At 70.5% G+C, this 50891-nt stretch carries 43 protein-coding genes and 1 other RNA gene (1 of these 44 cut by a window edge); 22 read left to right on the top strand and 22 right to left on the bottom strand.

All coding sequences use genetic code 11. The annotated features are described in order from the left end of the window. The 7 genes from QTI51_RS29245 to QTI51_RS29275 form a co-directional block, all read right to left on the bottom strand. Window positions 1–651 carry the 5' portion of a Bug family tripartite tricarboxylate transporter substrate binding protein gene (locus QTI51_RS29245; protein ID WP_116910812.1) on the bottom strand. It extends 363 nt beyond the left edge of the window, so 651 of the gene's 1014 nt are visible here — the first part of the coding sequence; it begins with the start codon at window positions 649–651; its stop codon lies beyond the left edge, outside the window. A gap of 115 nt (window positions 652–766) precedes the next feature. Further along, window positions 767–1975 carry a CaiB/BaiF CoA transferase family protein gene (locus tag QTI51_RS29250; protein WP_286516914.1) on the bottom strand — a complete coding sequence of 403 codons (1209 nt, stop codon included), beginning with the start codon at window positions 1973–1975 and terminating at the stop codon, window positions 767–769. Window positions 1976–2048: 73 nt separating this feature from the next. Then, window positions 2049–2876: an oxepin-CoA hydrolase, alternative type gene (locus tag QTI51_RS29255; protein ID WP_286516913.1), complete on the bottom strand. Its 828-nt coding sequence runs from the start codon at window positions 2874–2876 to the stop codon at window positions 2049–2051. Then, entirely contained in the window at window positions 2873–4024 is a 1152-nt protein-coding gene (locus tag QTI51_RS29260; RefSeq protein WP_286516912.1) for an acyl-CoA dehydrogenase family protein, read from the bottom strand. The genes QTI51_RS29255 and QTI51_RS29260 overlap by 4 nt, the downstream gene beginning before the upstream one ends. An 11-nt stretch (window positions 4025–4035) precedes the next feature. Continuing rightward, the gene (locus QTI51_RS29265) at window positions 4036–5244 is read right to left on the bottom strand and encodes an acyl-CoA dehydrogenase family protein (RefSeq protein ID WP_116910639.1); all 1209 of its coding nucleotides are present in this window, start codon (window positions 5242–5244) and stop codon (window positions 4036–4038) included. Window positions 5245–5254: 10 nt separating this feature from the next. Beyond that, window positions 5255–6445, bottom strand: coding sequence for an acetyl-CoA C-acyltransferase (locus QTI51_RS29270; RefSeq protein ID WP_116910638.1), 1191 nt, complete (start codon window positions 6443–6445; stop codon window positions 5255–5257). Window positions 6446–6459: 14 nt separating this feature from the next. After that, window positions 6460–8595, bottom strand: coding sequence for a 3-hydroxyacyl-CoA dehydrogenase NAD-binding domain-containing protein (locus QTI51_RS29275; protein ID WP_286516911.1), 2136 nt, complete (start codon window positions 8593–8595; stop codon window positions 6460–6462). Between the two features lie 149 nt (window positions 8596–8744). On the opposite strand from QTI51_RS29275, the gene QTI51_RS29280 reads away from it, so the two are divergent. After that, the gene (locus QTI51_RS29280) at window positions 8745–9665 is read left to right on the top strand and encodes a LysR family transcriptional regulator (RefSeq protein WP_286516910.1); all 921 of its coding nucleotides are present in this window, start codon (window positions 8745–8747) and stop codon (window positions 9663–9665) included. Window positions 9666–9675: 10 nt separating this feature from the next. On the opposite strand, the gene QTI51_RS29285 is transcribed toward QTI51_RS29280, so the two are convergent. The 3 genes from QTI51_RS29285 to QTI51_RS29295 all read right to left on the bottom strand — a co-directional run bounded on the left by QTI51_RS29285 (window position 9676) and on the right by QTI51_RS29295 (window position 12335). Then, a complete protein-coding gene (locus tag QTI51_RS29285; protein ID WP_286516909.1) occupies window positions 9676–11172 on the bottom strand; it encodes a sensor domain-containing diguanylate cyclase in 1497 nt (498 codons plus the stop codon). Window positions 11173–11317: 145 nt separating this feature from the next. Beyond that, entirely contained in the window at window positions 11318–11926 is a 609-nt protein-coding gene (locus QTI51_RS29290) for a YbhB/YbcL family Raf kinase inhibitor-like protein (protein WP_286516908.1), read from the bottom strand. Window positions 11927–11951: 25 nt separating this feature from the next. Next, window positions 11952–12335, bottom strand: coding sequence for a Rieske (2Fe-2S) protein (locus QTI51_RS29295; RefSeq protein WP_286516907.1), 384 nt, complete (start codon window positions 12333–12335; stop codon window positions 11952–11954). A gap of 155 nt (window positions 12336–12490) precedes the next feature. Here QTI51_RS29295 and QTI51_RS29300 point away from each other — a divergent pair, with 155 nt between their 5' ends. From QTI51_RS29300 to htpX, 9 genes are all read left to right on the top strand, one after another. Then, entirely contained in the window at window positions 12491–13753 is a 1263-nt protein-coding gene (locus QTI51_RS29300) for a putative DNA modification/repair radical SAM protein (protein ID WP_286516906.1), read from the top strand. Window positions 13754–13775: 22 nt separating this feature from the next. After that, window positions 13776–15269 (top strand): UdgX family uracil-DNA binding protein, encoded by a 1494-nt coding sequence (locus QTI51_RS29305; protein WP_286516905.1) that lies wholly within the window; start codon window positions 13776–13778, stop codon window positions 15267–15269. Between the two features lie 20 nt (window positions 15270–15289). Beyond that, window positions 15290–15850 (top strand): hypothetical protein, encoded by a 561-nt coding sequence (locus tag QTI51_RS29310; protein ID WP_286516904.1) that lies wholly within the window; start codon window positions 15290–15292, stop codon window positions 15848–15850. 177 nt (window positions 15851–16027) lie between these two features. After that, a complete protein-coding gene (locus QTI51_RS29315) occupies window positions 16028–16774 on the top strand; it encodes a peptidoglycan-binding protein (RefSeq protein ID WP_286516903.1) in 747 nt (248 codons plus the stop codon). A 79-nt stretch (window positions 16775–16853) separates the two neighbouring features. Further along, window positions 16854–17885: a dihydroorotase gene (gene pyrC, locus QTI51_RS29320; RefSeq protein WP_286516902.1), complete on the top strand. Its 1032-nt coding sequence runs from the start codon at window positions 16854–16856 to the stop codon at window positions 17883–17885. Continuing rightward, on the top strand, window positions 17882–18775 hold the full coding sequence (locus tag QTI51_RS29325; protein ID WP_286516901.1) for an NYN domain-containing protein: 894 nt from the start codon (window positions 17882–17884) through the stop codon (window positions 18773–18775). The genes pyrC and QTI51_RS29325 overlap by 4 nt, the downstream gene beginning before the upstream one ends. Then, a complete protein-coding gene (locus QTI51_RS29330) occupies window positions 18772–19539 on the top strand; it encodes a DUF3025 domain-containing protein (protein WP_286516900.1) in 768 nt (255 codons plus the stop codon). The genes QTI51_RS29325 and QTI51_RS29330 overlap by 4 nt, the downstream gene beginning before the upstream one ends. A gap of 179 nt (window positions 19540–19718) precedes the next feature. Beyond that, the gene (locus QTI51_RS29335) at window positions 19719–22094 is read left to right on the top strand and encodes an IgaA/UmoB family intracellular growth attenuator (RefSeq protein WP_286516899.1); all 2376 of its coding nucleotides are present in this window, start codon (window positions 19719–19721) and stop codon (window positions 22092–22094) included. Between the two features lie 206 nt (window positions 22095–22300). Continuing rightward, the gene (gene htpX, locus QTI51_RS29340) at window positions 22301–23176 is read left to right on the top strand and encodes a protease HtpX (protein WP_116910623.1); all 876 of its coding nucleotides are present in this window, start codon (window positions 22301–22303) and stop codon (window positions 23174–23176) included. A gap of 81 nt (window positions 23177–23257) precedes the next feature. Here the strand turns inward: htpX and QTI51_RS29345 are convergent, their stop codons facing one another. The 6 genes from QTI51_RS29345 to tehA all read right to left on the bottom strand — a co-directional run bounded on the left by QTI51_RS29345 (window position 23258) and on the right by tehA (window position 29435). Next, window positions 23258–24406, bottom strand: a complete 1149-nt coding sequence (locus QTI51_RS29345) for a ProQ/FinO family protein (RefSeq protein WP_286516898.1) — start codon at window positions 24404–24406, stop codon at window positions 23258–23260. A gap of 65 nt (window positions 24407–24471) precedes the next feature. Then, window positions 24472–25095, bottom strand: a complete 624-nt coding sequence (locus QTI51_RS29350; RefSeq protein ID WP_286516896.1) for a flavin reductase family protein — start codon at window positions 25093–25095, stop codon at window positions 24472–24474. Between the two features lie 24 nt (window positions 25096–25119). Then, the gene (locus QTI51_RS29355; protein WP_503011553.1) at window positions 25120–25686 is read right to left on the bottom strand and encodes a VUT family protein; all 567 of its coding nucleotides are present in this window, start codon (window positions 25684–25686) and stop codon (window positions 25120–25122) included. 8 nt (window positions 25687–25694) lie between these two features. After that, complete coding sequence (locus QTI51_RS29360) at window positions 25695–27374, bottom strand: NAD(P)/FAD-dependent oxidoreductase (protein ID WP_286516895.1); 1680 nt, start codon at window positions 27372–27374, stop codon at window positions 25695–25697. A 101-nt stretch (window positions 27375–27475) separates the two neighbouring features. Beyond that, window positions 27476–28396, bottom strand: coding sequence for a cysteine synthase A (gene cysK, locus QTI51_RS29365; protein ID WP_286516894.1), 921 nt, complete (start codon window positions 28394–28396; stop codon window positions 27476–27478). Window positions 28397–28469: 73 nt separating this feature from the next. Further along, window positions 28470–29435: a dicarboxylate transporter/tellurite-resistance protein TehA gene (tehA, locus tag QTI51_RS29370; protein WP_286516893.1), complete on the bottom strand. Its 966-nt coding sequence runs from the start codon at window positions 29433–29435 to the stop codon at window positions 28470–28472. A gap of 112 nt (window positions 29436–29547) precedes the next feature. Between tehA and QTI51_RS29375 the strand changes: the two genes are divergently transcribed. Further along, window positions 29548–30543 carry an AraC family transcriptional regulator gene (locus tag QTI51_RS29375; RefSeq protein WP_286516892.1) on the top strand — a complete coding sequence of 332 codons (996 nt, stop codon included), beginning with the start codon at window positions 29548–29550 and terminating at the stop codon, window positions 30541–30543. Here the strand turns inward: QTI51_RS29375 and msrB are convergent. Next, window positions 30540–31061: a peptide-methionine (R)-S-oxide reductase MsrB gene (gene msrB, locus QTI51_RS29380; RefSeq protein WP_286516891.1), complete on the bottom strand. Its 522-nt coding sequence runs from the start codon at window positions 31059–31061 to the stop codon at window positions 30540–30542. The two genes, QTI51_RS29375 and msrB, sit on opposite strands and share 4 nt — an antisense overlap. A gap of 245 nt (window positions 31062–31306) precedes the next feature. Here msrB and QTI51_RS29385 point away from each other — a divergent pair, with 245 nt between their 5' ends. Continuing rightward, on the top strand, window positions 31307–32374 hold the full coding sequence (locus tag QTI51_RS29385) for a molybdopterin-binding protein (protein WP_286516890.1): 1068 nt from the start codon (window positions 31307–31309) through the stop codon (window positions 32372–32374). A 38-nt stretch (window positions 32375–32412) separates the two neighbouring features. On the opposite strand, the gene QTI51_RS29390 is transcribed toward QTI51_RS29385, so the two are convergent. Then, window positions 32413–33309, bottom strand: coding sequence for a DMT family transporter (locus QTI51_RS29390; RefSeq protein ID WP_116910811.1), 897 nt, complete (start codon window positions 33307–33309; stop codon window positions 32413–32415). A 117-nt stretch (window positions 33310–33426) separates the two neighbouring features. Between QTI51_RS29390 and QTI51_RS29395 the strand changes: the two genes are divergently transcribed. From QTI51_RS29395 to QTI51_RS29430, 8 genes are all read left to right on the top strand, one after another. Continuing rightward, on the top strand, window positions 33427–34245 hold the full coding sequence (locus tag QTI51_RS29395; protein ID WP_286516889.1) for an AraC family transcriptional regulator: 819 nt from the start codon (window positions 33427–33429) through the stop codon (window positions 34243–34245). Between the two features lie 79 nt (window positions 34246–34324). Then, window positions 34325–34682: RNase P RNA component class A (gene rnpB, locus QTI51_RS29400), an RNA gene on the top strand. A 214-nt stretch (window positions 34683–34896) separates the two neighbouring features. Then, window positions 34897–35400, top strand: a complete 504-nt coding sequence (locus QTI51_RS29405; RefSeq protein WP_286517084.1) for a MarR family winged helix-turn-helix transcriptional regulator — start codon at window positions 34897–34899, stop codon at window positions 35398–35400. Further along, window positions 35401–37605: an FUSC family protein gene (locus tag QTI51_RS29410; RefSeq protein WP_286516888.1), complete on the top strand. Its 2205-nt coding sequence runs from the start codon at window positions 35401–35403 to the stop codon at window positions 37603–37605. Continuing rightward, window positions 37602–37808 carry a DUF1656 domain-containing protein gene (locus QTI51_RS29415; protein WP_286516887.1) on the top strand — a complete coding sequence of 69 codons (207 nt, stop codon included), beginning with the start codon at window positions 37602–37604 and terminating at the stop codon, window positions 37806–37808. The genes QTI51_RS29410 and QTI51_RS29415 overlap by 4 nt, the downstream gene beginning before the upstream one ends. Before the next feature lie 14 nt (window positions 37809–37822). After that, on the top strand, window positions 37823–38767 hold the full coding sequence (locus tag QTI51_RS29420; RefSeq protein WP_116910610.1) for an efflux RND transporter periplasmic adaptor subunit: 945 nt from the start codon (window positions 37823–37825) through the stop codon (window positions 38765–38767). Window positions 38768–38772: 5 nt separating this feature from the next. Next, a complete protein-coding gene (locus QTI51_RS29425) occupies window positions 38773–40317 on the top strand; it encodes an efflux transporter outer membrane subunit (RefSeq protein WP_286516886.1) in 1545 nt (514 codons plus the stop codon). Between the two features lie 7 nt (window positions 40318–40324). Next, the gene (locus QTI51_RS29430; RefSeq protein WP_286516885.1) at window positions 40325–41563 is read left to right on the top strand and encodes a multidrug effflux MFS transporter; all 1239 of its coding nucleotides are present in this window, start codon (window positions 40325–40327) and stop codon (window positions 41561–41563) included. Between the two features lie 23 nt (window positions 41564–41586). On the opposite strand, the gene QTI51_RS29435 is transcribed toward QTI51_RS29430, so the two are convergent. Further along, complete coding sequence (locus QTI51_RS29435; RefSeq protein ID WP_286516884.1) at window positions 41587–42516, bottom strand: LysR substrate-binding domain-containing protein; 930 nt, start codon at window positions 42514–42516, stop codon at window positions 41587–41589. A gap of 127 nt (window positions 42517–42643) precedes the next feature. Here QTI51_RS29435 and QTI51_RS29440 point away from each other — a divergent pair, with 127 nt between their 5' ends. Next, window positions 42644–46312, top strand: coding sequence for an ABC transporter ATP-binding protein/permease (locus QTI51_RS29440; RefSeq protein WP_286516883.1), 3669 nt, complete (start codon window positions 42644–42646; stop codon window positions 46310–46312). Window positions 46313–46345: 33 nt separating this feature from the next. On the opposite strand, the gene QTI51_RS29445 is transcribed toward QTI51_RS29440, so the two are convergent. The 3 genes from QTI51_RS29445 to QTI51_RS29455 all read right to left on the bottom strand — a co-directional run bounded on the left by QTI51_RS29445 (window position 46346) and on the right by QTI51_RS29455 (window position 49499). Further along, a complete protein-coding gene (locus QTI51_RS29445; protein ID WP_286516882.1) occupies window positions 46346–46894 on the bottom strand; it encodes a hypothetical protein in 549 nt (182 codons plus the stop codon). 134 nt (window positions 46895–47028) lie between these two features. Further along, window positions 47029–47826 (bottom strand): RNA pseudouridine synthase, encoded by a 798-nt coding sequence (locus QTI51_RS29450; RefSeq protein WP_286516881.1) that lies wholly within the window; start codon window positions 47824–47826, stop codon window positions 47029–47031. Then, the gene (locus QTI51_RS29455) at window positions 47826–49499 is read right to left on the bottom strand and encodes an MBL fold metallo-hydrolase (protein WP_286516880.1); all 1674 of its coding nucleotides are present in this window, start codon (window positions 49497–49499) and stop codon (window positions 47826–47828) included. The genes QTI51_RS29450 and QTI51_RS29455 overlap by 1 nt, the downstream gene beginning before the upstream one ends. Before the next feature lie 193 nt (window positions 49500–49692). On the opposite strand from QTI51_RS29455, the gene QTI51_RS29460 reads away from it, so the two are divergent. Further along, complete coding sequence (locus QTI51_RS29460; protein ID WP_503011551.1) at window positions 49693–50697, top strand: Bug family tripartite tricarboxylate transporter substrate binding protein; 1005 nt, start codon at window positions 49693–49695, stop codon at window positions 50695–50697. Window positions 50698–50891 lie beyond the last annotated feature (194 nt).

Below are 50891 nucleotides of genomic sequence, written 5' to 3' on the forward strand. Positions count from 1 at the left end.
GAACATCGCCGGCACCTGGCCGCCGATGAGGTCGGTCACGGCCGGCGCGCTGCCGCGGTAGGGCACGTGCTGCATGTCGAACTTGCCGATGGTCTTCAGCTGCTCGGTGGTCAGGTGGCCGAAGCTGCCGGCGCCTGCGGTGGTGTAGTTGAGCTTGCCGCCCTCGGCCTTGGCCTTGGCGATCAGGCCCTGCAGGTTGGTCACTTCGGGCAGCGACTTGGGGTTGACCACCAGCACGATGGGCAGGTCGTACACCGAGCCCACGGGCGTGAAGTTCTTGAAGATGTCGTAGCCGCCGGTGGGGCCGTACAGGTGCGAGGCCAGCAGCGTGGGCGTGGCCAGCATCACGAAGGTGTAGCCGTCGGCCGGCGCGCGCGCAGCGGCCGCCGCGCCCACGGTGCCCGAGGCGCCGCTGCGGTTGTCGATGACGATGTTCTGCTTGAGCGCGAGCGACATCTTCTGCGCCACGATGCGCGAGGCCACGTCGGTCGGGCCGCCGGGCGGGAAGGGCACGATCAGCGTGATCGGCTTGCTGGGCCAGGCTTGCGCGAAGGCGCTGCCGGCTGCGAGCGACAGGGCGGCGGGAAGGGCCAGGGCGACGAGTGCACGGCGAACGGGGCTGCGGAGGGAACGGAAAGCGAGGGAGGCCATGGACTTCTTCAACAGGGAAAACGGTAGACGGGAAACGGGAACGGGAACAGGAACGGAAAACAGGAAAACGACGAGAGGGCGAGAAGGCGATGCGAAGGCTGCAGGCGCGTGTTCGTCAGACCACGCCGCCGGCCTTCAGCGCCGCCAGCTTTTCGTCCGACAGCCCGAGCAGCGACTGCAGCACGTCGTGCGTGCCTTCGCCCAGCGTGGGCGGCGCGCTGCGCACCGGCAGGCGCTCGCCGTCGAAACGGTAGGGCGGCGCCAGCACGTCGACCGTGCCGGCCACCGGGTGCGATTGTTTCGTGACCAGGCCGGCGTCGGTGGCGCGCTTCGATTGCAGCGCCTCCAGCAGGCCCAGCACCTCGCCGCACGGAATGCCCGACGCGGTGAGCTTTTCGAGCAGCTCGGCGCGCGGGCGCTTCGCCAGCTCGGCGTGCAACGCGGGCAGCAGCACGGCGCGGTTGGCCGAGCGCAGGATGTTGGTCTTGAAGCGCTCGTCGGCCGCCAGGTCGGGCCGCCCGATGACCTCGGTGCAGAAGCGTGCGAACTGCGCGTTGTTGCCCACGGTGATCACCAGCGGGCCGTCGGCCGCGTCGAACACGCCGTAGGGCACGATCGACGGGTGCGAGTTGCCGTAGCGTGGCGGGTCTTCGCCCATCAACAGCGCTTCCAGGCCGTAGTAGGCGGTGATCATCAGGCCGCAGTCGAACAGCGCCATCTCCACGTGGCGGCCCTTGCCGGTCTTCTCGCGCTGGTACAGCGCGGCCAGCACGGCCTGCGCGGAGTACATGCCGGTGAACAAATCGACCGCGGCCACGCCGAACTTCAGCGGCGGCTGGTTGGCTTCGCCGTTCAGCGCCATCAGGCCGGCCTCGCCCTGCACCACCAGGTCGTAGCCGGGGCGCGCGGCCTCGGGGCCGGTGCGGTCGTAGCCCGAGATCGAGCAATACACCAGGCGCGGGTTTTCCTTGCTGAGCTGCTCGTAGCCCAGGCCCAGCTTGTCGATGCCGCCGAACTTGAAGTTCTGGATCACCACGTCGCACTGCCTGGCCAGGTCGCGCGCGAGCTGCTGGCCCTCGGGCGTCTGCAGGTCGAGCGTGACCGAGCGCTTGTTGCGGTTCACGCTGTTGAAGTAGGCGGTTTCGGTCTTGCCCACGCGCAGGCCCCAGTCGCGCGTGTCGTCGCCGCGGCCCGGGTGCTCGACCTTGATCACCTCGGCGCCCATGTCGGCGAGCACCATGCCGCACCAGGGGCCCGCCAGGATGCGGGACAGGTCGAGGACGCGCACGCCGGCGAGCGGCAGCGATGAATTCAATAGAGGCATGACGGGGACTTCGGAGAAACGAAAAAGCCCCGCACGGCGTGCGAGGCGGAATGCAGGGGCGGCAGGCTCGGCGTCAGGACGCGTCCTTTGCCTTGTCGTCGTGGCGCAGCGCGACGAAGTCGGCCTTGCGCTTGCCCAGGAACGCGCCGATGCCTTCGGCCGCTTCGGCGTCGCCCTGCGACTCGACCATGAACACGGCCTCGGCCGCCAGCTGCTCTTCGAGCGTGGCGTGGTGCGCCTGGCGGCACAGCGTCTTGATGCGCGTGGTGGCGCGCTGCGGGCCGGTCGCCACCTTGGCGGCCAGCGCAACGGCTTCCGCCAGCGCCGCGCCCTTGTCGGTCAGGCGGTTGACCGCGCCCAGCTGGTTCAGCCGCTCGGCGGTCATGCGGTCGCCGGTGAGGCACAGCTCGGTCAGCACCTGGCGCGAGACGAACTCGGCCAGGAAGGCGGTGGCGCCGCCGTCGGGCGTGAGGCCGACCTTGATGTACGCCACCGTGTAGAACGCGTCGCGCGCCGACACCAGCATGTCGCAGGCCAGCGCCATCGACAGGCCCGCGCCGGCCGCGCCGCCCTCGACCGCCGCGATCACGGGCTTGGCGCAATCGCGCAGCGCGCGAATCAGGTTGTTCAGGCCTTCGAGAATCTGGCGGCGTTCCGCCATCGGCAGCTCGCGGCGCTTGGCCAGCAGGTTCAGGTCGCCGCCGGAGCAGAAGAAGTCGCCCGCGCCGGTGAACACGATGGCGCCGACCTCGGGGTCTTGCTCGGCGTCGGCCAGCGCGGCCGAGAGTTCGGCGTACAGCGTCGGCGTGATCGCGTTGCGCGCGCCGGGGTTGCTGTTGGTCAGGATGCGCACGGCGCCCTGCTGCGAGACGAGCACGGTCTTGTTCGTCGTGTCCGTCATGCCGCGAGCTCCTTGCCGAGCTGGACGTAGCGCTGCAGGTGGTGGTCTTCGTCGCCCAGTTGGTGGTCGATCATGACCAGGCGCTTGGCGTAGTGGGGCAGGGGCAGCTCCCACGTCATGCCGATGCCGCCGTGCATCTGGATGCTTTCTTCCGCCACCAGCGCGCCGATGCGCCCGATGCTGAACTTGGCCGCCGACAGCGCGCGCTCGCGCGTCACGCGGTCGCCGGTGTCGATGGCCGCCGCGGCGTTGATGACGGCGGAGCGCGCCTGTTCGATCTCGAGCAGCAGGTCGGCCATGCGGTGCTGCAGGGCCTGGAAGCTGCCGATCAGAATGCCGAACTGCTTGCGCGTGCGCAGGTACTCCAGCGTGGCCGTCTTGGCGGCTTCCATGGCGCCCAGCGCTTCGGCGCACAGCGCGAGCACGCCGCGGCCGATGGCGCGCTCCAGCGTGGCGTGGCCCTGGCCTTCGGCGCCCAGCAGCGCGTCGGCGCCCAGCGTCACGCCGTCGAACGACAGCTCGGCCACGCGGCCGCCGTCGATCGACGGGCAGCCGCGCACCGTGAGGCCCGCGGTCTTCGCGGGCACCAGGAACAGCGAGATGCCGGCTTCGTCGTTCACGTTGCTCACGTTGCCCGCCGTGCGTGCGGACACCAGGAACAGGTCGGCCTGCTCGCCCTGCGGCACCACCGCCTTGGCGCCGTGCAGCACCCACGCGTCGCCGCTGCGCTCGGCCTTCGTCTGCACGCGCGTGCGCTCGTAGTGCGTGTCGGCTTCGTCGTGCGCGAAGGCCACGACGGCCACGCCGTTGATGATGTCGCCGAGCTTTTCCTTCTGTGCCTCGGTGCCGGCCACGCTGAGCGCCTCGCCGACCATCACCGCGCCCAGCAGCGGCTCGATGACCAGGCCGCGGCCCAGTGCCTCGAAGACCACGGCAATGTCGAAGCCGCCGCCGCCGAAGCCGCCGTCGGCCTCGCTGAACAGCGCGCCGATCACGCCCAGTTCGGCGAACTGCCGGAAGATGTCCTTGCTGAACCCGTGCGCCGACTTCGCGATGCGGTCGCGCGCGTCGAAGGCGTACTGCTCCGAGATGAAGCGGTTCAGGCTGTCGGCGAGCATGCGCCGGTCTTCGGTGTGTTCGAAGTTCACTGCGTGTCTCCTTACAGGCCCAGGATCATCTTGGAGATGATGTTCTTCTGGATTTCATTGGAGCCGCCGAAGATCGACAGCTTGCGGTTGTTGAAGTAGCGCGAGGCGGCGGCCGATGCGTAGTCGGGGCCGAAGGTCTCGCCGGTGTAGCCGTCCTTCAGCGCCTCGGCCACGAACGGGCGGCCGTACACGCCCATGGCGCGGCGCGCGAGCGACGAGATTTCCTGGCGGATTTCGGTGCCGCGAATCTTCAGCATCGAGCTCTCCGCGCCCGGCACGCCGCCGCCGGCCACCGCCGCGATCACGCGCAGGTTGGTGGTCTTCATGTTCTCCAGGTCGATCTCCACGCGCGCCAGGCGCGCCGCGAAGGCCGGGTCTTCGGCCAGCGGCTTGCCGTTCTTGGTCTGCGAGGCGGCAATGCCCTTGAGCTGCTCGAGCGCGGCCACCGAGAAGCCCACGCCCGCGATGTTGGTGCGCTCGTAGGTCAGCAGGTACTTGGCGCAGGTCCAGCCCTTGTTCTCTTCGCCCACCAGGTTCTCGGCGGGCACACGCACGTCGGAGAAGAACACCTCGTTCACTTCATGCTCGCCGTCGAGCGTGATGATCGGGCGCACTTCCACGCCGGGCGAGGTCATGTCGATCAGCAGGAAGCTGATGCCTTCCTGCTTCTTCGCCTCGCGGTTGGTGCGCACCAGGCAGAAGATCATGTTGGCGTGCTGGCCCAGCGTGGTCCAGGTCTTCTGGCCGTTCACGATGTAGTGGTCGCCCTGCGCGTCGATGCCGCGCACGGCCGACGTCTTCACCGCCGCCAGGTCGGAGCCCGCGCCGGGTTCGGAGTAGCCCTGGCACCACCAGTCGGCGCCGTTCAGGATGCGCGGCAGCCAGTGCTGCTTCTGCGCCTCGTTGCCGTACTTGATGAGCACCGGGCCGAGCATGTTCACGCCGAAGGGAACGATGCGCGGCGCGAAGGCCAGCGCGCACTCGTGTTCGAAGATGAACTTCTCCACCGCCGTCCAGCCCGGCCCGCCGTACTGCTCGGGCCAGTGGTTGGCCAGCCAGCCGCGCTCGTTCAGCGTGGCGTGCCACGCCTGCATGTCGGCCTTTTCCAGGATCTTGCCGCCGCGCACTTTCTCGGAAAGGCGCACCGGCAGCTTCGCCGCCAGGAAGGCGCGCACTTCGCCGCGGAAGGCTTCTTCTTCGGGTGTGAAGTTCAGGTCCATCGCGAACTCCTCAATAGATTTCGAACAGGCCCGCGGCACCCATGCCGCCGGCGATGCACATGGTGACCACGGCGTACTTGGCGCCGCGGCGCTTGCCTTCGATGAGCACGTGGCCCGTGAGGCGCGCGCCGGTCATGCCGAAGGGGTGGCCGATGGAGATCGCGCCGCCGTTCACGTTCAGGCGCTCCGACGGAATGCCCAGCTTGTCCTGGCAGTAGATCGACTGCGAGGCGAAGGCCTCGTTCAGCTCCCACAGGTCGATGTCGTCGACCGTGAGGCCGTGGCGCGCCAGCAGCTTGGGCACCGCGAACACCGGGCCGATGCCCATCTCGTCGGGCTCGCAGCCGGCCACGGCCAGGCCGCGGAACACGCCCAGCGGTTGCAGGTTGGCGCGCTCGGCGTCCTTGGCTTCCATCAGCACGCAGGCCGAGGCGCCATCGGACAGCTGCGAGGCGTTGCCGGCGGTGACGAACTTGTCTTCGCCCATCACCGGCTTGAGCTTGGCGAGCGCCTCGTAGGTGGTGCCGCGGCGGTTGCAGTTGTCTTCGGTGGCGGTGACTTCGCGGTGGGTGACTTCCTTCGTCTCCTTGTCGGTCACGGCCATGGTGGTGGTGCAGGCGACGATCTCGTCCTTGTAGCGCCCGGCGAGCTGGGCCTCTTCGGTCTTGCGCTGGCTCTCGGCCGAGAAGCGGTCCTGCGCCTCGCGGCTGATGTTGTAGCGCTTGGCGACGATGTCGGCCGTCTCGATCATGGCCATGTACAGCGCGGGCTTGTGCTCGACGATCCACGGGTCCATGCCGTTGTCGCCGGCGTCCGTCGCGCTGCGGCTGCGGATCTGCGAGATGCTTTCCACGCCGCCCGCGATCATGGCCGGGGCGCCCTCGGCCACGATGCGGCCCGCCGCCATGGCGATGGCCTGCAGGCCCGAGGCGCAGAAGCGGTTCACCGTGGTGCCGGCGATGCTGATCGGCAGGCCCGCGCGGATGATGCTCTGGCGCGCGATGTTGCGCCCCGTGGTGCCCTCGGGGTAGCCGCAGCCGAGGATGGCGTCCTCGATGAGCGCGGGGTCCAGGCCCGAGCGCTCGACCGCCGCCTTCACGGCGAAGGCCGCCAGCGTGGCGCCGGAGGTGATGTTGAATTCGCCGCGGTGCGCCTTGGTCAGCGGGGTGCGGGCGGTGGAAACGATGACGGCTTCACGCATGGGAGTGCTCCTGTTTATTCGGATTGGTTCAAGCTCGAGAAATCGGCGCCGCGTTCGACCAGCTGCACCAGCAGCGGCGACGGCTTCCAGAAGACCGGGTCTTCCTTCGCGAACTCGCGGATGTCGGCCAGCACCTTCGGCAGGCCCACGGTGTCGGCGTACTTCATCGGGCCGCCGCGGTGGCGCGGGAAGCCGTAGCCGTACAGGAAGGTCACGTCCACGTCGAGCGGGCGCAATGCAATGCGCTGCAGCACCACGTTGGCGCCCTCGTTGACCATGGCGGCCATGTAGCGGCGCATGATTTCTTCTTCGGTGAACTGGCGCGGCACGATGCCCGCGCGTGCGCGCTCGGCGTCGATGATGGCCAGCACCTCGGGGTCGGGCTGGCCTGCGCGGGCGCCTTCGGGGTACAGGTAGTAGCCGCGCTGGGTCTTCTGGCCGAACCAGCCGCGCTCGCAGATGCGGTCGGCAATCTGCACGTAGCGCGCCTGCGGGTCGCGCGTGGCGGCCTTGCGCTTGCGCGTGGCCCAGCCGATGTCGCCGCCGGCCAGGTCCGACACCTGGAACGGGCCCATGGGGTAGCCGAAGTTGCGCACCGCCGCGTCGATGTCGTAGGGCGAGGCGCCGTCTTCCATCATGTGGTCGGCCGCCTGGCGGTACACGGCCAGGATGCGGTTGCCGATGAAGCCGTCGCACACGCCGGCGCGCACCGGCACCTTCCTGAGCTTCTTCGCGAGGTCGAAGCCGGTGGCCACCACGTCGGCGCTCACCTTGGCGGGCACCACGATCTCGAGCAGCTTCATGATGTTGGCCGGCGAGAAGAAGTGCAGGCCCACCACGTCCTGCGGGCGCGAGATGCTGGCCGCGATCTCGTCGATGTCCAGGTACGAGGTGTTGGTGGCCAGCACGGCGCCCTGCTTGCACACGCGGTCGAGCTCGGCGAACACGGCCTTCTTCACGGCCATGTCCTCGAACACCGCTTCCACCACGATGTCGGCGTTGGCCAGGGCGTCGTAGTGCGTGGAGCCGTTGAAGCGCGCCATCACCGCGGCCTTGGCCTCTTCGGTGAGGCGGCCCTTCTTGATGAGGCCGTCGTACACCTTCTCGACGTTGGCGCGGCCGCGCGCGAGCTGGGTGTCGTCGCGCTCGATCATGGTCACGGGCATGCCCGCGTCCAGCATGGCCACGGCAATGCCGGCGCCCATGGTGCCGCCGCCGACGATGCCGGCCGACGCGAGCGGGCGCGGGCTGGCCGACCTGGTCTCGGGCGCCTTCAGCACCTCGCGCTCGGCGAAGAAGGCGTGGATCAGGCCGGCGCGCTGCGGGCTGTCGATGCACTGCAGGAACAGCTTGCGCTCCAGCACCATGCCTTCGTCGAAGGGCAGCGAGAGCGCGCCTTCGACCGCTTCGATGATCTTCATCGGCGAGAACAGGCCGCGGCTCCTCCTGGCGGTGTCGGCGCGCGCGGCCTCCAGGGCGGCGCGGCTGGCTTCGGTGTCGGCCAGGCCGGCGGCTTCGCGCGTGCGGCGCACCGGGGCGTTGGCGCCCACCAGCTCCTGCGCGTAGGCGAGGCCTTCGGCGCGCGCGTCGGCGTCGGTGGCCAGGCGGTCGACGAGGCCGAGCGACAGCGCTTCCTTCGCGCCCGCGTGGCGGCCGCTCAGCATCAGTTCCAGCGCGGGCTTCACGCCGATCAGGCGCGGTGCGCGCTGCGTACCGCCCGAGCCGGGCAGCAGGCCCAGCGCCACTTCGGGCAGGCCCAGCTTGGCGGTGGGCGAGGCCAGGCGGTAGTGGGCCGACAGCGCCACTTCGAGCCCGCCGCCGAGCGCGGCGCCGTGGATGGCGGCGACCACCGGCTTGGTGCAGTTCTCGATCTTCAGGCAGGCCTCGGGCAGCGAGGGCGCCTGCGGCGGCTTGCCGAACTCGCGGATGTCCGCGCCGGCGATGAAGTTGCGGCCCGCGCCGACGATCAGCACCGCCTTGGCGGCGCTGTCGGCTTCGGCCGCGTCGATGGCGGCCACCAGGCCGCGGCGCACGTCCACGCCCAGGGCGTTGACGGGCGGGTTGTCGATGGTCACCACGAACACGTCGCCATGACGCTCGAAGGTGACGGGACCGGAAGACGTGGAAGGGCTTGGGTTTGGTGTGGCCATGTGCTTGTCTCTTGCGTGGCGGGTACCGGCGAACGCGCGGACCCGGAGGCTCTGGGGGGTGAACCCCGCATTCTTTGCCCGCAGCGCCGCTTTGACAATTGCATAGCCGGTTGACAGACTGTCAAAGAATTTTTGACACAATCGCCCGCATGGACCTGCAATCGCTCACCCTGCTGGTGGAAATACTCGATGCGGGCAACCTGAGCGCGGCGGCCCGCCGGCTCAAGATGACCCGCGCCAACCTCAGCTACCACCTGAACCAGCTGGAGCGCTCGGTGGGCGCGCAGCTGGTGCGCCGCACCACCCGGCGCGCCGAGCCCACCGAGATCGGCCTGCGGCTGTACCAGCACGGCGTGGCCATCCAGGGCGAACTGCTGGCCGCGCGCGAGTCGGTCACCGAGCTGGGCCAGGGCCTGCACGGCCGCGTGCGACTGAGCGTGCCCAGCGGCTACGGCCAGCTGGTGATGGCCGACTGGCTCATCGACTTCAAGCGGCAATACCCCGGCATCGTGCTCGACGTGGTGTTCGAGAACCGCATCGAAGACCTGCTGCGCGACGAGGTCGACATCGCCATCCGCGTGATTCCCGAGCCGCCGCAGAACCTGGTGGCGCGCGAGATGGGCCCGGTGCGCTACGTGGCCTGCGCATCGACCGACTACGCGGCGAGGAACCCGCTGCCGGTGCAGCTCGACGCGCTGCAGGGCGCGCCGGTGGTCACGGCGGCCGTCATCGGGCGGCAGCTGCGCGTGTCGGCGTACCAGGGTGAAACCCGGCGCGAGGTGATCCTGGAGCCGACGCTCATTTCAGAAAACTTCCTGTTCCTGCGCCAGGCCATCCTGGCGGGCCTGGGCATCGGGCTGGTGCCCGACTACGTGGTGCAGGAAGACGTGCGCAAGGGCGACGTGGTGACCACGCTGGACGACTGGCGCCTGAGCATCTTCGGCACGCAGATGTTCATGCTGTACATGCCCAACCGCCAGCACACGCGGGCGATCAGGACGTTCATCGATTTCGTGCTGGAGCGGGTGAGGGTGCCCGCGCCCGAAGCCGCCCCGGTCCAGGCGGCCTGACTTTCCTTGCCTACGCGCGCCGGTCGAGGCCGCTCGTCTCGTAGTACCGCGCCTTGTCGTCGTACATCGCCCGGTCCGCGCGCTGCAGCGCCGACTCCAGCGACTCCCCCGCGTTGCACGTCGCCAGCCCGATCGCCAGGCTCAGCGCGTGGCCGCTCTGGCCTGCGTGGAACTGGTTGTTCATTTCCAGCAGCGTGAGGATGCGCTCGCGCATCGCCTCGGCGCCGCGCTCGTCCGTGAGCGGCAGCAGCACGGCGAACTCGTCGCCGCCGATGCGCGCGGGCCAGGCCGGCGGGTCGACGGCCTTGTCGAGCACCTCGCCCATGCGGCGCAGCAACGAGTCGCCGGCGGCGTGGCCTTCGTGGTCGTTCAGCTGCTTCAGGCCGTTCAGGTCGATGGCCACGATCGACACCGGCCACGGGCCCTTGCGCGACAGGCGGTTGAGCTCCTCGCTGTAGTAGGTGCGGTTGCACAGCTGGGTGAGCACGTCGTGCTTGCCCAGGTACTCGAGGTAGGCCTCGGCCTTCTTGCGCGCGGTGATGTCCACCAGCGACACCAGCACCAGGTCCCAGGTGTCGAGCCGGTCGTCCTGCACCGCGAACTGCATGTGGATGTTCAGCACCTCGCCCGACAGCGAATAGTTGAGCACTTCGCGGTGCTGCACGGTCTTGCCGTTCCACAGGTCCTGCAGCTGCTCGGCGAACGACTCGCGCATCTCGTCGCGGAAGATGCGCGACAGGTTGCCCAGCAGCGTGCCGAGGTCGGGCGCGCCGAACATGCGCAGGGTCTCGTGGTTCACGTCGACCACGCGAATTTCCTGCATGCAGCGCGTGACGAACTCGGGGTGCACCTTGATGAAGGTGGCGAAGTCGGTGATGCCGCGCGCGCGAATGCTCTGCATCAGCGTGCGCACGGCGCTGAAGTCTTCCACCCATAGCGAGACCGGCGAGCGGTCGAACAGGCTGCGCGCGTAGGTGGCGCTTTCGTCGCGCAGGCGCTGCGCGGCCACGCGCTCGGTGATGTCGTCGAGCGACACCAGCACGCGGTCCCAGCTGTGTTCGTGGCCGGGCAGCACGCGGGCGCGCACGCGCACGTCGAGCCGGCGGCCGTCGAGCGCGTAGTTGACGGTTTCGCTCTCGAAGGTGAGCTCACCGCGCCACAGGCGGTCGAGCTCGTGCACCACGGTGGCCGACATGTCGCCGCGGAACACGCGGTCGAGCGCGCCGAGCAAGATCTCCTGGCTGTCGGCGGCGAAGAGCTTCAGCGTGTGCTGGTTGACGCGCAGCACCTTCAGCAGCGCCATGCAGCCGCTGACGCGGGCCGGGTCTTCGGCCAGGTAGGCGACCAGGTCGGTCACGCCTTCGGCGCGCCAGCCGTCGAGCTTGCGCTTGAGCTCGCTGTAGTCCTCGAGCCAGAGGGAGACGGGCGCCAGGTCGAACATGGCGTCGAGGTCGCCGCTGTGAGGGGAAGCAAGAGAGACGCCGGGCGCGGCTGCGGGCTGGACCATCGATGAGCTTTCAGAAAAGCGGCTGCAGCCATGGCTGCCGAGTGCCGGCGAACTGGAGCCTTAATTATTACCCGCGTGCTTACATCTTGTGATGCGCGAGCACCACGCGGCGCGCCCTGGGCAGCACGGATTCATCACCGGTGCCTCAGCGGCTGTACAGGCCCACCACGCTCTGCCCACCCAGCGCACGGCCCTTGAGCGCGGCCACCAGCGCGTCGCGACCCAGGCCGGCCGGCAGCGCGCCGGGGGCCAGGTCGGTGGCGACCACCGTCATCACGTAGTGGTGCGGCCGGTCGCCCACCGGCGGGCACATGCCGCGGTAGGCGGGCGCGCCGGCCACGTTCGGGCCCATGGTGAAGTTGAAGTTGGAGCCCGCCTGGCCCTCGCCCGCCTTCAACTCGCCGCGGTCGGCCGCGATGTTGTAGGCCACCCAGTGCGACACGCCCAGGCCGGCCGCGCCGTCCGGGTCGAAGATCAACACGGCAACCGACCTGGTCTTGGCCGGCAGGTTGCTCCAGGCCACGGGCGGCGACACGTTCTTGCCGCCGCATTCGCCGGCACCGGCGTGCTCGGCCGGGATCACGCCGTTGTCGGCGAAGGCGCTGGAGCTGACCCGCATGCCGGTGTAGGCCTTGCCGCCGGGGCCGCTGTTGGCTGCGCCGGACATGCCGGTGCAGCCCGCCACGAGGCCCATGACGCCCGCGAAGGCGAGCGCCGCTGCCGGCAGGGCGAATGAGTGAAGCTTGTTGCGCATGGAATCTCCTGGAAAGGTTGTCTCTCTATCCGGCGTGGCCGAGCCACACGCTGCCGTCGGTCTTTTCGTGCACCGCCAGCGGCGTGAGCCGCGCGCCGCGGCAGGGGCCGCCCACACACTTGCCCGTGTCGGGCTCGAAGATGGCGCCGTGCCGCGCGCACATCAGGAAGCGCCCCGAGCTTTCGAGCACCTGGCCCTCGAAGTCGAGCGGGCCGCCGGCATGGGGGCACTGGTTGAGGTACGCGTACACGCCGCCCTGCCAGCGCACCGCGAAGGCGGGCACGCCGTCGGGCGCGGTGAACTTGCTTGCGAGGCCATCGCTGGAGAGCGTGGTGGCAATCTGCTGGCGGGCGGGGTCGGAGGCGCCGTGATCGGGCGTAGGGGCGGGCGCTGTGAAGTCGTCGGTCATCTGCCAGCGAGGGTAGCCAAGGTTGCCAGGGGGCGCAACGCGCGGTGGCGCGCTTACAAATCGCTGCCAGATAGCGCTTGCCTGAAGCCGTTTTCGCGAGACGGTGGCAGTTTAAAGCTGTATATTCATACAGTATTTTCTCTTCCAAGGCTCCCGTGGACCTCCAGCGCAAACTCGCCATCCTGGCCGACGCCGCCAAGTACGACGCCTCCTGCGCGTCGAGCGGCTCGCAGCCGCGCGACTCGGTGGGCGGGCGCGGCATCGGTTCCACCGAGGGCGCGGGCATCTGCCACAGCTACGCGCCCGACGGCCGCTGCATCTCGCTGCTGAAGGTGCTGCTGACCAACCACTGCCAGTACGACTGCCTGTACTGCGTGAACCGCGCATCGAGCAACGTGCCGCGCGCGCGCTTCCGGGTGGAAGAGGTGGTGCAGCTCACGCTCGACTTCTACCGGCGCAACTGCATCGAGGGGCTGTTCCTGTCCAGCGGCATCATCAAGTCGCCCGACCACACCATGGAACAGGTGGTGGAGGTGGCCCGCCAGTTGCGCGAGGAGCACGACTTTCGCGGCTACATCCACCTGAAGACCATTCCCGACGCCAGCGACGAGCTGCTGGCGCGCGCCGGGCGCTATGCCGACCGGCTCAGCATCAACGTCGAGATGCCCACCACCGAAGGCCTGCAGGCCCTGGCGCCCGAGAAGAACGAAAGCGCCATCCGCCGCTCCATGGCGCGGCTGCGCCTGCGCATCGACGACACGCGCGAAGAGGCGCGCCGCGTGGTGCCCATTCGCGCGCTGCCGGGCGCCGCGCCCACCGCCGCCAAGCCGCCGCCCTTCGCGCCGGCGGGGCAGAGCACGCAGATGATCGTGGGCGCCGACGCCACCGACGACCGGCACATCCTCGCGTCCAGCGCCACGCTGTACGGCGCCTACAAGTTGAAGCGCGTGTACTACTCGGCCTTCAGCCCCATTCCCGACGCGGCGCGCGCGCTGCCGCTGGTGGCGCCGCCGCTGATGCGCGAGCACCGGCTGTACCAGGCCGACTGGCTGATGCGTTTCTACGGCTTCGAGCACCAGGAGATCGTGGCCGCGCCCGACGGCCTGCTGCGGCTCGACGTCGACCCCAAGCTGGCCTGGGCGCTCGCGCACGCCGAGCGCTTTCCGGTCGACCTGAACCATGCGCCGCGCGAGATGCTGCTGCGCGTGCCGGGGCTGGGCGTGAAGGCGGTCGAGCGGCTGCTGCAGGCGCGGCGCGTGCGACGCGTGCGCGCCGACGACCTGCGCCGCCTGCACGTGCCCTCGCGCAAGGTGCTGCCCTTCGTGGTGGCCGACGGGCACCGGCCGGCGGCGGGGGCGATGGCGTTGTCCGCGCCCACGGCACAACCGGCCCAGCCGGCGCAAGCGGCGCTGTTCTGACGAAGCGCGCGAAGGAACGGCCATGCATGTGCGGCTCGACAACCCGGTCGATCTCGATGCCTTCCGCCGCCATGCGCGCCAGCTGCTGGCGAGCGGCGTGCCGCCGGACCATGTCGAGTGGAGCGAGGGGCCTGCGTGCGAGGCGTCGGGCGACCTGTTCGGCGGTGCACCGGGCGAGGCCGATGCGTTCGAGCTGGCGCCCCCGCCTTCCATGCCGAGCGCCGCGCGGCATCCGGTGCCCGCGTCTTTCGTCGCGCTGTGCGCCGACGTGATACTGTACCGCGCCCCGCAACGCCTCGCGCTGTTGTACCGGCTGCTCTGGCGCCTGGCGCACGAGCCGGCGCTGCGGCACGACCCGCTGGACGCCGACATGATGCAGGCGCAGCTGATGGCCAAGGCCGTGCACCGCGACATCCACAAGATGCGCGCCTTCGTGCGCTTCACCCGCGTGGCCGACGCCGAGGTGGGCGAGCGCCACGTGGCCTGGTTCGAGCCCGACCACCGCATCGTCGAGGCCAACGCCCCCTTCTTCGCACGCCGCTTCGCGCAGATGCGCTGGGCCATCCTCACGCCCGAGCGCTGCGTGGAATGGGACGGCCAGGCGCTGTCGTTCCGCGAGGGCGCGAACCGCCGCGAGAAGCCGCCGCCGGACGCGGGCGAGCAGCTGTGGCTCACGTACTACGAGCACATCTTCAACCCCGCGCGCCTGAAGCTCGCGATGATGCGGCGCGAGATGCCGCAGCGCTACTGGCACAACCTGCCCGAGGCCGCGCTGATCCAGCCGCTGGCCGAGGCGGCCGGGGCGCGCAGCCAGTCGATGATCGACGCGCCGGCCACGCCCACGCGGCGCATCCGCGCGCCCATGCCGCTGCACCTGCTGCCGGCAAGCGGCGCGGCGCCGGCCACCCTCGACGAACTGCGCATGGCCGCGCATGCCTGCCGCGGCTGCCCCATTGGCGCGCTGGCCACGCAGGCCGTGTGCGGCGAAGGCCCGGTGGGCGCACGGCACATGCTCGTGGGCGAGCAGCCCGGCGACCAGGAAGACCTGGCCGGCCGCCCCTTCGTCGGCCCGGCGGGCCAGCTGCTCGACCGCGCCATGGCGCAGCTGGGCTGGGCGCGCGACAGCGTGTACCTGGCCAACGCGGTGAAGCATTTCAAGTACGAGCTGCGCGGCAAGCGGCGCATCCACAAGACCGCGGCGCAGCGCGAAGCCGAGGCCTGCGCGCACTGGCTCGACAGCGAGATCTCGCTGGTGCGGCCGCAGGCGCTGGTGGCGCTGGGCGCGACCGCCGCGCGCGCCTTGCTGGGCCGGCCGGTGGCGGTGCAGGCCGAGCGCGGCGCGTGGGTGCACGAGCGCGCGGACGGCCTGCCCGTGTTCGTCACCTTGCATCCGTCGGCGTTGCTGCGGCTGCCCGACGGCGAGCGCGCCGAGGCCTACGAGCGCTGGCGCGCCGACCTGGCCCGCGCGCGCGAAGCGCCCGGCTCGCCGTCGGCTTCTGTTGCAATGGCGGCATGAGCGATGGGTTCCACAAGCCGATGAGCACCGAACACGCCCGCTGGGAGGCGTACCTGTACGAGCGGCATTCCCGCGAAGAACTGAGGCACTGGGCGCGCAGCCTGGCGTTCTTCCGCTTTTGCCGTGCCTTCGGTGGCCATGCCAACGACGGCGACTGCCTGCGCGTGGCCCTCGCCGTGGCGTCGGAGCAGCACCTGTGCGACCTGTTCGCCCAGCTCGGAATTCCGCTGGAACGCTTGCCTGCCGACAACCCCGTGCCGCAAGTCGGCGTGCGCTACTCGGGCACGGAGTTCGCGCGCTTCATTCCCGCGATCGCGGGCTTTCATCCACCGATCACGCAGCCGCGACAGGTGCGCATCGCCGGGGCATCGGTTTTCGTGTGGGGGCTCGCCGGCCGGCTCGAGCTGTCGATGTCCGACGACGACGCGCCCTACGAAGTGACGGCTCGCACCGTCGAGCAGGCCCGTGCCGTCGAGGAACTGCTGCGGCCGCTGGCGGACGCCTGCATCGATCCGCCGCAGGAAGGGCGCAACTGCCTGAGCCCGAAGGCGCACCCGGAGTTGTGGTCGAGCGCTGGCTGAGCGGCGGCGCGAAACCGTTTGCGCCGCGCGTGCGTACCTGCATGCAGACCGGTCCCATTGGCTACGCCATCCGGCGAATAGACGCGCCTGGGGCCATTTTTGACAATGCAGACGCTCGCATTCCAGAGTCCGCGATTCCAGGGTTCGTGATTTCGAGCGCCAGGAGAACCCACGCCGATGAACACGCTGAAACAGGGTTGGCGAGGAGCCGACGTCCGCCGCTTGCAGGAGGCGCTGAACCGCAAGCTGTCGCCCGGCCCCGCGCTGGTCACCGACGGCGACTACGGCCCGCGCACCCGCGCCGCCGTGCTGCGGCTGCAGGCCCAGCACTGGCTGGTGGAAGACGGCGAGGCCGGCCCCTGCACGCAGAACGTGGCCTTCGACGGCGAGCGCGAGGCGCCGGTGCTGCACCCCGTGGCGCTGATTCCGTCGCCCGAACCCGCGCTGTGCTGGGCCGCCGGCGTCGCGATGATGACCCGCTCGACCGTGCCGGCGGTGCTGGCGCGCACGCCGGGCGAGGTGCTGGCCACCGACGGCGCGCTGCAGCCTTTTGTCGACAGCCATGTGGAAGGCGCCGACGGTGGGGATGGCGGCCGCCAAGGTCGCCACTTCGCGCAGGCCCACGGCCTGACGGTGCGCGCGCCGTCGCCCTGGTCGCTCAAGTCGCTGCGCGCCGCGCTGCAGGACGGCCCGGTCATGCTCGAGATGCTGTGGAACCCCAAGGCCTACGCGCAGGGCGCCGGCCGGCCGGGCCACACGGTGGTGCTCGCGGGCATTCGCGGCGACGCCGACCCGAGCGGGCGCGGCACCACGCTGCGCGTCTTCGATCCGTGGCCGCCGAACAAGGGCGCGCGCAGCTCGGTCAACTTCTACAAGTGGGTGCAGGCCGCGGGCGCGCGCACCTGCCGGGTGTTCCTGCGGTAGCGTTCGCGTGCTCGTGAGCTCGTGAGCTCGTGAGGATGCCGAGCCTGGCGAAAAGGCCGATGCGACAATCGCCCCCGCCATGACAGACACCCTCACGATCACCCGCCCCGACGACTGGCACCTGCACGTGCGCGATGGCGCCGCCCTCGAAGCCGTCGTTCCCCACAGCGCCCGCCAGTTCGGCCGCGCGCTGATCATGCCCAACCTGCGTCCCCCCGTGACCACCGCCGCGCAGGCGCTGGCCTACCGCGAGCGCATCCTTGCCGCCGTGCCCGAAGGCGTGGCCTTCGAGCCGGTGATGTCGCTGTACCTCACCGACAAGTTGCCGCCCGAGGAAATAGCGCTGGCGGCCGAGGCCGGCGTGCGCGCGCTCAAGCTCTACCCGGCCGGCGCCACCACCAACAGCGATGCCGGCGTGACCGACATCCGCAAGACCTACAAGACGCTGGAGGCCATGCAGAAGCACGGCCTGCTGCTGCTGGTGCACGGCGAGGTGACCGACCCCGCCATCGACCTGTTCGACCGCGAGGCCGTGTTCGTCGACCGCGTGATGATTCCGCTGCGCCGCGACTTCCCCGAGCTGAAGGTGGTGTTCGAGCACCTGACCACCAAGGAAGGCGCCCACTACGTGCGCGACGCCGACCGCTTCACGGCCGCCACCATCACCGCGCACCACCTGCTGTACAACCGCAACGCGATCTTCACCGGCGGCATTCGCCCGCACTACTACTGCCTGCCCGTGCTCAAGCGCGAGACGCACCGCGTGGCGCTGGTGGAGGCCGCCACCAGCGGCAGCGACCGGTTCTTCCTGGGCACCGACAGCGCGCCGCACCCGGCGCACCTGAAGGAACACGCGCTGGGCTGCGCCGGCTGCTACACCGCGCTCACCGCCATCGAGCTGTACGCCGAGGCCTTCGACAGCGTCAACGCGCTCGACAAGCTCCAAGGCTTCGCCAGCTTCCACGGCCCCGACTTCTACCAGCTGCCGCGCCACACGGACACCGTGACGCTGAAGCGCGAAAGCTGGACCGTGCCAGAGACCGTGCCTTACGGCGATGCCACGCTCAAGCCTTTGCGCGGCGGCGAAACCCTGAACTGGAAACTCGCATGACCCCCACGCCGCGCGTGATGCTGCTGATCGACGCCGACAACGTCTCGGCCGATGTGATCGAGCAGGCCGTGCAGCGCACGATGGACGAGTACGGCGCCATCCACGTGCGCCGCGCCTACTGCAACGCCGAGATGGCGGTGAACCGGCAGGCGATGTTCAAGCGCCTGTCGGTGCGCCCGATGGTGAACCTGTCGACCGGCAAGAACAGCACCGACATCGCGCTGGCCGTGGATGCCATCGACCTCGTGATCGACGAGCGGCCCGACGTGGTGGTGCTGGTGTCTTCCGACTCCGACTTCGCGCCGCTGGTGATCCGGCTGCGCGAGAAGGGCTGCCGCGTGTGCGGCATCGGCCAGCAAGGCAAGACGGGCGAGGAAACGGTCGGCATCTACGACGCGTTCATCGACCTGGAGCACCACGGCGTGAAGCCGGCGGCGCGCACCGCGACGGCGAAGAAGGCCGCGGCCAAGACGGCACCCGCGAAGAAGGCACGGGCCACGCGTGCGACGAGCGCGACGAGCGCAAGCAGGGCAGCCGCCGAGTCGTCGTCGGCGGACGTTGCACCCGCCCCCGCACCGGCCGCGCGCAAGGCAGCGACCAAGACGGCGGCGCGCAAGACGACGAAGGCCGCCAAATCTTCCCAGCCGGCACAGCCGCAGGCACCCAAGACGCCCCCCACCTCCGAGGCGGCCGAGTTCATCCTCGCAGCCGTGCCCGCCCTGCGCAGCGGCAAGGACGTGCAGCTCAACGACGTGGCCCAGGCGCTGCGCGCCGCCGGCCTGCTCGGCAAGCACGGCAGTTCGCTCAAGCTGTTCGACAAGCTCACGGCGGAGTTCGTGGTCATGCAGCATCCCGACCGCATCCGCTGGACGGGCGCCTCCGCGTCTTGACCCTGCCGGCGGTCGACTGGGCGCAGCCCTGGCTCGCGCCTTATCGCACCCCCGGCGAAGCGGTGGCGCAGGCAGCGCTGCATGGCTCGGTGGCCCCGGCGCTGCAACGCGCCCGGCTTTCTTCAGGCATGCCGGGCATGCCCGACTTCGTCGCGCAGCACGCGCTGCCCGCGGGCCGGGCCTACGAGGCGCACATCTTCCAGACCCGCAGCGTTCCCACGCGCGACAACCTGCACGACCTGTTCAACGGCCTCGTGTGGCTCGCGTTTCCACAGGCCAAGCGTCGGCTCAATGAGCTGCAGGCGGGCGAGATCGCGCGCGCGGGCGTCAGCACGGTGCGCGGCCCGCTGCGCGATGCGCTCACGCTGTTCGACGAGAACGGCGCGCTGCTCCACGCACCGCCCGCGCTCTGGCAAGCCCTGGTCGCGCGCGACTGGCACACGCTGTTCGTTACGCGGCGCGGCCTGTGGAACGAAGCGCGCCTGCTGCTCTTCGGCCATGCGCTGCTCGAGAAACTCGTGACGCCGCGCAAGCCCATCACCGCGCATGTGCTGTGCGTGCCAGGTCGACAAGGCCTGCACGGACCGACCGGCTTCGACGACGCGGCAATCGCCGCAAGTTTCGATGCGAAAAGCCTTGAAACGAAGCCTTTCGTACCGCTTCCGGTGCTCGGCGTGCCCGGCTGGTGCGCCGAGAATGAAGCCGCATCTTTCTACGCCGACACGCAGGTCTTCCGGCCCCTGGCCGGAGCGTCGGCGCGCTAGCTGCACACCAGCGACACGCTGGCAACGCGTTGGAGGCGCGTTGAAAGCGCGTTGGAAAAAAAGGGGGCTCGGGAGGGCCCGGCGCACCGTCCGCACCACAAGCAAATCGCGCAGCGCATGTAAGGCGCGCGACAAGTGCGGTGCGGGCATTTCATTTTCAGAGGGGAACACACAACAACATGGACACCGTCATCATCCTGCTCAAGGTCGGGCTCATCCTGTATGCGATCTACAGCTTCATCGTCTACGCCACGCGCCGCTCCGGCAACAAGAGCGCGCTGAAGGACTTTCGCGCGCGGCCCGTGCTGCGGCGCATCACCGACGAGGAGAAGTCCGCGCTGCAACCCTTCCTGATGGGGCAGGGCATCACCATCGAGGACGAGGTGCGCGAACTCGGCGGCGCCTTCCTGCGCCACGGCCTGCAGACGCAGGGCTCGTCCACCGAGCACGACACCATCGGCGAGGTCGACGTGCTGCTGCCGTACGACGCCCTGTCTTACGTCGAGGCGCACAACGAAGCGCTGGTGGTGCTGAGCAAGAAGTGCGCGGTGGTGATTCGCGTGAACGGCTTCGACCTGCTCGAAGGCCGCCTGCGCGCGCAGCGCCAGCAGGCACAGGACGCGCAATGGAAGCGCGGCGAGGTCGGCGCGCTGCCCGGGCTGGACGATGTCGCGCCGCAGGCTGCATCGCTCAGCGCGTCGCATGCCGCAACGCTCGCACCGGACGCCGCCGCGCCGGTGCCGGCCGACCCCGAAGCGCGCTACCGCGGCGGCGAGGTCTACATCCTGAACCAGCGCGCGGAAACGCCCGAGGAAGTCGCGAGCCGCGTGGGGCGCGGCAGCGGCTGGGTGTCGGCGCTGCTGTGGCTGCTGGCGTTCGCGCTGCTCTGGCTCGCGACCTGGAGCGCGACGCGCGGTGCGCAGCCGTACCTGCTGGGCGCCGGTCTGCTCGCGGGCTTGTGGGCCGCATGGCTCTTCGTGCGCAGGCCTTCGATGTCGGCGGCGGAGCGCCATCCGCAACAGGTCAACCGCGTGCGCGGCATGCTCAACGAGATCGCGGCGGTCAACGTCGACAACGTGTCGATCAAGCGCGTGGGCCTGTTCATCGGCGACAAGCTCAGCCTGCAGCTGCCGCCGCATTGGGCACATGCGCGCTCGACGCCGTATGGCGTGGTGATCGAGGCCGAGCTGCGCGCCGACGACTGCAGCGCGGTGAGCTTCGGCGACAAGTGGTCGGTGGCCGACGAATGGCGGCGCTTCAGGCCGGTGTACTGGGGGCGGCACCTGCTGCATCTGCTCGTCGGGCTGCTCGCGCTGGCCGCGTTGGCGCTGTCGCTGCTCGACGGGCGCAACGACCCCGTGGGCGACCTGCGCGCCGACCTGGCGCTGGTCGCGCAAACGGTCTTCCACGACGAGGGCCCGGCCTACACCAGCGCCGAACAACTGGCCGGCCAGCCGCCGAAGTGGGGCAGCCTGGTGAGCGTGAAGGGCGAAGGCCGCTGCGAAATCGACATGAACGGCCACAGCGATGACAACCACACGGTGCCCGTGGTCGACTGCACCCGGATGCGCTGGAACGGCCAGGCGCCCGTGGTGCCCGAGCTGAAGGTGCCGCAGAGCATCGTGGCGCTCGGGGACCCCGACCTGGTTCGCGCGTCGGAAAACGGCATTGCCGCCAGCCTGATCGCGATGCTGCGCATGCAGATGGGCCAGGCGGCCGACCCGCTGGCCGCCTACCGCGCGCGCGAGAGCGTGCCGATGGTCGTGCGCGGCTTCGACCGCACCGTGGCCCTGGTGGACGCGGCCTGCAAGGACAGCGAAGGGCTGCCGCCGGCCGCCTGCCGCCACCTGCAGCAGGCCATCGTGGACGCGGTGGAGGCGACCGTGGCCAAGGACGGCGCCGACACCCCGGTGCGCACCTGGCCGGTGCTGGCCGCGAGCGCGGCGCCCGACAAGGAAAACGCCGACCTGGTGCTCACGCGCAGCCAGCTCGCCAGGCTGCGGGACGCGGTGCGGCAGGCGGTCGACGCGCGGATCGCCGCGAAGGTCGAGGCGACGCGCCCGGCCATCGTGGCGGCAACGGGCGGCGTGGTGCTGGTGTCCACTTCGGCGATCGGCGTGGCGCCGCGCCGGGCTGGCGATGAAGACACCGCGGTGGCCACCGACGTTGATGCCGCATCGGCCGAAGCCGACGCGGCGGCAGAGGCCGACAGCAACGACGAAGGCGCAGGCGACAGGTCGTTGCCGGGCCGCTGGGCCCGCCTGCAGCGCAACGCCGCGCCCGAAGGTGTGAAGCCCTTCGCGCTGGCGGGGCTGGTGACGCTGCGGGACACCGACGACACCGGCGCCGTGCGCCTGCACATCGACCCGAACCGCGACGCCACGCAGGCCGCGTCCGCCGCCGCGCACACGCTGTGGTGGGTGTTCGCGCTGGCGCTGGTGCTGGCCAACGGCGTGCTGTTCGCGTTGCGTCTCTCGCAGAGCCTGCGCCGCCGCAACCGGCTGCACGCCGACATCGCGAGCCGGCCGGCGCCGGGCGCGACGGGGCTTTTCTAAGTCGTCCGACAGGCCTTTGCGGACACGGGGAATACCCGGGCGCCGCGACTTTTGCTCCTATCATGGTTGCGCCAGCGGCAGCCATCTGCGGCTGGCCGGAGCCCCCGAAACGCACAACGACACCCAGGGCCTGCATGCCGCGCATGGCTTGAAGAGGGCCCCGGGACCCTCATCTGGGTGGCAGGTTTCCCCACGGAGAATTCAACTTGAAACGTATCCTTCTGTTCGTCCTGACCAACGTGATGGTGGTCGCCGTGCTGGGCGTGGTCGCCAGCCTGCTGGGCGTCAACCGCTTCCTGACGGCCAACGGGCTGAACCTGGGCGCGCTGCTCGGCTTCGCGCTGGTGATGGGCTTCGGCGGCGCGATCATCTCGCTGCTCATCAGCAAGCCGATGGCCAAGTGGACCAGCGGCCTGCACATGATCGACAACCCCCAGACGCCCGACGAGGCCTGGATCGTCGGCACCGTGCGCAAGTTCGCCGACAAGGCCGGCATCGGCATGCCCGAGGTCGGCATCTTCGAGGGCGAGCCCAACGCCTTCGCGACCGGCGCGTTCAAGAATTCGTCGCTGGTGGCGGTGTCCACCGGGCTGCTGCAGAACATGACGCGCGAAGAGGTCGAGGCCGTCATCGGCCACGAGGTGGCCCACATCGCCAACGGCGACATGGTGACCATGACGCTCATCCAGGGCGTGATGAACACCTTCGTGGTGTTCCTGTCGCGCGTGATCGGCTATGCGGTCGACAGCTTCCTGCGCCGCGGCGACGACCGCTCGTCGGGCCCGGGCATCGGCTACTACGTGAGCACCATCGTGCTGGACATCGTGCTCGGCTTCGCCGCCGCGATGGTGGTGGCCTGGTTCTCGCGCCACCGCGAGTTCCGCGCCGACGCCGGCGCCGCCGCGCTCATGGGCCAGAAGCAGCCGATGATCAATGCGCTGGCGCGCCTGGGCGGCCTGCCGGCCGGCGAGCTGCCGAAGGCGGTGGAGGCCATGGGCATCACGGGCAAGATGGGCCAGCTGTTCGCGACCCACCCGCCCATCGAGGAACGCATCGCGGCGCTGCAGAACGCGCAACGCTGACACGGCAGGCCGCGGCGGTTCCGCGGCGCCATGAAAAAAGCCGCCACATCGCTGTGGCGGCTTTTTTCGTTTGCGGCGTGCTCAGTTCGCGGCGGGAGTGTCGGGCGTTGTTGCTGCTTCGGGCGTTGCCGCTGCTTCGGGCGATGCAGGCGTTTCGGCGGCTGCCGTGGGCGCTTGCTCGGGTGCTGCCTGCGCTTCGGTTGCATCGGTCGCTTCAACGGCCTGCGTCTCGGCAGGCGTTGCGTCGGCTTCCGGTGCAGGTGTCGATGCAGGCGCCGGCGCCTCGCGGTCCTTGCGCGCGCGTTGCAGCGTGCGCGTCACGTCGCCGTGCTTCATGCCGTACATGTCGGCGAACTCCTGCTCGCTGCGGCCGCTGGCCTCGAAGGCGCGCAGCAGCGCTTCGCGCTTGGCGGCCTGCTGGGCGAGTTCGGCCAGGGCTTCGTCGACCACGGCGTTGTTGTTCTCGTCGCGCGAACGCACCAGCACCGCATAGGCTTCGCGGTCCAGGCCGGAGGCCTCGACGGCCTTGGCGATGCGCGCGACCAGTTGCGGGCGCAGGTCTTCGCCGTTGGCGCGCTGCAGGCGGCGGCGGTGCAGCTCCAGGATGGCGTGGTGCACATGCTCGGGCGCGACCGGGTCGAGCGCGTTGCCGTCGAGGTCGTGGCGCGCCAGGCCGGCGGCCACGGCTTCCAAGTAGCGCGTGGAGCGCGCGTGCTGGCCCATGGCGATCTTCAGGTCTTCGGCCTTGAAGTCTTCGGGATGGCGCGCGAGCAATTCCTCGTACACGCCGAGCTTCAGCGGCAGGAAGCGCGCGCCGAACAGCTGCGGGTACAGCTCGAACAGGCGCTCGAGCGCCGGGCTGACCTTGCGCGGCGTGCGCTGGGGTTGCGCCTGGGCCTGATCGCGGCCCTGGCCTTGGCCTTGAGCCTGGCGTTGCTGGCCCTGCGGCTGGCCTTCACCCTGCCGGCGCGGCTGTTGCTGCCGTTGCGGGCGCTGGTTGCCGCCGCCCTGGTTGTTCTGGCGGGGCGGGCGAGGTCCGCGCGATTCGCGGGGTTCACGGGGTTCACGGGGTTCACGCGCCTGCTGCGCGGGAGCGCCCGCGTCGGCGGTCGCGCCCGTGCCGGCATCGGGGCCGGCCTGCAGCTGCTTCAGCTGATCGGCCATGTCCAGTTGCTGGCGCCGGGGCGGGCGCGCGTTCGTCTTCGGGGTGGCGGTGGAAGCGTCGGTCATGCGGGGGGCGCGGCAAGGGGCGCGATGAATGAAGGAGGAAAGAAATGAAGTCCGGTGGCGCGCCTTCAGCGCGGCCGGAACATCTTGAAGAGATTGTCGGGGCTGACTTCGAAATAGTCTGCAGGGCCGCCGCCACGCAATATCGGCTGCGCCGCGGCGGTGTCGTAGATGCCGTCTTTCAGCAGGTGGCGGGCAATGTGCACGCCCACCACTTCGCCCAGCACCAGCCAGGTGGGCACGGGCACGCCGTTGACGCCCTCGAGCTGCACGATCTGCGTGAGCCTGCATTCGAAGGACACGGGGCTCTCGGCCACGCGCGGCACCGCGATGGTCTTCGAGGCGGCGGTGGTGAGCCCCGCCAGCTCGAACTCGTTCACCTCGGGCGGCACGGCCGCGCACGAGCGGTTCATCTGCTCGGCCAGCGGCCGGGTCGCCAGGTTCCAGCCGAACTCGCGCGTCTGGCGGATGTTGTGCAGGCTGTCCTTGGCGCCGATGCTCGCGAAGCCGACGATGGGCGGCGTGTAGTTGAAGGCGTTGAAGAAGCTGTACGGCGCCAGGTTGAGCACGCCGTTCGCGTCCTGCGACGAGATCCAGCCGATGGGGCGCGGCCCGACCATCGCGTTGAACGGGTCATGCGGCAGGCCGTGGCCGTGGGCGGGTTCGTAGAAGTGAAAGTCGGTGTTCGCCATCGTTGTTCTCCGGGGCTCTGGGGCTCAGTGGCCGAGGGCCGAAGGGTGGGCCGATCGGGCGGCTTGCCGCCCGATCAGCAGCCGGAACGGCAGCAGCATCAGCACGCCCACGGCCAGCTTCACCGCGAGGTCGCCCAGCGCCCAGGTGAGCCACGGGCCCTCGGTGCCCGCGAAGGCGATGCCCCAGAACACGATGCTGTCGAGCACCGCGGCAATCACCGTGGCGACCAGCGGCGCGCGCCACCAGAGGCCGCGGCGCAGCCGGTCGAACACGCCGATGTCGAGCAGCTGCGAGGCGATGAAGGCCAGCCCCGAGGCCGCCGCGATGCGTGCCGGCGCCAGCAGCAGCGACACGCCCACGGCCACCGCAAAGCCCACCCACGCCACGCGCCGCGCCATGCCGGGGCCGAAGCGCCGGTTGACCAGGTCACTCACCAGGTAGGCCACCGGGTAGGTGAAGGCGCCCCAGGTGAGCCAGTCGTTGAGCGCGAACTGCACCAGGATGTTGGAGGCCAGCACCACCGCGGCCATGGCCAGCGTGGCGGCGATGAAATGGCCGAGCGTGGGGCGCTCGAAGCGCAGGGCGTGCATGGCCGGCATCAGATGCTCGCGGTGCGTTCGCGTTCGGACGCGGCCAGCACCGCGTGCGCCACGGCCTCTGCCACCTTGATGCCGTCCACGCCGGCCGACAGGATGCCGCCCGCGTAGCTGGCGCCTTCGCCGGCCGGGTACAGCCCGCGCACGTTGAGGCTCTGGAAGTCGTCGCCGCGCGTGATGCGGATCGGCGAAGACGTGCGCGTTTCCACGCCGGTGAGCACCGCGTCGTGCGTGTCGAAGCCCTTGATCTTGCGGCCGAAGGCGGGAAAGGCCTCGCGCATGGCCTCGATGGCGTAGGCCGGCAGCGCCTGGTGCAGGTCGGTCGGCGTCACGCCGGGCTTGTACGACGGGGTCACGCTGCCGAGCGCGGTGGAAGGCTTGCCCGCCACGAAGTCGCCCACCAGCTGGCCGGGCGCATGGTAGTTGCTGCCGCCGAGCACGTAGGCGTTGCTTTCGAGTTCGCGCTGCAAGGCGATGCCGGCCAGGGCGTCGCCCGGTGCATCGGCGGCCCAGCCCGGGAAGTCCTTCGGGTCGATGCCCACCACGATGCCCGCGTTGGCGTTGCGCTCGTTGCGCGAGTACTGGCTCATGCCGTTGGTGACCACGCGGCCCGGCTCGCTGGTGGCCGCGACCACGGTGCCGCCGGGACACATGCAGAAGCTGTACACCGAGCGGCCATTGCTCGCGTGGTGCACCAGCTTGTAGTCGGCCGCGCCCAGCAGCGGGTGGCCCGCATGGCGGCCCCAGCGCGCGCGGTCGATGAGGCCCTGTGGGTGCTCGACGCGAAAGCCGATGGAGAAGGGCTTGGCCTCGATGTGCACGCCGCGCGCATGCAGCATTTCGAAGGTGTCGCGCGAGCTGTGGCCCAGCGCCATCACCACGTGGTCGGCGCGCAGCTCGCTGCTGCGGCCCGTGGCCTGGTCGAGCACCGTGAGGCCGCGCAAATGCTTGCCGTTGGGGCCGTCTTCGATGTGCACGTCGGTCACGCGCTGCTCGAAGCGAATCTCGCCGCCCAGCGCCACGATCTGCTCGCGGATGTTCTCCACGACCTTCACCAGCTTGAAGGTGCCGATGTGCGGATGTGCGACGTACAAAATTTCAGGTGGCGCGCCGGCCTTGACGAACTCTTCCATCACCTTGCGGCCGAGGAAGCGCGGGTCCTTGATCTGGCTGTACAGCTTGCCGTCCGAGAAGGTGCCGGCGCCGCCTTCGCCGAACTGCACGTTCGACTCGGGGTTGAGCGTGCTCTTGCGCCACAGGCCCCAGGTGTCGCGGGTGCGCTGGCGCACGGTCTTGCCGCGTTCGAGCACGATGGGCCTGAAGCCCATCTTCGCGAGCATCAGCGCCGCGAAGATGCCGCACGGGCCGAAGCCGATGACCACCGGCCGCGCCGTGCCCTCGGGCGCATCGGCGGGCGGCGTGTAGCGCATGTCGGGCGCGTTCTGGATGTGCGGGTGGCCGGCGTGCTTCGCGAGCAGGGCGGCCTCCAGCGTTGCATCGGCCAGCGCCACGTCGCAGATGTAGACCGTGAGCAGGTCGACCTTGCGCGCGTCGAAGCTGCGCTTGTAGACGGTGTGGGAGGCGATCGCTTCGGGCGGGACGCCGAGCGTCCTGGCGATCAGTGCGGCCAGCGCGTCGGGCGCGTGGTCGAGCGGGAGTTTGAGTTCGGAGATTCTCAGCATGGGGAGCGGCGTAGGGCTTGTGGTTATCAAGCAGGCCGGGCATTTTAAGCGCCGAAGGCGCTATGAAAGCGATAGCTGTGGGAAGCCCCTGTAACGGGCTGTCAGGCCGGCAGGAAGCCTTCGACCGAAAGATAGCGCTCGCCGGTGTCGTAGTTGAAGCCCAGCACCACCGCGTCGGGTGCCAGCGAAGGGAGCTTCTGCGCGATGGCCGCGAGCGTGGCGCCCGAAGAGATGCCCACCAGCATGCCTTCTTCCTGCGCGCAGCGGCGCGCCATTTCGCGCGCCGGCTCGGCATCGACCTGCAGCACGCCGTCGAGCAGCGAGGTGTCGAGGTTCTTCGGAATGAAGCCCGCGCCAATGCCCTGGATGGGGTGCGGTGCCGGCGCGCCGCCGGAGATCACGGGCGAGGCCACCGGCTCCACCGCGAACACCTGCAGCCTGGGCCACTTCTTCTTCAGCACCCGCGCCACGCCGGTGATGTGGCCGCCCGTGCCCACGCCGGTGATGAGCACGTCGATGCCGTCGGGGAAGTCGGCCGCGATCTCCTCGGCCGTGGTGCGCACGTGCACCTCGACGTTGGCGGGGTTGTTGAACTGCTGCGGCATCCACGCGCCGGGCGTGCCGGCCACGATTTCCTCGGCGCGGGCGATGGAGCCCTTCATGCCGTTGGCGCGCGGCGTCAGGTCGAAGGTGGCGCCGTAGGCCAGCATGAGGCGGCGGCGTTCGATGGACATGCTGTCGGGCATCACCAGGATCAGCTTGTAGCCCTTCACCGCCGCCACCATCGCCAGGCCGATGCCGGTGTTGCCCGAGGTGGGCTCCACGATGGTGCCGCCGGGCTTCAGCGCGCCGCTCTTCTCGGCGTCTTCCACCATCGACAGCGCGATGCGGTCCTTGATGGAGCCGCCGGGGTTGGCGCGCTCGGACTTGATCCACACCTGCTGCTTCGCATTGCCGAACAGCCGGTTGATGCGGATGTGCGGCGTGTTGCCGATGGTCTGGAGGATGTTCTGGGCCTTCATGGGTGCAATCTCCTTGTGTCGATGCGTTGTGTCAGACGGACAGCGCGCATTGTGAGACCAGCCCGCGACGCTTTCAGCGCAAGGGTGTTGCGGCCGGCAACAGGCTGCCGCGCCCCGCCAGCGCCAGCGTCTTGAGCACCAGCAGGCCGATGAAGACGTTGGCGGCCACGAACAGCACCGGCGCGAGCCATTCGACCGGCCCCGCGGCGCCGCTGGCCAGCAGCCGCATCGCCAGCGTGGGGAGCGCCGCCACGCCGAAGCTGAAGGCCCAGTACGAGGCCGTGAATGGCTGCCTCGCAACCCACGGCAGCAGGCGCAGGAGCAGCAGCGCCTGGTACAGGCCGTAGCCCAGCAGGATCTGCGCGAACAGGTCGGGCGCGCCGCCGTTGATGCTCATGTACGCCACGCCGCCGACCACCGGCGGCGCCAGCTGGATGCCGAGCACCGGGCGCAGCGCCTCGGGCAAGGGCTCCTGCACGGCCGCGCGGCCGAGCACCAGCGATTCGATCGCGAGCCACAGGAACAGCCCCGCGCCGAAGAACAGCACGCCCAGGTGCGGCCAGCCGAAGGTGGCGGCCGCCGTGCCGGCGACGAAGTTCTGCGCCACCGCGGGCAGGTAGAGCGCGGGCGTGACCAGCTCGGGCTTGCGCCCGCCCTGCCACAGGCGCCCGTAGAGCCACAGCCCGAGCGCGAGCTGCGCGGCGACGGACGCCACGAACACCGCCAGCGCCAGGTGCGGCGCGTACGGCAGCAGCGCCATCGCCGCGAGCATGCTGGCCACCGGCCCCAGCGCGGCGAACGACGACTGCACCGGGTGGTTCATTTCGGCGCGCGCATCGACCGCATGGCGCAGCCACTTGCGGGCGTACAGCGCCAGCAACGCGAGCCATGCGGCAAGGCCGGTCCAGGTGACGGCAACGGCAATGTCCGGCGGCAGGTGCCACAGCGGCGTGGCCACGCGCCAGGCGTTGCCGAGCGCCAGCAAGCCGACGGCAATGCCGAAAAAAGACACCGGGATGGGAGCGCGTGCGGAAGTCATTCGGTTCACCTCGTGGAAGTCGGTGAATGCACTGTAGGCTTGCGCGGTGGTATTTTGAATGCTGTATCGAAGCTGAAAATTGCTTCATCGTCTCACCTGGAGCTTTCGTGCCATGGACCCCTTGAGCGAACTCGTCGGCTGGCTCGCCCCGCGCGGCCGCATGGACCTGCGCTGCCTGTTCGGGCAGGACTGGGCGGCGCCGCACGCGCCCATCGGCCCGTGGCGCGCACCCTTTCACATCGTGCTGCGCGGGCGCTGCGAACTGTGGCTGCCGGCGAGCCGCACGCTGGTGCCGCTCGAAGAGGGCAACCTGGTGATCCTGCCGAGGGGCTCGGCGCATGTGCTGCGTTCCGTCGGGCGCGATGCCGAACTGCACGCAGGGGAAGTACAGGAAGGCCAGCCCGCGGTCCGGCTGCGGCGCGGCGCGCTGGTCGACCTCAAGACCAACCTGCGCCAACCCGCGAAGGCCGACACCGACATCCTGTGCGGCGAGTTCGAGTTTCCTGGCCAGCGGCGCAGCGCCTTGCGCGAGGCATTGCCCGAACCGCTGGTGGTGCCGTTCGCCGGTCGCCCCGAATCGCCGTGGCTGGAGGCGCTGGTGCGGCTCATGGCGCACGAGATCGAGCAGCAGCGCCCGGGCGCGCAGGCCATCGTGGCGGAGCTGTCGGGCACGCTGTTCACGCTGGCGGTGCGCGCGCACCTCGAGACGCGGCCGGCGCTCGCGGGCGTGCTCGGGCTGATGGCCAGCCCGCGGCTGGCCGCCGGGCTGGAGGCCATGCTCGCGCACCCCGGCCAGGCGTGGACCGTGGCCTCCCTGGCCGAGCGCTGCCATATGTCGCGCGCCACCTTCGCGCGCGAGTTCGCGCGGCGCACGGGCACCGCGCCGCTGGCGTTGCTGACCACGCTGCGCATGGAGCTCGCGTCGCGGATGCTGGCGCAGGGCGGGCAGGACACCGCTTCCGTCGGCGAGGCGGTCGGCTACCGCTCGGAGGCCGCGTTCAACCGCGCGTTCACGCGCCATGCGGGCGTGACGCCGGGGCGCTTCCGCCGCGCTTCTTCAAATGCGGCAAGCACTGCGGGCGCTGCGGCCCCCGCGCAGGAAAGCTAGGCCGCGCCCGGCGTGAACTTCATCGCCACGCCGTTCATGCAGTAGCGCAGCCCGGTGGGCTTGGGGCCGTCGTCGAACACATGGCCCAGGTGGCCGCCGCAACGGCTGCAATGCACCTCCGTGCGCGCCATGCCGAAGGAACGGTCGGTGTGCTCGCCGACGGCGTTGTCCATCGGCTTCCAGAAGCTGGGCCAGCCGGTGTGGCTGTCGAACTTGGTGGCCGAGGTGAAGAGCTCCAGCGCGCAGCCTGCGCACGCGAAGCGCCCGCTGCGGTGCTCGTCGTTCAACGGGCTGGTGTAGGGCCGCTCGGTGCCTTCCCGGCGCAGCACGTCGAACTGGTTGGCGTCGAGCAGCTTGCGCCATTCGGCCTCGGTGTGGGTGACCGCGAAGGTCTCGTTCTCCGCGGCCTGCGCCGGCCGGGAACTCCAGCCGAGCAGCCCCAGCGATTGGGCAATGGCCAGCCCCAGGGTCGAGGTTCCGGCGGCAATGGCAAAGCGGCGTCCAGTTTTCGGGGTCATGACAGGCCTTCGGTCGGTGGTGGGCGGAATATCGTTTTCGATATGTTTTGCTGGATACAACGATGTACATTCGCCGGTCGGCCGCGAGAGGGCGGTCGGGCAAATCCGCGACAGCGTTGCTTCTGCTAATTCGGGCCGGACGGGCGGCGGGTTACAGAAGCGGAAAAGCACTGCGAGAACGCATGCCGCTGTGTCGAATTGAATACATCGAGGATGGAGACTTGGATATGGATGGGTCCAGAGGCTTGAAAGGTCTTGCTTGCGGCGTGGCCGCGCTCGTGCTCGCCGGATGCGGCGGGGGCGGAAGCGACAACGGCGCGGTGTTCATTCCGCTGGTGCCGGCGTCTGCGCCGGTGCCGGCTTCACCGCCGCCCCCGCCCCCGCCGCCACCGCCACCGCCTCCGCCGCCGCCGCCGCCACCCCCCGCGCCCCCGGCGCCATCTGTCCAGCTCGACGGCGCCATCGACCGGCCGGCCGCGCTCACCGAGGCCGATCTCGCGGCACGCACGCCCATTACGCAGACCGTCAATTTCTCCAGCGGCAGCGGCGCCCAGGTGCACACCTACACCGGTGCCGGCCTGTGGCCGCTGCTGAGCGACGCCGGCCTGCAGCTCGATGCCGCGCGCAAGAACGACGTGCTCGGCCGCTACCTGCTGGCCACGGGTGCCGACGGCTACAAGGTGGTGTTCGCGCTCGGCGAGCTCAGCCCCGACTTCGGCAACAAGCCGAGCGTGGTCGCCTACGCGGAGACCACCGGCGGCGCCTCGGCGCCGCTGGGCACCGCGGACGGCCCGTTCCGCGTGACGGCGCCGGGCGACGTGAAGGGCGGGCGCTACGTGTCGAACCTGGTGCGGCTCGACGTGGCCGCCGCGCCCGCGACCGCCGCGGGCGTGGGCGGCGGCGTGTCGGCCTCGTTCGCCGTGTCCGGCAAGGTGGGCACCGCGAAGAGTTTCACGGCGGCGGACCTGAAGGGCCTCACGGCGTCGCCCGATGTGACGGTGGGCGGCAACGTGTACAGCGGCGTCAGCCTGTGGTCGCTGCTGAACGGCCTGGGCCTGCCCACCACGCCCAAGAACGCCACGCTCGGCATGTACGCCGTGGTGACCGGCAGCGACGGCTACCGGGCCGTGCTGTCGCTGGGCGAGATCGACCCCGGCTTCGGCGGCAAGGCGGCGATGGTCGCCTACCAGATGAACGGCGTCGACCTCACCACCACCGGCTTCGCGCGGCTGGTGGTGCCGGGCGAGGTGAAGCAGGGGCGCTCGGTGTCGAACGTGATCGCCATCGAGGTGTTCTCGACGATCAGCCCCTGAGCATCACGCCGGTCAGGCCGCTCAGCCGTTCACGCCGTTCATGCCGGCACGGCGCGCCGGCGCCGCAGCGGCGCCTTCCACAGCTCCGCCAGCAGCACGCCGGCCACCGTCAGCACCCCGCCGACCGCGTGGTACGCCGCCAGCGATTCGCCGATGACCGCGGCGGCGATCAGCGCGGTGAACAGCGGAATCAGGTTGAAGAACATGCTCGCGCGGCTCGGGCCGATGTGCGCCACCGTGTGCATCCACAACAGCGGCGCGACCATCGAGGCGCCCAGCCCGGCGAAGCCGACCAGCGGCAGGTTGGCCGCCGAGAGGCCCGTTTTCGGCGAGAGCAGGTACAGCGGCAGCAGCACGATCACGGCGCACACGATCTGCAGGTACAGCAGCTGCAGCGCGGGCACGTTCTTCATGCCCCAGCGCTTGAGCAGGATCACGTAGACGGCGTAGGCCAGCATGGCCAGCAGCATCAGGCCGTCGCCCAGGTTGGCGCCGGTCTTCAGCAGCGTGCCCAGGTCGCCCGAGGACACCACCACCGCCACGCCCGCGATCGACACCAGCGAGCCCGCCACCGCGCCGGCCGTGAGCCGCTGGCCCAGCAGCGCGATCGACAGCGCCAGCACCATCATGGGCGTGAGCGAGCCGATGATGCCCATGTGCGTGGCCGTGGTGAGGTAGGCCGCGTAGTAGGCCAGGCTCTGGTAGACCACCATGCCCAGCAGCCCGAGCACGGCAATGCGGCCCAGCTGCGGGCGAATCGCGCTCCAGTTGCGCAGCACCGGGCGCAATGCCAGGGGCGTGAAGAGCAGGGCGGCCAGCAGCCAGCGGTAGAAGCTGATCTCGGCGGGCGCGATGGCGCCGGCGGCCATCTTGCTGACGACGGTGTTGCCCGACCAGATGACGATGGCGAGCAGGGGGAAGGCGTAGGGCCACATGACGGGGAGCTTTCTTCGGGGTACGTGGCTATCATCGGTGCGTCTGTCCTGTGGCATATAGCTGAATCAGGACATATCGTCCGGCGATCCGGACGCTTTCAACCGGAGACCGCGCGCTTGCCCTCGTCCCTCCCCTTGCCCACTGTCGACACGACGCGCTACCTGCGGATCCAGAACGTGGAGGACCAGGAAGGCCCGTTCTATTTCCGCTACGACGAGTTCGGCGCCGACACGCTCGCCGCGCCGCACAGCCACAGCTGGGGCCACCTGAACTACGCCGCGCACGGCACCATGCAGATGGAAACCGAGGGCCTGCGCTTTCTCTCGCCGCCGCAGTACGCGGTGTGGATTCCGCCGAAGGTGGTGCACAGCTGCACCTTGCGCCACGCCATCGTCTACCGCTCGATCTATATCGCGCCCGGCCTGTGCGGCCAGCTGCCGGCCGAGGCGTGCACGGTGCGCATCAGCCCGATCATCCGCAGCGTGCTGGCCGATTTCGCGGCGCGCGAGCTGCACGTGCCCGCCACGCCCGCCGACCTGCGCCTGGCCCACGTGGTGGTCGACCAGCTGGCCGTGGCCGAGGTGCAGCGCTGCTATCTGCCGGCGGCGGCGTCGCCCGCGCTGGTCTCGGTGCTGGAGGCGCTGCAGGCCGAGCCCGGCGACCATCGCTCGCTGGCCGACTGGGCGCAGCGCGTGCACATGACCGAGCGCACGCTGGCGCGCCAGTGCCAGCGGGAGCTGGGCATGTCTTTCGGCGAATGGCGCCAGCGGCTGCGCTTCCTGCGCGCCATCGACGCGCTGGAGGCCGGGCGCACGGTGCAGGACATTGCGTTCGACCTGGGCTACAGCACGGCCTCGGCCTTCATCGCGATGTTCCAGCGCGAGGCCGGGACCACGCCGGAGCAGTACCGGCGGGAGTTCTGCGGGATCGCGTGACCGCGTGACCGCGTGGCCGCGTGGCCTCTTTGACTTTTGCGGGAAGGCGCTTTCCTCATGAGGCGATAATCCGCCCCGTGGAGCACGCCAGACCGCCGCTGGTGCTGGCCCGCAAGGGGCGACGCCGCAAGGCGCCGTGTCGAAAGACCGCACTGGAGGAACGTCCGGACTGCACAGGACAGCGCAGGAGTTAACGACTCTCCACCGTGAGGTGAGGATCAGAGCAACAGAGACGAGCCGATTCAGTTCGGGTGAAACGGGCAATCTCTGCGCGCAGCAACACCAAGTAGGCCAGTATCGAGGTGGTTCCGCTGAGCTGGCGGGTAGGTGGCATCGAGCCGTTTGGCGACAAACGGCCCAGAGTAATGGCGGTCACGTCGAGGGTTTCGCAAGAGGCCCTCGATGCACAGAATCCGGCTTATCGGCGAGCTTCACACTTTCTTTTTCGACGACGGCGCAATGCCGTCGTCGCGCATCCAGGGGCGCAACGCGGCGCCCGGTGCAATCCCTCTCATCTCCCCCAAAACGCCTCGTTGACCGTGCACGCCTGCACGGATCGGTAGAAACCCGTACAATCGATAGCAAGCTAACTATTAGGCAACTACCGTGATCGATTCCGACCCCTCCCTGCCAACGCGCGAACAGGCGCTGATGCGGCTCGGCACGTCGCTCGCGGTGTTGCAGCGCGGCTACCGCGCCGCGGCCGACAAGGCGGTGGCGCACGTCGGCGTGTCGCAGACGCTGGCCTATCCCATCGTGATGCTCGGGCGCATGAACGGCGAGGTGCGCCAGGGCGTGCTGGCCGAGGCGCTGGGCATCGAAGGGCCGTCGCTGGTGCGCTCGGTCGACCAGCTGGTCGAGGCGGGCCTGGTCGAGCGCCGCGAAGACCCGGCCGACCGCCGCGCCAAAACGTTGCACCTCACCGACGCCGGCAAGGCCACCTGCGCCCCCATCGAGGCCGCCCTGACGCTGATGCGCGCGTCGTTGTTCGACGGCGTGGCCGATGCCGACGTGGCCGCCTGCCTGCGCGTGTTCGCGGTGCTGGAAGAGCGCATGGGCGTGCGCGCCGTGCAGAACCCGCCGGCGCCCCCGGCACCTTCCGCCCCGCCCACTCCGCCCACTCCGCCAGCCCCCCCGCAAGAAGGGCGCAAGTAAATGGCCTCGCTCAGCCTCCCGCGCTTCACTCGCGCGGAGCTTCTCTTTTCCGCCAAGAGCTTCGCCGCCGCCATGCTCGCGATGTACCTCGCCAGCCGCGCCGGCCTGCCGCGCCCGTTCTGGGCGCTCATGACCACCTACGTCGTCGCCCATCCGCTGGCCGGCGCGGTGCGCTCCAAGGCGCTGTACCGCTTCTGCGGCACGCTCATCGGCAGCACCGCCACCGTGCTGCTGGTGCCCGCGCTGTCGAACGCGCCCGAGCTGCTCACGCTGGTGCTCGCGCTGTGGGTCGGGCTGTGCCTGTGCATCTCGCTGTTCGACCGCACGCCGCGCTCCTATGTGTTCATGCTCGCGGGCTACACGGCGGCGCTGATCGGTTTTCCGTCGGTGCAGACGCCGCTCGTGCTGTTCGACACCGCCGTGGCGCGGGTGGAAGAAATCGGCCTGGGCATCTTCTGCGCCACGCTGGTCCACAGCCTGGTGCTGCCCGCGGGGCTCGCGCCGACCGTGCTCGGCCTGCTCGACCGCACGCTGGTGGATGCGCGCAAGTGGCTCGGCGACCTGCTGCAGCCCGCCGGCCGCGATGACGCAGGCGGCCGTACCAAGGCCGACCCCAAGCGGCTCGACGACGACCGCCGCCGCCTGGCCGGCGACATCACGCAGCTGCGCCTTCTTTCCACCCACGTGCCCTTCGACACCACGCACCTGCGCTGGACCGCCGGCGCCATCCGCGCCATGCAGGACCGCGTGGCCGCGCTCACGCCCGCGCTGTCGGCCGTCGAAGACAGGCTGCAGGCGCTGGAGCAGGCCGAAGGCCGGCTGGCGCCCGACGTGGCCGCCGTGCTCGCGCAGGCCGCGCAATGGCTGCACGACGAAGCCGAGCCCACCGCCGACGCTGCCGCGCGCGGCCAGCGGCTGCAAGCGCTGCGCCGCGCCATCGACGGGCTCAGCACCCCACCTGCAGCCGCCGACGCACAACCTACCCCCTGGGGCCGCGCCCTGCGCATCGGCCTGGCCGGCCGGCTCGAGGAACTGATCGACGGCTGGACCGCCTGCGGCCAGTTGCGCCTGGACATCGACGAAGGCCTGAAGGGCGCCGCGCCGCTGCGCCGCACCGCCGCGCTCGGCGCGCGCGTGCTGCACCGCGACTACGGCATGGCGCTGCTGTCGGCGCTGGCCGCGGTCATCGCCATCTGCCTGTGCGGCGCGTTCTGGATCGTCACCGGCTGGCCCATGGGCTCGGCCGCCACCATGATGGCCGCGGTGTTCTGCTGCTTCTTCGCCACCATGGACGACCCGGTGCCGGCCATTCACGGTTTCCTGAAGTGGACGCTGTGGTCGGTGCCCATTTCCGCGGTCTACGTGCTGGTGCTCATGCCCACCGTGCAGGACTTCGGCATGCTGGTGGCTATCTGCGCGCCGCTGTTCCTGCTGCTGGGCCTGTACCTGCCGCGCCCGACGCACTTCATGCCGGCGATGGCGCTGGTCTTCGGCGTGGCCGGCACGCTGGCATTGCACGACACGGCCAGCTCCGACCTGGTGAGCTTCATCAACAGCATGATCGGCCAGATCGTCGGGGTGGTGGTCGCGGCGCGCGTCACCCGCCTGGTGCGCTCGGTGGGCGCCGACTGGAGCGCGCGGCGCATCCAGCGCGCCACCTGGCGCGAGCTGGGCGACATGGCCGCTTCGTCGCACCCGCAGTACGCGCAGAGCGACGCCTATGCCGTGCGCATGCTCGACCGCATCGGCCTGCTCGCGCCGCGCATCGCGCAGGCCGGCGGCACGGTCGAAGGCGTGGCCGCGAACGACGCGCTGCGCGACCTGCGCATGGGCGCCGACATCGTGGTGCTGCAACGCGTGCGCGCGCAGCTGCCCCTGGCCACCTCGGCCGCGCTGCTCGACAGCATCGCGCGCTTCTTCCGCCAGCGCGGCGAAGGGCGCATGAACCCGCGTCCGCCGGGGCTGCTGCCGCAGATCGACGAGGCGCTGAGCGCGGTGCTCGAAACGAGTGAAACAAGTGAAGCGCGCGAGGCCCGCGACGGCGCAGCTTCATCCGCGTCAGCGTCATCTGCTCCAGCTTCTTCTTCCGCTTCCTCCGCTGCGTCCCGCTCGGCCATCACCGCCCTGGTCGGCCTGCGCCGCAACCTCTTCCCCGAAGCGCCGCCGATGCTGGCGCGCGCCCCTGTTCAAGGAGCTTCCGCATGATCGGCGAAGCCAGTTTCTACGGCCTGTACCTGCCCTGGATCATGGTGCTGGCCCTCGGCGCGTTCGTGGCCCTGTGGGCCGTGCGCCGCCTGCTCGCAGCCACCGGCGCGTACCGCTGGGTGTGGCACCCGGCCCTGTTCGACATGGCGCTGTACCTGCTGCTGCTCTACGCGCTGAGCCGGGTCACCTCCTACCTTCAATGAATCGCGAGAGTCCCATGAAAGCCAGTTTTTCCTCCAACAACCCCTGGGCACCGCGCCTGGGCCGCGTGCTCCTGACCGTGGCCGTGGTGGCCGCCGCCGTGTGGGCGGGCTTTCGCCTGTGGGACCACTACGAGCTCGCGCCGTGGACGCGCGACGGCCGCGTGCGCGCCAACGTCGTGCAGATCGCGCCCGACGTGTCGGGCCTGGTCACTTCCGTGCCCATTCGCGACAACCAGTCGGTGGCCGCCGGCACGCTGCTGTTCGAGGTGGACCGCGCGCGCTACGACCTGGCCGTGCGCCAGGCGCAGGCCGCCCTGTCGGCGCAGCGCGCCATGAGCGCCCAGGTGCAGCGCGAGAACCAGCGCAACGTGGGTCTGAGCGACCTCATCTCCAAGGAGTCGCGCGAGCAGACCCGTTCGCGCGTCGAGCAGATGCAGGCCGCCGTGGCGCAGGCCGAAGTGGCGCTGGACTCGGCCCGCCTCAACCTGCAGCGCGCCGAAGTGCGCGCGCCCACCGACGGCCTGGTCACCAACCTCGACCTGCGCCAGGGCAGCTACGCCGCCGCGGGCCGCCCGGTGCTGGCGCTGGTCGATGCGCAGTCGTTCTACGTCGAGGGCTACTTCGAGGAAACCAAGCTGCCGCGCATTCACCTCGGCGACCGCGTGCGCGTGACGCCCATGGGCGGCGGCGCGGTGCTCGAAGGCGCGGTCGACAGCGTGGCCGCCGGCATTGCCGACCACGACCGCTCCACCAGCGCCAACCTGCTGCCCAGCGTGAACCCGACCTTCAACTGGGTGCGCCTGGCGCAGCGCATTCCGGTGCGCATCAAGCTCGACCCGTTGCCGCAAGGCGCGCGCCTGGTCTCCGGCCAGACCGTGACGGTGCAGGTGCTGGACAACAAGACGGCACAGAGCAAGACCGCTGCCGAGCCCGCCTCGGCGGCACCGAAGAAGGGATGAACACCATGACCCCCCGCTTCGTCACCCGCGGCATCTTCCGCATCGCGACGCTGGCCGCCGCGGCCGCGCTCGCGGCCTGCGCGGCGGTCGGCCCCGACTACAAGCAGCCGCCCGAAGCCCTGGCCAGCCAGAACGCCGCCGGCAAGCCCTTCGCGGGCGCCGCCGCGGGCTCGCCCGCCAGCGCCGCGCCGCTGCCCGCGCACTGGTGGCGCCTGTACCACGACCCGCTGCTCGACCGCCTCGTGGCGCAGGCGCTGGCCCACAACACCGACCTGCGCCAGGCCGTGGCCAACCTGGAGCGCGAGCGCGCCATCGACGACGAAGTGGCCGGCGGCAAGTACCCCACCATCGGCGTGAGCGGCGGGCCGTCGTTCGGCCACCAGTCGGGCATCCAGCTGCTGCAGCGCGGCTACGAGCCGCCCAGCACCTTCAACTACGGCCTGGGCGCCTCGCTGTCGTACCAGGTCGACCTGTTCGGCCAGCTGCGCCGCGCCATCGAGGCCTCCGCCGCCAACACCGAGGCCGCCGAAGCCGCGCTCGACCTGGTGCGCGTGAACGTGGCCGCGGGCACCGCGCGTGCGTATGCCGAGGCCTGCTCCACCGGCCTGCGCCTGGAGATCGCGCAGAAGTCCGTCAGCCTGCAGAAAGACGCGGTGAACGTCACCGAGCGCCTGCAGAACGCCGGGCGCGCCGGCGCCATCGACGCGGGCCGCGCGCGTGCGCAGCTGCAGTCGCTCAATGCCGCGCTGCCGCCGCTGCAGGCCAGCCGGCAGGCCGCGCTGTACCGCCTGGCCACGCTCACCGGCGCGCTGCCGCAAGACTTTCCGCGCGAGGTGGCCGACTGCACCACGCCGCCGCGCGTGGCCGGCGTGCTGCCCGTGGGCGACGGCGCCGCGCTGCTGCGCCGCCGGCCCGACATCCGCCAGGCCGAGCGCACGCTGGCCGCGTCCACCGCGCGCATCGGCGTGGCCACGGCCGACCTGTACCCGCACGTGTCGATCGGCCTGTCGGCCATGTCGGCCAGCACCGCCTCCGACTTCGGCCACAAGGACAGCATGAGCTACAGCCTGGGCCCGCTGATCTCGTGGACCCTCCCGAACACCGGCGTGGTGCAGTCGCGCATCGCGCAGGCCGAGGCCGGCACGCGCGGCGCGCTGGCGAAGTTCGACGGCACCGTGCTCACCGCGCTGCGCGAGACCGAGACCGCGCTCGGCAACTACGCCCGCGAGCTCGACCGCCGCGCCGCGCTGGAAGCCTCGCGCGACCAGAGCGCCATCGTGGCGCGGCAGGCGCGCCAGCTCTACCAGAACGGGCGCACCAGCTACCTCGAGTCGCTCGACGCCGAGCGCGCGCTGGCCGCGAGCGAGTCGTCGCTGGCCGCCAGCGAGGCGCAGCTGTCCGACGACCAGGTCATGCTTTTCATGGCACTGGGCGGGGGCTGGGAGCCGGACGATACGAACCTGGCGCAGGGTGGCGTGCACGACACTGCTCACAACGCCGTTCACGACGCCACCCACGACACCACGCACCCCGCCACGATCAGGCAATGACCCGCCCATGACCACCGCCGCAACCTCCGCGCTCCCGCCGCGCCTGCACGCGCCGCTGTGGCTGCTGGCGCTCGTCACCTTCAGCGGCACGCTGGCCATGCACGTCTTCGTGCCCGCGCTGCCCATCGCCGCGAAGAGCCTGGGCGCCGGCATGGGCGCCATGCAGATGACGGTGAGCCTCTACATCCTCGGCCTGGCGGTGGGCCAGCTGGTGTACGGGCCGCTGGCCGACCGCTACGGACGGCGCCCGGTGCTGCTGGTCGGGCTGGGCATCTACTGCGTGTCGGGGCTCGCCGCGGCTGTCGCGCCCGAGGTGCATTCGCTGATCGCGGCGCGGCTGTTCCAGGCCATCGGCGGGTGCGCCGGGCTGGTGCTGGGGCGCAGCATCGTGCGCGACACCGCGGGCCCGCAGGAGGCCACGCGCCGCCTCGCGCTGATGAACCTGATGGTCACCATCGGCCCCAGCCTGGCACCGCTGATCGGCGGCGCGCTGGCCACCACGCTGGGCTGGCGCTCCATCTTCTATGCGCTGTTCGGCCTGGGCGTGGTCGGGTTCCTGTTCACCTGGCGGCTGATGCCCGAGACCGGTTCGCCCGGTGCCGCGGTCAACGCCAGGGATCTCGCGCGCAACTACAGGAAGCTGCTGGCCTCGCCGGCCTTTCTCGGCTTTTCGATCGGCGGCGGCTGCGCCACCACGTCGATGTACGCCTTCATCGCGTCGGCGCCCTTCATCTTCGTGGACCAGCTGCACCGGCCCGCGCACGAGGCGGGCATCTACCTGGCGATATTGGTGTCGGGCGTGTGGCTCGGCAGCTTCCTGACCAGCCACATGATCTCGCGCGTGCGCGTCGACCGGCTCATGGTGCGCTCCAACGCGCTGAGCGTGGCCGCGGCCTTCGTGCTGCTGGGCGCGGCGCTCAGCCAGCACCTGTCGGTGCCGCTCATCGTCACCTGCATGTTCCTGTTCACGGTCGGCTGCGGCATGGCCTCGCCGGCCGCACTCACGCAGGCCATCAGCGTGAACCCGCAGGTCATCGGCTCGGCCTCGGGCCTGTACGGCTTCACGCAGATGGCCGTGGGCGCGCTGTGCACCGCGCTCGCGGGCATGGGCCACCGCAACCCGGCGCTGGCCTCGGCCATCGTGCTGGCGGGGGCGGGCATCGTGGCGCAGCTGTCGTTCGCGGTGGCGCTGCGTGCGCAGCGGCGCGCGGACGAGGCACGCCGGGTGGCGGCCGAGGCCGTGTAGGCGCCGCGGCAAGCGCAGGTCGTTCAGCCCACCGGCGCGCGCCGGCCCTGGCCCTCTTCGGCCAGGAACTCCACCAGCTTCGGCAGCGACGCGTCCATCGGCCGGTTGGCGTGCAGCCGCATCACATAGCCCCATGAGCCCGGCATGCGCAGCGCCGGCGTCAGCGCCACCAGCCGGCCGCGGGCCAGTTCCTCGTCGATGAGCGGCGCGCGGCCCAGGGCGATGCCCACGCCCGCCGCGGCCGCCGCCACCACGGTGCTCAGGCCGCTGAACACCAGCGGGTCGCGCCCGGCGCTGTCCGGCAGGCCCAGCCGGAGGCGCCAGGTGCGCCAGTCGGTCTCCGGGCTGTCGATGTGTTTTTCTTCCAGCCAGCGGTGCCGCGCAAGGGCCAGCGGGTCGTCGCGCTCGTGCGCTGGAATCAGCGCCGGGCTGCAGACCGGCACCACGGTCTCGGTGAACAGCGGAATGTCGCCGGCCTCCGCAAAGCGCGGGCCCAGGGCCTGCTTGTGCAGGAAGGCCAGGTCGAGGTCCTGCGCCTTCCACGCGGGGTCCTGGCTGGCATGCAGGAACAGCTGCACGTCGATGTCAGGGTGCATCTCCGCGAAGCGCCCGATGCGCGGCGCCAGCCACAGTGCCGCGAGCGACGGGTTGGCCGACACGTTCAGGTGAACCCGCCGCTTGCCGCTGGCACCGGCCCGCGCATGGCGGCAGGCGCTGTCGAGCAGGGTCAAGGCCTGTCGCACCGACACCAGCAGCGCGGCGCCGGCCTCGGTGGTCTGCGCGCGGCGCACCGTGCCGCCGCGCAGCAGCAGGCTCACGCCCAGGTCGGCCTCCAGCGCGCGCAGCTGGTGGCTGACGGCGCTCTTGGTGACGTTGAGCTCGGCGGCGGCGCGGCTCAGGCTGCCGAGGCGGGCGACCGCTTCGAAGGCGCGCAGGGTGGCCAGGGGTGGCATGGGCACAAGAAGATCGGCGACAACACGAAGAAGGGGTGCAATTTAGCTCAACCCACGAGTGAGTAACTATCGCTTTCGCCCGCATGCCGGATGCCCGACCATCGCCGCTTCCCAGGAAGCAACCGACATGTACTTCGACACCAGGCTATGGCAACTGACCGCGGGGCTGCGCATGCGCATGGCCGGCGGCATCTTTCTCGGGTTGCTGGCGCTGGCCGCCGGCATCGCCCGCTACGTGTTCCTCGGCCAGTTGCTGACGCGCGTGTTCGACGGTGCGCCCGCCACCGAGTGGCTCGCGCCGGCCGCCTGCGCCGGCGCCATGGTGCTGCTGCGCGCGCTGTTCGACCACCTGCGCACCGTGCAGGCCAACCGGTCGTCCGCCGACGTGCAGCAGGCGCTGCGCGCGCGGCTGTACGACCGCATCGTCGCGCTGGGGCCGGCCTGGTTCGCCAACCAGCGCACCGGCGGCGTGATGCTGACGGTGGTGGACGGCGTGGAGCAGCTGCAGACCTTCTTCGGCCAGTACCTGCCGCAGGTCGTCATCGCGGCGGCGGCGCCGTTCGCCATCTTCGCGGTCATCGCCTTCTGGGACGTGCCGACCGCGCTCGTGTTCCTGGTCGCGGCGCTGTTCGCGCTGTTCGGCCCGATGGCCGTGCACATGATCGACCGCCGCGCGAGCCTGGCGCGCACGCGCTCGCTGAACGCGTTCGGCGAGGAGTTTCTCGATGCCGTGCAGGGCCTGCCCACGCTCAAGTCGTACGGCCAGGGCAAGGCCTGGGGCGAGCGCCTGGCGGCCCGCGCGCGCAAGCTGTCGGACAGCACGTTCTGGGTGCTGTCGGTGAGCCTGCTGACGCGCGGCATCAGCGACCTGGGCGTGGCGCTGGGCGCGGCGCTGGCGCTGACCGTGGGCACCTGGCGCGTGGCGGCCGGCGACATGAGCGTGGAAGCGCTGCTCATCGTGCTGATGGCCGGCACCGAGATCTTTCGGCCGCTGCGCGACCTGCGCTCCGTGCTGCACCGGGGCATGCTGGGGCAGTCCGCCGCGGCGAGCATCCATGCGCTGATGGACGCACGGCCGCTGACCGCCGCGCCCGATGTGCAGGCCACCGATGGCGCGCCGACGCGCCTGGCGCCGACCATCGAGTTCGACGCCGTGTCGTTCTCGTACTCGCCGCAGCGCCCCGCGCACCAGGGCCTGTCGCTGCGCATCGCGCCCGGCGAGCGCGTCGGCATCGTGGGCCCGAGCGGCGTGGGCAAGTCCACCATCGTGCGGCTGCTGCTGCGCGAGTGCGTGCCGCAGGCCGGCACCATCCGCGTGGGCGGGCACGACGTCAACCGGCTCGACACGCAGACGCTGCTGGGCCACATGGCGCTGGTCAGCCAGGACATCACGCTGTTCCACGGCACCATCGACGACAACCTGCGGCTGGGGCGGCCCGAGGCGACGCACGAGCAAGTGCGCGCCGCGGCCCGCGCGGCCAACATCGACGACTTCATCATGGCGCTGCCGCAGGGCTACGCCACGCCCATCGGCGAGCGCGGCCTGCAGCTGTCGGGCGGGCAGCGCCAGCGCGTGGCGATTGCCCGCGCGCTGCTGCGCGACGCGCCCATCCTGATCCTGGACGAAGCGCTGTCTTCGGTCGACACCGAGAACGAGGCGCTGATCCAGCAGGCGCTGGACCGCCTGATGGCCGGGCGCACCACGCTGATCCTGGCGCATCGGCTGGCCAGCGTCATCGGCGCGGACCGCTGCCTGGTGCTCGACCACGGGCGGGTGGTGGAGCAGGGGCCCCACGCCGAGCTCATGCGCCAGCGGGGCCTGTACTACCGGCTGATGCACGAGCAGGCGGTGAGCGCTGCAACGCCATTGGGCACCGCGGCGCCTTCGCGTGCCACGGCGAAAGCCGCGTCGCCGCGTGTTGCCGGCGATGGCGACCGCAATGCAGACAGTGACGCAGACAGCGACAACGAAAGCGGCCAGGGCCCGGCCCTGCGCTCGCTGGACACCGATGCCGCCCAAGTCGGCTGGTCCGCCACGCTGGCCACGCTGCTGTCGGTGGTGCGGCCCTGGCGCGGCACGCTGGTCGCCACCATCCTGCTGGGCGTGGCACGCGTGGCGGCCTTCATCGGCGTGGGCGTGCTCAGCGCGCTGGTGGTGGCCGCCATCCGCGACGGCCGGGACACTTCGGCGCTGGTCGTCGGGCTGCTGGTCGCCGCGCCGCTGGCCGCGCTGTTCCACTGGCTCGAGTCCTGGCTGGCGCACGCCATGGCCTACCAGCTGCTGGCCGACATGCGCGTCAAGCTCTACGACAAGCTGGAGCGGCTGGCGCCCGCATACCTGCTGCAGCGCCGCTCGGGCGACCTGGTCGCGCTGGCCACGCACGACGTGGAAATGGTCGAGTACTTCTACGCCCACACCATCGCCCCGGCCATCGTGTCGGTGCTGGTTCCGCTGTCGGTGCTCGGCTTTCTCGCGGCGTACAACGCGCCGGTGGCGCTGGCGCTGCTTCCGTTCCTGGCGTATGCGCTGCTGTCGCCCGTCCAGGGCCGGCGCAAGATCGACGCACTGGGCGACCGCGCCCGCCACGCCCTGGGAGAAATGAGCGCCCACACCACCGACACCATCCAGGGCCTGGCCGACCTGACCGCCTTCCAGGCCACCGGCCGCCGCCGCGCGCAGTTTCTCGAGGTCGCCGACCGGTCGCGCGGCAAGCGGCTGGAACTGCTGCGCGACCTGTCGCGCCAGGGCGCCTGGTTCGAAGTCGCGATGGGGCTCGGCGGGCTGGCCGTCGCCGTGGTCGGCGCGCTGCAGGTGGCCGCCGGTGCGCTGCCCGCCGGCATGCTGCCGCTGCTGGTGCTGATCGCGCTGGCCACCTTCCTGCCGGTGTCCGAGATTTCGCAGGTCAGCCGCCAGCTGGCCGACACCATCGCCGCCACGCGCCGGCTGCATGTGGTCAACAACGAACCCGAGCCGGTCGAGGACGGCACGCTGTCGGTACCGCTGCCCTCGCAGGCAGGGTCGCAGGCGGGGGCGCAGGGGTTGTCGCTGGCCTTCGAACACGTCTGCTTCGCCTACCCCGGCAAAGCGCAGGACACCTTGCGCGACCTGAGCTTCACCGTGCCCGCCGGCGCCACCGTGGCCGTGGTCGGTGCCTCGGGGGCCGGCAAGAGCACCGTGGCCAGTCTGCTGCTGCGGTTCTGGGACCCGCGGCAAGGCACCGTGAGGCTTGGCGGCGCGGACGTGCGCGAACTGCGGCTCGACGGCCTGCGCGAGCGCGTGGCGCTGGTGACGCAGGACACCTACCTCTTCAACGACACGCTCGAAGGCAACATCCGCCTGGCCCGCCCCGATGCCACGCCCGCGGAACTGGCGCTGGCACTGGAGCAGGCGGCGCTCACGGCCTTCGTGCAGACCCTGCCCGAGGGCCTGGCCACCCGCGTCGGCGAGCGCGGCATGCAGTTGTCCGGCGGGCAGCGCCAGCGCATCTCTATTGCCCGCGCCTTCCTGAAGAACGCGCCGGTGCTCATCCTGGACGAGGCCACCTCGCACCTGGACTCGCTCTCCGAAGCGCAGGTGCGCGGCGCGCTCGACGTGTTGATGCGGCACCGGACCACGGTGGTGATCGCCCACCGCCTGTCGACCATTCGCGATGCCGACCTGATCCTGGTGCTGGAAAACGGCGCGCTGGCCGAAGCCGGCACGCACGACGCGTTGCTGCGCAGGCAGGGCGCCTACGCGAAGCTGGCGAGCCACCAGGGATCGGGCCTGGTCGAGCCGCTGTCGGCGCCGGTATGACGACCCGCTGCCCGGGCCGTGCGTGGCCCTTGCCTAGCGCGTGAAGAGCCAGCCGCCCTTCGGCTGGCGCGTGAGCTCGTGGCGCTTCACGGCGCGCTCCTCGCCGTCGTCGCCCACGTACACCACCTCGAAGCGCAGCAGCTTCGGCGTCACCATCTTCCAGTTCTGCATGCGCTGCACGGTCACGCAGGCGGTCTTGTCGTGGAACTGCATTTCCGACATCGGCCCGCCCTGGAAGCCCGTGCCGTCGAACAGGCGCCCCGGCGCCGCGAAGGGGTTGAGCACCGCGCCGTTGCGCGCGGTGATGCAGCCTTCGGTGCGCACGAACGATTCGATGGTCGGCGACGCGCTGCGCAGCACCTTCTCGATGGCCGGGCTGGGCGCCTTGGTGCCGATGGCCTCGCGGATGCGCTCCACCTGCGCCTCGGTGATGGGGGCCAGCCCGTCGCGCGTGACCACCGCCGGCGGTGGGGCCGGGATGGAAGGCGCAGGCGGCGGCGCGGGGTTGAGGTAACTGCAGCCGGCGACCAGTGCCAGGGGCACGGTGCAGGCCAGGGCGGCGCTCGTTGAGCCGAACTTCATGGCTGAGTCTCCTGTCGGCGGCACGGGCGTGCCGCAGGCTGAAAAATGCAGTCCGCGAACATGCGGTGCGTCGTCGGGGGGAAGGCTTCGCCGGGCCGGAGGCCGGGGTGTCGTCTTTGTTGTCGTTGTTCTTTTCAGAAGCGTTCGTGCGGTGCCAGGTAGCGCCACTGACCGGGCTGCAGCCCCGCCAGCGGCACGCGGCCGATGCGGATGCGCCGCATCGCCAGGATGCGCAGCTCCACGTGGTCGCAGATGTGCGCAATCTGCCCCGGCCGCGCGCCCTTCAGCGCAAAGCGCAGGCCGGTCTGCTCGTCGCTCTGGCGGCCGATGCTCACGCGGGCCGGCGAGCGCTCCAGCCGCGCCAGCGTCTCGGGGCTCACCGGGCCGGCCACGTCGACCATCACCTCGTGCTCGAGGATGCCCGCGTCTTCCTGCAGCTTGCGTTCGATGCGGAATTCCTGCGTGTACGCGACCAGCCCGCTGGCGCCGGTTTCCAGCGGCGTCATGCAGTGCTGCCCCTTGGCATGCGCCGGCAGAAAGCGCTGGCCGGCGCGCTCGGGCTCGTGGTGGTTCGCGGCCACCAGCAGGCGGTGCGCGTTGTCGGTCGGCATGCCCGCGGGCTTGTACAGCAGCAGGGTGACGGGCAGCACCGGCTCGGGCTTGGCGCCGGCGGCAATCTCCACCTGCTGGTGCGGCAGCACGCGCGATTGCGGCAGCGTCTGCGCCACGCCGTCCACGCGCACCGCGCCGTTCTCGATCAGCAGCTCGGCTTCGCGGCGCGACACGCCGGCCATCGCGGCCACGCGCTTGGCCAGGCGAATGCCTTCGTCGGCATCGCCGCGGCCCTGGTTGCGGCTGTTGCCGTTTTCGCGGCCCTTGCCGTCCCCGCGCTGGTCATGCGGCGTGTTCTTGTCGTGGTTGTCGTTGGTCATCAAGTTGCAGTCAGTTGCCGGATGCGCGCCACATGCGCGGCCAGCGAGCGGGCCGCCACCGGCCACATGCGCTCGGGCACGTCGTCATAGGCCAGGGGCAGCCATTGTTCGGGCGTGCCGTCGGGCAGCTTGCGCATGGCCGCGGCAATCTTGGCCTCGCGCTTCAGGCGGTGCGCCTTCAGCATGCCGATGGCCGTGCGCGCAAAGCCGATCACGTAGCCGTGCGCCGGCAGGATGAACTCGACGTGCCCCGCCTCGCAGGCCGCGTCGAGCGCGTCCAGCGAACCCAGGTATGCCGTCATGTCGCCGTCGGGCGGGTCCACCACCGTGGTGCTGCCGTTGAGGATGTGGTCGCCCGAGAACAGCAGGCCGTCTTCCTCGAGCACCAGGCACAGGTGGTTGGCAGCATGGCCGGGCGTGTGGATCACGCGCAGCGTGTGCGTGAGCGGGTGGCCCTCGGCGTCGCTGCCCGAGAGCACCAGCCGCTCGCCGTCCTGCAGCTCGCGCTCGGCCGTGAAGCGCGCCGACGAGCGCGCCGTGGGCGCCGACGACAGCCCCAGGATCGGCGGCTTCGCGCCCTTGCACAGCGCCTGCAGCGGCGCGGCGCCCGGCGAGTGGTCGGCATGCGAATGCGTGCACACGATCATGCGGATGTCGCCGTGCGTGGCGCGCCACAGGCGGCCGATGTGGTCGAAGTCGTTCGGGCCCGGGTCGATCACGATGTAGCCGGTGGCCGCGTCGCCCACGATGTAGCTGTTGGTGCCCGGGCCGGTCATGGCGCTGGGGTTGGGCGCGGTCAGGCGCATCACGTTCTTTAGCAGGGGCACCGGCTGCTCGCTCTGCCAGTCGAGCGCATGCAGCATCTGGCCGTCGGGGCACACCAGCGCAAGCTCGCCGAAGGGCGACTCGTGCTCCATGTAGCGCACGTCGGCGCCCTTAAGCAGGCCGCCGCGCGGACAGCTGGTCCACAGCGGCGCTTCGCCGGCGCCGCCGGGCGCGCAGGCCGCGAGCACCGAGTCGACGGTGGTGTACGCGGCCATGCGCTGCAGCGTGCGCACGGTCGGGAAAATCATGAAGAAGCTGCCCGCATCGTGCCGCGCGAGCGCGTCGGCGGGGCGCACCCAGCAGGGCTCGAACTGTTCGCTTTCGTCGGCGCTGGGCTCCTGGCCTTCGGGCATGCGCGCGACCAGGAAGGGCACGTCGAAGCGCTTGGGCAGGTCGCGGTCGGTGATCCAGTGCGCGAAGGTGAACACGCGGTCCGAGTCGAGCACCAGGCCATGCGCGGCGCACTGGTCGGCGAACGCGGTGCCGGCGGTGTCGTCGCGGTCCATGGCGGCGATGTCTTCGGCGCTCACGGGGCGGCCGTCGGCATGGTGGGCGAGCAGCACGCCGAGTTCTTCGAAGGCCTCGCGGATGGCCGCGATGGCCTGCGTGCGCTGCACGCGGCTTTGCGTGGGGCGGCGCGTGGCGATGCGCTTGGCGGCTTCGTCGGCGGCATCGATGTGGCCGCCGGGAAAGACATAGGCGCCGGGTGCGAAGCTGGCGGTGGCCGAGCGGCGCGTCATGAGCACTTCGAAGCCGGCGTCGGTGTCGCGCAGCAGCAGCACGGTGGCGGCTGCGCGCACCGTCACGGGCTCGCGGTGGGGGTGGAGTTGTTGTGTGGGGCGGACCATGGGGTGATTATCGGGAGCGGGCGCGGCGCGTGCTTGAAACACCAGGCCGGGTGCATAAGCTCAGAGGGAAACAGGCATGAGCGGCGCGCCACAATCCGGCTTTTCCGACTCGTTGCAGCTTGCGCGGACCGCCCTGGACAAGGGCTGAAAGACTGACATGGCCCATTCTCGTTCCTCCCTTTTTTCTCGTCTCATGCCTGCCCGTTCCATGCCTGCCCGTTTCATGCGCGGTGCCTTGACGCTCGCCGCAGCATTGCTCGTGGCTTCCGCGGCCTTTGCCCAACAGGACTGGCCCCAGCAACCTGTCACCCTGATCATGGGCTTCCCCGCGGGCTCGGGCGTCGACGTGGTGGCCCGCGCCATCCAGGAACCGCTGGCAAGGCAGCTGGGCCGCCCGGTCATCATCGACTACAAGTCGGGCGCGGCCGGCAACATCGCGAGCGACTACGTGGCCCACGCCAAGCCCGACGGCTACACGCTGGCCTTCGGCACGGCGGCCACGCACGGCAGCAACGCCGCGCTGTACAAGAAGCTGCCCTTCGACGTGGAGGCCGACTTCGTCGCGGTGGCGCCGGTGCTCGACGTGTCGAACGTGCTCACCATCAACCCGGACGTGATCAACGTCAAGACCTTGAAGGAATTCGTCGAGCTGGTCAAGGCCAACCCGGGCAAGTACAACTATGCGTCTACAGGCAACGGCGCGGGCACGCACATGGCGTTCGCCGAGTTCAATTCGCGCCTGGGGCTGAACATGGTGCACGTGCCGTACAAGGGCGGGCCCGAGGCCATCACGTCGGTGGTGCGCGGCGAGACCTGCTGCATCATGAACCAGGTGCAGACGGTGCTGCCGCAGTACAAGGCCGGCAAGGTGCGGCTGCTGGGCGTGACGACGGCCACCGCGGTCCCTGCCGTGAAAGAGGTGCCCACCATCGCCTCCAGCGGGCTGCCGGGCACCAAGGGTTTCGACAGCTCGATCTGGTTCGGCATCTTCGCGCCCAAGGGCACGGACGCGCAGATCGTCGACAAGCTCAACGCGGCGGTGAAGGCGGTGCTCGAGCAGCCCGAGGTCCGCGAGCGTTTCGAGAGCCAGGGGAACACGGTGCGCATCGAGACGCCGGCACAGTTCAAGAAGACCGTGCATGAGAACCGGCTGAAGTGGGCCGAGGTTGCCAAGGCTGCGAACATCAGCGTCGATTGAGTTGCTGTGCCGGGTTCGCTGGGGGCATTCGGGGCGCGTGCACAGGCCGCCGGGTACTTCCCTCCGCGAATGTCCCCCGCTTCGCTCCTCCTTTTACCGGGACTTCTCCAATCCGCAAGCGGCGGTGCGAGTTTGGTTTTTCAATAGGCGGTATTGGCTGCGTCAAGGTGAGGGCCAAGCTGCAATAGAACCAG

Origin of the sequence: Variovorax sp. J22G73, assembly GCF_030317035.1 — a bacterium.
Taxonomy (GTDB): Bacteria; Pseudomonadota; Gammaproteobacteria; order Burkholderiales; family Burkholderiaceae_C; genus Variovorax.

What these genes read in the sequence shown, in the direction of transcription:
- QTI51_RS29250 (WP_286516914.1), bottom strand. Translation starts at nt 1,975, where the DNA reads ATGCCTCTATTGAATTCATCGCTGCCGCTCGCCGGCGTGCGCGTCCTC.
- QTI51_RS29255 (WP_286516913.1), bottom strand. Translation starts at nt 2,876, where the DNA reads ATGACGGACACGACGAACAAGACCGTGCTCGTCTCGCAGCAGGGCGCC.
- QTI51_RS29265 (WP_116910639.1), bottom strand. Translation starts at nt 5,244, where the DNA reads ATGGACCTGAACTTCACACCCGAAGAAGAAGCCTTCCGCGGCGAAGTG.
- QTI51_RS29270 (WP_116910638.1), bottom strand. Translation starts at nt 6,445, where the DNA reads ATGCGTGAAGCCGTCATCGTTTCCACCGCCCGCACCCCGCTGACCAAG.
- QTI51_RS29275 (WP_286516911.1), bottom strand. Translation starts at nt 8,595, where the DNA reads ATGGCCACACCAAACCCAAGCCCTTCCACGTCTTCCGGTCCCGTCACC.
- QTI51_RS29280 (WP_286516910.1), top strand. Translation starts at nt 8,745, where the DNA reads ATGGACCTGCAATCGCTCACCCTGCTGGTGGAAATACTCGATGCGGGC.
- QTI51_RS29285 (WP_286516909.1), bottom strand. Translation starts at nt 11,172, where the DNA reads ATGGTCCAGCCCGCAGCCGCGCCCGGCGTCTCTCTTGCTTCCCCTCAC.
- QTI51_RS29290 (WP_286516908.1), bottom strand. Translation starts at nt 11,926, where the DNA reads ATGCGCAACAAGCTTCACTCATTCGCCCTGCCGGCAGCGGCGCTCGCC.
- QTI51_RS29295 (WP_286516907.1), bottom strand. Translation starts at nt 12,335, where the DNA reads ATGACCGACGACTTCACAGCGCCCGCCCCTACGCCCGATCACGGCGCC.
- QTI51_RS29305 (WP_286516905.1), top strand. Translation starts at nt 13,776, where the DNA reads ATGCATGTGCGGCTCGACAACCCGGTCGATCTCGATGCCTTCCGCCGC.
- QTI51_RS29310 (WP_286516904.1), top strand. Translation starts at nt 15,290, where the DNA reads ATGAGCACCGAACACGCCCGCTGGGAGGCGTACCTGTACGAGCGGCAT.
- QTI51_RS29315 (WP_286516903.1), top strand. Translation starts at nt 16,028, where the DNA reads ATGAACACGCTGAAACAGGGTTGGCGAGGAGCCGACGTCCGCCGCTTG.
- pyrC (WP_286516902.1), top strand. Translation starts at nt 16,854, where the DNA reads ATGACAGACACCCTCACGATCACCCGCCCCGACGACTGGCACCTGCAC.
- QTI51_RS29325 (WP_286516901.1), top strand. Translation starts at nt 17,882, where the DNA reads ATGACCCCCACGCCGCGCGTGATGCTGCTGATCGACGCCGACAACGTC.
- QTI51_RS29335 (WP_286516899.1), top strand. Translation starts at nt 19,719, where the DNA reads ATGGACACCGTCATCATCCTGCTCAAGGTCGGGCTCATCCTGTATGCG.
- QTI51_RS29345 (WP_286516898.1), bottom strand. Translation starts at nt 24,406, where the DNA reads ATGACCGACGCTTCCACCGCCACCCCGAAGACGAACGCGCGCCCGCCC.
- QTI51_RS29350 (WP_286516896.1), bottom strand. Translation starts at nt 25,095, where the DNA reads ATGGCGAACACCGACTTTCACTTCTACGAACCCGCCCACGGCCACGGC.
- QTI51_RS29355 (WP_503011553.1), bottom strand. Translation starts at nt 25,686, where the DNA reads ATGCACGCCCTGCGCTTCGAGCGCCCCACGCTCGGCCATTTCATCGCC.
- QTI51_RS29360 (WP_286516895.1), bottom strand. Translation starts at nt 27,374, where the DNA reads ATGCTGAGAATCTCCGAACTCAAACTCCCGCTCGACCACGCGCCCGAC.
- cysK (WP_286516894.1), bottom strand. Translation starts at nt 28,396, where the DNA reads ATGAAGGCCCAGAACATCCTCCAGACCATCGGCAACACGCCGCACATC.
- tehA (WP_286516893.1), bottom strand. Translation starts at nt 29,435, where the DNA reads ATGACTTCCGCACGCGCTCCCATCCCGGTGTCTTTTTTCGGCATTGCC.
- QTI51_RS29375 (WP_286516892.1), top strand. Translation starts at nt 29,548, where the DNA reads ATGGACCCCTTGAGCGAACTCGTCGGCTGGCTCGCCCCGCGCGGCCGC.
- msrB (WP_286516891.1), bottom strand. Translation starts at nt 31,061, where the DNA reads ATGACCCCGAAAACTGGACGCCGCTTTGCCATTGCCGCCGGAACCTCG.
- QTI51_RS29390 (WP_116910811.1), bottom strand. Translation starts at nt 33,309, where the DNA reads ATGTGGCCCTACGCCTTCCCCCTGCTCGCCATCGTCATCTGGTCGGGC.
- QTI51_RS29405 (WP_286517084.1), top strand. Translation starts at nt 34,897, where the DNA reads ATGCGGCTCGGCACGTCGCTCGCGGTGTTGCAGCGCGGCTACCGCGCC.
- QTI51_RS29410 (WP_286516888.1), top strand. Translation starts at nt 35,401, where the DNA reads ATGGCCTCGCTCAGCCTCCCGCGCTTCACTCGCGCGGAGCTTCTCTTT.
- QTI51_RS29415 (WP_286516887.1), top strand. Translation starts at nt 37,602, where the DNA reads ATGATCGGCGAAGCCAGTTTCTACGGCCTGTACCTGCCCTGGATCATG.
- QTI51_RS29420 (WP_116910610.1), top strand. Translation starts at nt 37,823, where the DNA reads ATGAAAGCCAGTTTTTCCTCCAACAACCCCTGGGCACCGCGCCTGGGC.
- QTI51_RS29425 (WP_286516886.1), top strand. Translation starts at nt 38,773, where the DNA reads ATGACCCCCCGCTTCGTCACCCGCGGCATCTTCCGCATCGCGACGCTG.
- QTI51_RS29430 (WP_286516885.1), top strand. Translation starts at nt 40,325, where the DNA reads ATGACCACCGCCGCAACCTCCGCGCTCCCGCCGCGCCTGCACGCGCCG.
- QTI51_RS29435 (WP_286516884.1), bottom strand. Translation starts at nt 42,516, where the DNA reads ATGCCACCCCTGGCCACCCTGCGCGCCTTCGAAGCGGTCGCCCGCCTC.
- QTI51_RS29440 (WP_286516883.1), top strand. Translation starts at nt 42,644, where the DNA reads ATGTACTTCGACACCAGGCTATGGCAACTGACCGCGGGGCTGCGCATG.
- QTI51_RS29445 (WP_286516882.1), bottom strand. Translation starts at nt 46,894, where the DNA reads ATGAAGTTCGGCTCAACGAGCGCCGCCCTGGCCTGCACCGTGCCCCTG.
- QTI51_RS29450 (WP_286516881.1), bottom strand. Translation starts at nt 47,826, where the DNA reads ATGACCAACGACAACCACGACAAGAACACGCCGCATGACCAGCGCGGG.
- QTI51_RS29455 (WP_286516880.1), bottom strand. Translation starts at nt 49,499, where the DNA reads ATGGTCCGCCCCACACAACAACTCCACCCCCACCGCGAGCCCGTGACG.
- QTI51_RS29460 (WP_503011551.1), top strand. Translation starts at nt 49,693, where the DNA reads ATGCCTGCCCGTTCCATGCCTGCCCGTTTCATGCGCGGTGCCTTGACG.